The 52712-nt window shown below is 64.2% G+C and carries 66 protein-coding genes (2 of these 66 cut by a window edge); 38 read left to right on the top strand and 28 right to left on the bottom strand.

Annotated elements, in window-relative coordinates:
* A protein-coding gene (locus G9C82_RS07685) for a PAS domain S-box protein (RefSeq protein ID WP_127013768.1) crosses the window boundary here: on the top strand, nt 1-1730 show its 3' portion. Its footprint begins 469 nt before the window's first position; 1730 of the gene's 2199 nt are visible here — the last part of the coding sequence; its start codon lies beyond the left edge, outside the window; it ends in the stop codon at nt 1728-1730.
* Between the two features lie 168 nt (nt 1731-1898).
* On the opposite strand, the gene G9C82_RS07680 is transcribed toward G9C82_RS07685, so the two are convergent.
* From G9C82_RS07680 to G9C82_RS07670, 3 genes are all read right to left on the bottom strand, one after another.
* On the bottom strand, nt 1899-2903 hold the full coding sequence (locus tag G9C82_RS07680) for an ABC transporter permease (protein ID WP_011224588.1): 1005 nt from the start codon (nt 2901-2903) through the stop codon (nt 1899-1901).
* The gene (locus tag G9C82_RS07675) at nt 2900-3838 is read right to left on the bottom strand and encodes an ABC transporter ATP-binding protein (RefSeq protein WP_007189665.1); all 939 of its coding nucleotides are present in this window, start codon (nt 3836-3838) and stop codon (nt 2900-2902) included. The genes G9C82_RS07680 and G9C82_RS07675 overlap by 4 nt, the downstream gene beginning before the upstream one ends.
* A 95-nt stretch (nt 3839-3933) precedes the next feature.
* Entirely contained in the window at nt 3934-4209 is a 276-nt protein-coding gene (locus G9C82_RS07670; protein ID WP_007189664.1) for a hypothetical protein, read from the bottom strand.
* A gap of 233 nt (nt 4210-4442) precedes the next feature.
* On the opposite strand from G9C82_RS07670, the gene G9C82_RS07665 reads away from it, so the two are divergent.
* Genes G9C82_RS07665 through G9C82_RS07645 form a run of 5 tightly spaced genes read left to right on the top strand, consistent with a single transcriptional unit; the run spans nt 4443 to nt 11291 of the window.
* On the top strand, nt 4443-7229 hold the full coding sequence (locus tag G9C82_RS07665) for a transglutaminaseTgpA domain-containing protein (RefSeq protein WP_127013767.1): 2787 nt from the start codon (nt 4443-4445) through the stop codon (nt 7227-7229).
* Entirely contained in the window at nt 7229-7828 is a 600-nt protein-coding gene (locus G9C82_RS07660; protein WP_127013766.1) for a hypothetical protein, read from the top strand. The genes G9C82_RS07665 and G9C82_RS07660 overlap by 1 nt, the downstream gene beginning before the upstream one ends.
* Nucleotides 7829-7830: 2 nt before the next feature.
* On the top strand, nt 7831-9219 hold the full coding sequence (locus G9C82_RS07655; RefSeq protein WP_127013765.1) for a DUF58 domain-containing protein: 1389 nt from the start codon (nt 7831-7833) through the stop codon (nt 9217-9219).
* 2 nt (nt 9220-9221) lie between these two features.
* Complete coding sequence (locus G9C82_RS07650; protein ID WP_127013764.1) at nt 9222-10835, top strand: hypothetical protein; 1614 nt, start codon at nt 9222-9224, stop codon at nt 10833-10835.
* A gap of 45 nt (nt 10836-10880) precedes the next feature.
* Nucleotides 10881-11291: an SHOCT domain-containing protein gene (locus tag G9C82_RS07645; protein ID WP_127013763.1), complete on the top strand. Its 411-nt coding sequence runs from the start codon at nt 10881-10883 to the stop codon at nt 11289-11291.
* A 4-nt stretch (nt 11292-11295) separates the two neighbouring features.
* Here the strand turns inward: G9C82_RS07645 and G9C82_RS07640 are convergent, their stop codons facing one another.
* Nucleotides 11296-12249, bottom strand: a complete 954-nt coding sequence (locus tag G9C82_RS07640; protein WP_127013762.1) for a MoxR family ATPase — start codon at nt 12247-12249, stop codon at nt 11296-11298.
* 143 nt (nt 12250-12392) lie between these two features.
* Between G9C82_RS07640 and G9C82_RS07635 the strand changes: the two genes are divergently transcribed.
* From G9C82_RS07635 to G9C82_RS07625, 3 genes are all read left to right on the top strand, one after another.
* A complete protein-coding gene (locus tag G9C82_RS07635) occupies nt 12393-13679 on the top strand; it encodes an O-acetylhomoserine aminocarboxypropyltransferase/cysteine synthase family protein (RefSeq protein WP_127013761.1) in 1287 nt (428 codons plus the stop codon).
* Complete coding sequence (metX, locus tag G9C82_RS07630; protein WP_004964781.1) at nt 13676-14884, top strand: homoserine O-acetyltransferase; 1209 nt, start codon at nt 13676-13678, stop codon at nt 14882-14884. The genes G9C82_RS07635 and metX overlap by 4 nt, the downstream gene beginning before the upstream one ends.
* A 117-nt stretch (nt 14885-15001) precedes the next feature.
* Nucleotides 15002-15304: a rubredoxin-like domain-containing protein gene (locus G9C82_RS07625; protein ID WP_004964778.1), complete on the top strand. Its 303-nt coding sequence runs from the start codon at nt 15002-15004 to the stop codon at nt 15302-15304.
* 24 nt (nt 15305-15328) lie between these two features.
* On the opposite strand, the gene G9C82_RS07620 is transcribed toward G9C82_RS07625, so the two are convergent.
* A complete protein-coding gene (locus tag G9C82_RS07620; protein WP_127013760.1) occupies nt 15329-15886 on the bottom strand; it encodes a hypothetical protein in 558 nt (185 codons plus the stop codon).
* An 89-nt stretch (nt 15887-15975) separates the two neighbouring features.
* Between G9C82_RS07620 and G9C82_RS07615 the strand changes: the two genes are divergently transcribed.
* The 3 genes from G9C82_RS07615 (at nt 15976) to G9C82_RS07605 (ending at nt 19011) form a co-directional block, all read left to right on the top strand.
* Complete coding sequence (locus G9C82_RS07615) at nt 15976-16860, top strand: ketopantoate reductase family protein (protein WP_127013759.1); 885 nt, start codon at nt 15976-15978, stop codon at nt 16858-16860.
* Between the two features lie 218 nt (nt 16861-17078).
* Nucleotides 17079-18254, top strand: coding sequence for a galactonate dehydratase (gene dgoD / locus G9C82_RS07610; RefSeq protein WP_127013758.1), 1176 nt, complete (start codon nt 17079-17081; stop codon nt 18252-18254).
* A 97-nt stretch (nt 18255-18351) separates the two neighbouring features.
* Nucleotides 18352-19011, top strand: coding sequence for a DUF502 domain-containing protein (locus G9C82_RS07605; RefSeq protein ID WP_007189652.1), 660 nt, complete (start codon nt 18352-18354; stop codon nt 19009-19011).
* A gap of 20 nt (nt 19012-19031) precedes the next feature.
* On the opposite strand, the gene G9C82_RS07600 is transcribed toward G9C82_RS07605, so the two are convergent.
* On the bottom strand, nt 19032-19964 hold the full coding sequence (locus tag G9C82_RS07600) for a branched-chain amino acid transaminase (protein ID WP_004964767.1): 933 nt from the start codon (nt 19962-19964) through the stop codon (nt 19032-19034).
* A 214-nt stretch (nt 19965-20178) separates the two neighbouring features.
* Here G9C82_RS07600 and G9C82_RS07595 point away from each other — a divergent pair, with 214 nt between their 5' ends.
* Complete coding sequence (locus tag G9C82_RS07595) at nt 20179-20409, top strand: hypothetical protein (RefSeq protein ID WP_127013757.1); 231 nt, start codon at nt 20179-20181, stop codon at nt 20407-20409.
* A gap of 136 nt (nt 20410-20545) precedes the next feature.
* Here the strand turns inward: G9C82_RS07595 and ribB are convergent, their stop codons facing one another.
* The 4 genes from ribB to G9C82_RS07575 form a co-directional block, all read right to left on the bottom strand.
* The gene (gene ribB, locus G9C82_RS07590; protein ID WP_127013756.1) at nt 20546-21220 is read right to left on the bottom strand and encodes a 3,4-dihydroxy-2-butanone-4-phosphate synthase; all 675 of its coding nucleotides are present in this window, start codon (nt 21218-21220) and stop codon (nt 20546-20548) included.
* A complete protein-coding gene (locus G9C82_RS07585; RefSeq protein WP_127013755.1) occupies nt 21207-21905 on the bottom strand; it encodes a DUF120 domain-containing protein in 699 nt (232 codons plus the stop codon). Before G9C82_RS07585 ends, ribB begins: the two co-directional genes overlap by 14 nt.
* Before the next feature lie 190 nt (nt 21906-22095).
* A complete protein-coding gene (gene twy1 / locus G9C82_RS07580) occupies nt 22096-23076 on the bottom strand; it encodes a 4-demethylwyosine synthase TYW1 (protein ID WP_004964756.1) in 981 nt (326 codons plus the stop codon).
* Nucleotides 23077-23155: 79 nt separating this feature from the next.
* Nucleotides 23156-23293: a hypothetical protein gene (locus G9C82_RS07575; protein WP_004964745.1), complete on the bottom strand. Its 138-nt coding sequence runs from the start codon at nt 23291-23293 to the stop codon at nt 23156-23158.
* A gap of 143 nt (nt 23294-23436) precedes the next feature.
* On the opposite strand from G9C82_RS07575, the gene G9C82_RS07570 reads away from it, so the two are divergent.
* The gene (locus tag G9C82_RS07570; RefSeq protein WP_007189649.1) at nt 23437-23604 is read left to right on the top strand and encodes a zinc ribbon domain-containing protein; all 168 of its coding nucleotides are present in this window, start codon (nt 23437-23439) and stop codon (nt 23602-23604) included.
* A 27-nt stretch (nt 23605-23631) separates the two neighbouring features.
* Here G9C82_RS07570 and G9C82_RS07565 read toward each other — a convergent pair whose 3' ends face one another.
* The gene (locus tag G9C82_RS07565; RefSeq protein WP_004964739.1) at nt 23632-24204 is read right to left on the bottom strand and encodes a peroxidase-related enzyme; all 573 of its coding nucleotides are present in this window, start codon (nt 24202-24204) and stop codon (nt 23632-23634) included.
* A 147-nt stretch (nt 24205-24351) separates the two neighbouring features.
* On the opposite strand from G9C82_RS07565, the gene G9C82_RS07560 reads away from it, so the two are divergent.
* A complete protein-coding gene (locus tag G9C82_RS07560; protein ID WP_127013754.1) occupies nt 24352-24825 on the top strand; it encodes a DUF6789 family protein in 474 nt (157 codons plus the stop codon).
* Nucleotides 24826-24841: 16 nt separating this feature from the next.
* Here G9C82_RS07560 and G9C82_RS07555 read toward each other — a convergent pair whose 3' ends face one another.
* On the bottom strand, nt 24842-25366 hold the full coding sequence (locus G9C82_RS07555) for a helix-turn-helix domain-containing protein (RefSeq protein WP_007189646.1): 525 nt from the start codon (nt 25364-25366) through the stop codon (nt 24842-24844).
* Between the two features lie 145 nt (nt 25367-25511).
* Between G9C82_RS07555 and G9C82_RS07550 the strand changes: the two genes are divergently transcribed.
* The 6 genes from G9C82_RS07550 to G9C82_RS07525 all read left to right on the top strand — a co-directional run bounded on the left by G9C82_RS07550 (nt 25512) and on the right by G9C82_RS07525 (nt 29668).
* Complete coding sequence (locus G9C82_RS07550; RefSeq protein WP_004964731.1) at nt 25512-25886, top strand: NifU family protein; 375 nt, start codon at nt 25512-25514, stop codon at nt 25884-25886.
* A gap of 144 nt (nt 25887-26030) precedes the next feature.
* Entirely contained in the window at nt 26031-26576 is a 546-nt protein-coding gene (locus tag G9C82_RS07545; RefSeq protein ID WP_004964727.1) for a CDP-2,3-bis-(O-geranylgeranyl)-sn-glycerol synthase, read from the top strand.
* 62 nt (nt 26577-26638) lie between these two features.
* The gene (locus G9C82_RS07540; protein WP_127013753.1) at nt 26639-26911 is read left to right on the top strand and encodes a hypothetical protein; all 273 of its coding nucleotides are present in this window, start codon (nt 26639-26641) and stop codon (nt 26909-26911) included.
* A gap of 56 nt (nt 26912-26967) precedes the next feature.
* Nucleotides 26968-28122: a hydroxymethylbilane synthase gene (hemC, locus tag G9C82_RS07535; RefSeq protein WP_127013752.1), complete on the top strand. Its 1155-nt coding sequence runs from the start codon at nt 26968-26970 to the stop codon at nt 28120-28122.
* Nucleotides 28119-28880 (top strand): uroporphyrinogen-III C-methyltransferase, encoded by a 762-nt coding sequence (cobA, locus tag G9C82_RS07530; protein WP_004964719.1) that lies wholly within the window; start codon nt 28119-28121, stop codon nt 28878-28880. The genes hemC and cobA overlap by 4 nt, the downstream gene beginning before the upstream one ends.
* A complete protein-coding gene (locus G9C82_RS07525; RefSeq protein WP_007189641.1) occupies nt 28880-29668 on the top strand; it encodes a uroporphyrinogen-III synthase in 789 nt (262 codons plus the stop codon). Before cobA ends, G9C82_RS07525 begins: the two co-directional genes overlap by 1 nt.
* Nucleotides 29669-29699: 31 nt before the next feature.
* On the opposite strand, the gene G9C82_RS07520 is transcribed toward G9C82_RS07525, so the two are convergent.
* A complete protein-coding gene (locus G9C82_RS07520; RefSeq protein ID WP_007189640.1) occupies nt 29700-30425 on the bottom strand; it encodes a PspA/IM30 family protein in 726 nt (241 codons plus the stop codon).
* Between the two features lie 216 nt (nt 30426-30641).
* Between G9C82_RS07520 and G9C82_RS07515 the strand changes: the two genes are divergently transcribed.
* The 5 genes from G9C82_RS07515 (at nt 30642) to G9C82_RS07495 (ending at nt 33736) form a co-directional block, all read left to right on the top strand.
* On the top strand, nt 30642-30896 hold the full coding sequence (locus tag G9C82_RS07515) for a hypothetical protein (RefSeq protein WP_007189639.1): 255 nt from the start codon (nt 30642-30644) through the stop codon (nt 30894-30896).
* Between the two features lies 1 nt (nt 30897).
* Nucleotides 30898-31455, top strand: a complete 558-nt coding sequence (locus tag G9C82_RS07510; RefSeq protein ID WP_164734745.1) for a hypothetical protein — start codon at nt 30898-30900, stop codon at nt 31453-31455.
* A gap of 75 nt (nt 31456-31530) precedes the next feature.
* Nucleotides 31531-33051, top strand: a complete 1521-nt coding sequence (locus G9C82_RS07505; protein ID WP_127013751.1) for a DHH family phosphoesterase — start codon at nt 31531-31533, stop codon at nt 33049-33051.
* A gap of 91 nt (nt 33052-33142) precedes the next feature.
* Complete coding sequence (locus tag G9C82_RS07500) at nt 33143-33376, top strand: hypothetical protein (protein WP_004964704.1); 234 nt, start codon at nt 33143-33145, stop codon at nt 33374-33376.
* Between the two features lie 42 nt (nt 33377-33418).
* On the top strand, nt 33419-33736 hold the full coding sequence (locus G9C82_RS07495; protein WP_127013750.1) for a DUF5783 family protein: 318 nt from the start codon (nt 33419-33421) through the stop codon (nt 33734-33736).
* Nucleotides 33737-33814: 78 nt separating this feature from the next.
* On the opposite strand, the gene G9C82_RS07490 is transcribed toward G9C82_RS07495, so the two are convergent.
* Nucleotides 33815-34888 carry a DUF4350 domain-containing protein gene (locus G9C82_RS07490; RefSeq protein ID WP_127013749.1) on the bottom strand — a complete coding sequence of 358 codons (1074 nt, stop codon included), beginning with the start codon at nt 34886-34888 and terminating at the stop codon, nt 33815-33817.
* A 1-nt stretch (nt 34889) separates the two neighbouring features.
* Nucleotides 34890-35816 carry a S49 family peptidase gene (locus tag G9C82_RS07485; RefSeq protein ID WP_004964694.1) on the bottom strand — a complete coding sequence of 309 codons (927 nt, stop codon included), beginning with the start codon at nt 35814-35816 and terminating at the stop codon, nt 34890-34892.
* 123 nt (nt 35817-35939) lie between these two features.
* On the opposite strand from G9C82_RS07485, the gene G9C82_RS07480 reads away from it, so the two are divergent.
* Nucleotides 35940-37949, top strand: coding sequence for a heme-binding protein (locus tag G9C82_RS07480; protein ID WP_127013748.1), 2010 nt, complete (start codon nt 35940-35942; stop codon nt 37947-37949).
* A gap of 30 nt (nt 37950-37979) precedes the next feature.
* Here the strand turns inward: G9C82_RS07480 and G9C82_RS07475 are convergent, their stop codons facing one another.
* Both G9C82_RS07475 and sufU read right to left on the bottom strand, forming a co-directional pair.
* Nucleotides 37980-38738 (bottom strand): trans-aconitate 2-methyltransferase, encoded by a 759-nt coding sequence (locus G9C82_RS07475; protein WP_127013747.1) that lies wholly within the window; start codon nt 38736-38738, stop codon nt 37980-37982.
* A gap of 56 nt (nt 38739-38794) precedes the next feature.
* The gene (gene sufU, locus G9C82_RS07470; RefSeq protein WP_004964685.1) at nt 38795-39223 is read right to left on the bottom strand and encodes a Fe-S cluster assembly sulfur transfer protein SufU; all 429 of its coding nucleotides are present in this window, start codon (nt 39221-39223) and stop codon (nt 38795-38797) included.
* Nucleotides 39224-39385: 162 nt separating this feature from the next.
* Here sufU and G9C82_RS07465 point away from each other — a divergent pair, with 162 nt between their 5' ends.
* Nucleotides 39386-39865 carry a dual specificity protein phosphatase family protein gene (locus G9C82_RS07465; protein WP_127013746.1) on the top strand — a complete coding sequence of 160 codons (480 nt, stop codon included), beginning with the start codon at nt 39386-39388 and terminating at the stop codon, nt 39863-39865.
* A 16-nt stretch (nt 39866-39881) separates the two neighbouring features.
* On the opposite strand, the gene G9C82_RS07460 is transcribed toward G9C82_RS07465, so the two are convergent.
* From G9C82_RS07460 to G9C82_RS07435, 6 genes are all read right to left on the bottom strand, one after another.
* Nucleotides 39882-40421 carry a cupin domain-containing protein gene (locus tag G9C82_RS07460; RefSeq protein ID WP_127013745.1) on the bottom strand — a complete coding sequence of 180 codons (540 nt, stop codon included), beginning with the start codon at nt 40419-40421 and terminating at the stop codon, nt 39882-39884.
* 111 nt (nt 40422-40532) lie between these two features.
* On the bottom strand, nt 40533-41780 hold the full coding sequence (locus G9C82_RS07455) for an aminotransferase class V-fold PLP-dependent enzyme (RefSeq protein ID WP_007189630.1): 1248 nt from the start codon (nt 41778-41780) through the stop codon (nt 40533-40535).
* Between the two features lie 83 nt (nt 41781-41863).
* A complete protein-coding gene (locus G9C82_RS07450) occupies nt 41864-42328 on the bottom strand; it encodes a hypothetical protein (RefSeq protein WP_127013744.1) in 465 nt (154 codons plus the stop codon).
* A gap of 62 nt (nt 42329-42390) precedes the next feature.
* Complete coding sequence (locus G9C82_RS07445) at nt 42391-42681, bottom strand: DUF424 domain-containing protein (RefSeq protein ID WP_004594041.1); 291 nt, start codon at nt 42679-42681, stop codon at nt 42391-42393.
* On the bottom strand, nt 42678-43406 hold the full coding sequence (locus G9C82_RS07440; RefSeq protein ID WP_127013743.1) for a tetratricopeptide repeat protein: 729 nt from the start codon (nt 43404-43406) through the stop codon (nt 42678-42680). The genes G9C82_RS07445 and G9C82_RS07440 overlap by 4 nt, the downstream gene beginning before the upstream one ends.
* A 32-nt stretch (nt 43407-43438) precedes the next feature.
* Complete coding sequence (locus G9C82_RS07435) at nt 43439-43612, bottom strand: hypothetical protein (RefSeq protein ID WP_164734744.1); 174 nt, start codon at nt 43610-43612, stop codon at nt 43439-43441.
* Here G9C82_RS07435 and thpR point away from each other — a divergent pair, their 5' ends adjacent.
* Together thpR and G9C82_RS07425 are read left to right on the top strand one after the other, a co-directional pair.
* Complete coding sequence (gene thpR / locus G9C82_RS07430; RefSeq protein WP_127013742.1) at nt 43613-44176, top strand: RNA 2',3'-cyclic phosphodiesterase; 564 nt, start codon at nt 43613-43615, stop codon at nt 44174-44176.
* Between the two features lie 244 nt (nt 44177-44420).
* Complete coding sequence (locus tag G9C82_RS07425) at nt 44421-45233, top strand: ZIP family metal transporter (RefSeq protein WP_007189628.1); 813 nt, start codon at nt 44421-44423, stop codon at nt 45231-45233.
* On the opposite strand, the gene G9C82_RS07420 is transcribed toward G9C82_RS07425, so the two are convergent.
* Nucleotides 45230-45682 (bottom strand): hypothetical protein, encoded by a 453-nt coding sequence (locus G9C82_RS07420; protein WP_049939191.1) that lies wholly within the window; start codon nt 45680-45682, stop codon nt 45230-45232. The genes G9C82_RS07425 and G9C82_RS07420 overlap by 4 nt on opposite strands.
* A gap of 186 nt (nt 45683-45868) precedes the next feature.
* Here G9C82_RS07420 and G9C82_RS07415 point away from each other — a divergent pair, with 186 nt between their 5' ends.
* From G9C82_RS07415 to G9C82_RS07405, 3 genes are read left to right on the top strand one after another with little or no spacing between them, the layout of a single operon-like run.
* On the top strand, nt 45869-46021 hold the full coding sequence (locus tag G9C82_RS07415) for a 50S ribosomal protein L39e (protein WP_004518346.1): 153 nt from the start codon (nt 45869-45871) through the stop codon (nt 46019-46021).
* Nucleotides 46021-46299 (top strand): 50S ribosomal protein L31e, encoded by a 279-nt coding sequence (locus G9C82_RS07410; RefSeq protein ID WP_004964660.1) that lies wholly within the window; start codon nt 46021-46023, stop codon nt 46297-46299. Before G9C82_RS07415 ends, G9C82_RS07410 begins: the two co-directional genes overlap by 1 nt.
* A gap of 2 nt (nt 46300-46301) precedes the next feature.
* A complete protein-coding gene (locus G9C82_RS07405; RefSeq protein ID WP_004964657.1) occupies nt 46302-46967 on the top strand; it encodes a translation initiation factor IF-6 in 666 nt (221 codons plus the stop codon).
* Between the two features lie 20 nt (nt 46968-46987).
* On the opposite strand, the gene G9C82_RS07400 is transcribed toward G9C82_RS07405, so the two are convergent.
* Nucleotides 46988-47152, bottom strand: a complete 165-nt coding sequence (locus G9C82_RS07400) for a hypothetical protein (RefSeq protein ID WP_164734743.1) — start codon at nt 47150-47152, stop codon at nt 46988-46990.
* 96 nt (nt 47153-47248) lie between these two features.
* On the opposite strand from G9C82_RS07400, the gene G9C82_RS07395 reads away from it, so the two are divergent.
* The 5 genes from G9C82_RS07395 (at nt 47249) to G9C82_RS07375 (ending at nt 50887) form a co-directional block, all read left to right on the top strand.
* Nucleotides 47249-47386 (top strand): hypothetical protein, encoded by a 138-nt coding sequence (locus G9C82_RS07395; RefSeq protein ID WP_004964651.1) that lies wholly within the window; start codon nt 47249-47251, stop codon nt 47384-47386.
* Between the two features lie 149 nt (nt 47387-47535).
* Complete coding sequence (rpl18a, locus tag G9C82_RS07390; RefSeq protein WP_004964648.1) at nt 47536-47709, top strand: 50S ribosomal protein L18Ae; 174 nt, start codon at nt 47536-47538, stop codon at nt 47707-47709.
* A complete protein-coding gene (pfdA, locus tag G9C82_RS07385; RefSeq protein WP_004964646.1) occupies nt 47709-48170 on the top strand; it encodes a prefoldin subunit alpha in 462 nt (153 codons plus the stop codon). Before rpl18a ends, pfdA begins: the two co-directional genes overlap by 1 nt.
* Nucleotides 48171-48177: 7 nt before the next feature.
* A complete protein-coding gene (gene ftsY, locus G9C82_RS07380) occupies nt 48178-49467 on the top strand; it encodes a signal recognition particle-docking protein FtsY (protein WP_127013741.1) in 1290 nt (429 codons plus the stop codon).
* An 880-nt stretch (nt 49468-50347) separates the two neighbouring features.
* On the top strand, nt 50348-50887 hold the full coding sequence (locus tag G9C82_RS07375) for a cell wall anchor protein (RefSeq protein WP_127013740.1): 540 nt from the start codon (nt 50348-50350) through the stop codon (nt 50885-50887).
* A 51-nt stretch (nt 50888-50938) separates the two neighbouring features.
* Here the strand turns inward: G9C82_RS07375 and G9C82_RS07370 are convergent, their stop codons facing one another.
* The 3 genes in view from G9C82_RS07370 to G9C82_RS07360 are tightly spaced (at most 55 nt apart) and all read right to left on the bottom strand, a layout consistent with a single transcriptional unit that may run on beyond the window.
* A complete protein-coding gene (locus tag G9C82_RS07370; RefSeq protein ID WP_127013739.1) occupies nt 50939-51589 on the bottom strand; it encodes a bifunctional 4-hydroxy-2-oxoglutarate aldolase/2-dehydro-3-deoxy-phosphogluconate aldolase in 651 nt (216 codons plus the stop codon).
* 55 nt (nt 51590-51644) lie between these two features.
* Entirely contained in the window at nt 51645-52019 is a 375-nt protein-coding gene (locus G9C82_RS07365; protein ID WP_007189240.1) for a cupin domain-containing protein, read from the bottom strand.
* A gap of 48 nt (nt 52020-52067) precedes the next feature.
* Nucleotides 52068-52712, bottom strand: partial view of an AEC family transporter gene (locus tag G9C82_RS07360; RefSeq protein WP_007189239.1) — the 3' portion only. It continues 264 nt past the right edge of the window; only the last 645 of its 909 coding nucleotides appear in the window; its start codon lies beyond the right edge, outside the window; it ends in the stop codon at nt 52068-52070.

The raw sequence follows: 52712 nt of genomic DNA, 5'->3' as shown, positions 1-52712 counted from the left end.
GCCGTCTCAACACACCAGGCTGGCAGATGGAAACCGTCGAGGGCGAGATCGAATCTCTCACCGGCTACACGGCTGCAGACTTTGAAACTGGGGAGACAGCCTGGGCCGACGACGTGCTCCATCCGGAGGACCGCGACCGGATCTGGGAGACGGTCCAAGACGCGCTCGCGGCCCAGAGTGAGTTCGAGGTGACCTATCGGATTATCACTGCCGACGGCACCAAGAAGTGGATGTGGGAACACGGACACCGAGTTCCGGGGCCAGCGGACGAACCGGACATACTTGAGGGGTTCATTACGGATATCACCGACCTCCGGGAGCGAGAGCGCAAACTGGAGCGATACAAGCGGATGGTAAACACGATGCCGGAATCGGCCTGCATCTATGACACAGAGGGGCGGTTCGACCTCGTCAACCAGTATCTAGCCTCGTTCTACGGAACGACAAGAGACGAACTGGAGGGGGAATCGAGTAGCCTCCTGCCGAAGATCCGGAGCGAGTACGAGGGAGACCCGTATCAGGACCTAATCGACGGTGAACGCGACGAACTCCATGGGGAGGTGAGCGGCGAGTTCCCCGGGCATGGATACGAGGTGCTGGAGTACCGGCTCACGCCGCTTGTGATCGACGGGACGGTTGAGGGCGTGGTCGGTGTCACCCGCGAAGTGACTGAACAGCGGAAACACGAGATGGAAATCGCCAGACAGCGGTCGATTCTCAAAGCACAGCAAGAGGCAGTGATCGACGGGATACTCGTCGTCGATGAAGACGATACCATCGTCTCTTACAACGAGCGGTTCGTCGACATGTGGGATATCCCACGGGACATTGTCGAACGTGGCGACGAGGAAATCGCCTTGGAGTGGGCAATGGAACAGGTCGCCGAACCAGAGGCGTTTCGCGTGGATGTCGAGGCACTGTATGAAGACCCCGAGACGACCGCCAGAGACGAACTCGAACTCGCCGACGGTCGCGTCTTTGACCGCTATACGGCACCCGTCGTCGCTGAAGACGGGACGCGGTTTGGCCGACTGTGGGCCTTTCGAGACATCACGGACCAGACCGAGCAAAAACGGGAGTTGGCCCGACAAAACGAGCGCCTCGAAGAGTTCATTCGTGTTGTCTCTCACGACCTTCAAAATCTGCTACAGGTGGCTCGCAGCCGACTGATGCTCGCTCACGAGGAGTGTGACAGTGCGCATCTGGACTCCCTCGATAATGCGCTCCAGCGGATGAACGACATCGCCGACGACGTCCTCAGGCTGGCCCGAGAGGGAGTCGATATCGGAGTGACAGAGCCCGTCGATCTCCGGGAGATGTCCGACGCCGCCTGGACAATCGTCGCGGACGGCGACGAAGCCGCAGAGCTACGGTATGCGGCCGACGAGAACCGTGAGTGGATCGTCGAGGCCGACAGCGACCGACTGTCTGGCCTGTTCGAGAACCTCTTCGGGAATGCAATCGAACACGGCGGCCCAGGTGTAACCGTTTCGGTCGGGCTCCTCGACGACAGAACAGGGTTCTACGTGTCCGACGATGGCCCGGGTATTCCCATCGACAAGGGCGAGAAGGTGTTCGAGGCAGGTTACTCGACCGCCGAGGACGGGACCGGCTTCGGGCTCCGGATCGCCAGACAGATCGCCGAGGTCCACGGCTGGGAGATCCACGTCACCGACAGTGAAGACGGGGGCGCTCGGTTCGAAATCACTGGTGTCGAGTTTTCCGAGTGACGAATCCGTTGTGACGCTATGGTACTCCCTGTCGGAGCCGTTGTGAACCAACACGCGTCCGGTCGCCGACGGCAGGCGACCGGTTTGGTACCCGTCGGACTGTTGCTATCGCCGTTCGTTATGGTTGCAAAAACGTCGCCGGAACGAGACCGCCGACAGCGACGACCGTTACAGGTCCTTGTTCTCGAAGACGTAGTAGCCGGCGACCAGCGGGACGACCAGCCACAGCAGGAGGTAGCCGATAACCGCGACAGTGCTGTACTGGGGCGGCAAGGCGGCGTTGGCACACTCGGCACCGGTCTGTGTTATTTCGAGTGTCCCACCTAGCATTTCCTCACACGTCACCTGCGGGTTCGACGTCAGGAGGAGCCGGGAGCGGATCGGCGTCCCCTGCAAGACCTCCTGGACGAGCGTGCGGTACGCCGCGATGGGGCTCAGGAGTGAAACGAACAGTTCGACGTGGAGCTGAGTCACCTGGCCAATGTTCGCGTGGTCCGATAGCAGGTTTCCGAGGCCTGCCCCGAGGTTCGACCAGAACACCTGCAGATAGACGTAAATCCCGAGCGACGCTGCCATCGCCCGGCGCGCGGTCTTCAGCGCCGCCGAGAGGCCGATCGCGAACGCCGTGAACACGACGCCGTACGCCATCGTGGCGAGCGCGAACAGCAGGAACGACTCCCACGCGATCTCGATCTCCGACGGGAGTATCACTAGCAGGGTCGTCAGGAGTCCGACTGTCACCGGGATGAGCGTGATGGCGCTCCGGCCGACGAACTTGCCGGCGAGCAGTTCACCGCGCGTGTACGGGAGCGACAGCAGTATCTTCAGGGAACCGCGCTCGCTCTCCCGGGCAATCGCCGCGTAGCCGATGACGATTGCCACAGCTGGGAGCAGCGGTGCCGCAATCGGCAGCGCAAAGCGGACGTACGCGTCTGTCGTCAGCGACGCCCCGGCTTCGGCGAACTGCTGGCCGATGTTGAAATACAGGCCCAGCACCGCCGGTAGCGCGAACAGCACGATGAAAATAAACGAGAGTACCCAGATCCACGGCGAGCGGACCGTGTCACGGAACTCCTTTTTGGAGATGGGGTACCAGTCGGCGAACTCGGAGTTCTTGATGCTCGTATCGATGTCTCCGAGGACGCGTTTGACGGGGTTTTGCTCGGCGCTCATACGTCGGCCTCCGGCCGGTCCTGTTCTTGCTGTTCGGTGTAGGCGGCGAACACCTCATCCAGCGAGGCCTCCTCGGTCTCGAAGTTGGCGACCTCGCTCCCGCTTTCCTCGACAGCGTTGAGGACGGCCATCTTCGCGTCGCTGTCACAGCCGATAGTGAGCGTCGTTCCATCCGCGGTCACCGTCGAGACCTCGTCAAGCCCTTCGATAGCCGCGACCGCGGCGTCGGTGCCGTCGCCGTCGGCCAGCGTCACGCGGAGGACGGTGTCCCCGGCGGCGGCCTCGCGCAGCCCGGCAACGCTGTCTTTCGCAATAAGGCGACCGTTCTGGAGGATTCCAACTGTGTCACAGACGGCCTCGACCTGACCGAGGATGTGACTGGAGAAGAAGACGGTCGCGCCGCGCTCGTTCTCCTCGCGGATGAGTTCCCGCATCAGCCGGGCCCCGTTCGGGTCCAGCCCGGTCGTCGGCTCGTCGAGAATAAGGAGGTCGGGCTCGCCGACGAGTGCCATCGCCAGCACGAGACGCTGTTGCATCCCCTTGGAGTAGCCGCCGGCCTTGCGGTCGATGGCGTCGGCGATGCCGACCCGCTCGGCCAGTTCGTCGGGGTCTTCGTCGGCATCTTTCGATTCGATCACAAAGGAGAGGTGCTGGCGACCGGTGAGCCGGTCGTACACGTCGTAGCCTTCGGGGAGGACTCCAGTGCGGGCACGAATTCGCTTCGGTTCTTCGTGGATGTCGTGGCCGAGCACCGTCGCCGACCCGTCGGTCGCGCGGACGAAATCAAGGAGGATGTTAATCGTCGTCGACTTCCCGGCCCCGTTCGGGCCGAGGAAGCCGAAGATTTCGCCCTCCTCGACGGTGAGGTCGACCCCTTGCAGCGCGGTGAGACTCCCGAACTGCTTGGTGACGCCATCCAGTTCTATCGCTGCCATACGGCCGGTTTGTGACGGCCGCCTGTATAGTCTTTCGTGTTCCAGTTATCAATCAAAAAACTCGATAGACTGTCCCTAGCTGTCGAAGCGCTCGCTTACACTTCGGCGTCGGGGTCGTGGCGCTCGGCCATCCGTTGGGCCTCCGTGGCGTAGCGCTCCCGCGTCTCCTCGTCGGTTACGGGTTCGAGCTTGTCGACCTCGACATCCGTCGCTGCCGTAATCCGTTTCCGTCTGAGCAGGTTCGGTGAGAGCTGCTTGGTCAGGTGGCGGTCGCCCTCCGGGGGCGCGTAGATGAGCGTCACCATGCGCTCGTCGCCGTAACTGGAGCGTTCGACCAGCCAGCACTGGACCGTCTCCTCGTCGTCGGTCATTGCTGTGTCGTTTGCGTGCCGGCGGTTTATATCTTACAACCCCCTCTCGAACCGCCGTCACCGGGTCACGTTCAGCCCTTGTTCGATGTCCGTGTCGTCAGAACGGAACCGAATAACGGTCGCCGACGTATCGTAATTTCAGTGGCCGCGATAACTGCAGTGACTGGCAGCGCCGTCTCCGCCGCTGACAGCAGATTTATGCCGACAGCGACGGGACAGTACGACAATCCGACGTGGGCTCCGACGACTCGCCGTTCGACGATGTATCGGCAGACCGGGACTACCTCCGTGTCCTCCTCACTGCCGTGTGTGTCATTGCCGTGGTGTTGGCGACGGCGACGCTCCCGATTCTGGCACCCGGTGGGACACAGAGCCCGATGGAGTCTCTTATTCCGCTCCCGCAGGAGAACCCCTTCGGGGAGGCTGGGGGGACCTCGACTGGCGGCAGCGGCAGGCAACTCGGCGCGCTGAACCCGGGCAGCCAGACCAGCGTTGGCGGCTCGCTCGATAGTGGCGACAGCGGCGACAGCCCGTATCAGTCACAGGACACGGAGCCGCATTTCACCGTCACGAGTTCGGAACCGGCGTACTGGCGGACTGGCGCATATGAAACCTACACCGGCACGGGCTGGGACGGGCAAGCGGACCCGCAGGCCTATCAGGGACCGATGGCGGTCGACGGGATGGCCGACTCGACGGTCGATTACGAGGTGCAACTGGCCAAGTCCGCCACGTCGCTGCCGACCGTCTGGCGGCCGAAATCGGTGTCCCGGGACGACGTGATGGTCACCGAGTACGGCGCGGTCACGTCCGAGCGACCGCTCCCTGCCGGAACGACCTACAGCGCGACCAGCGTGACACCCCCCGACGACCCAGAGGTGCTACGAACGAGTGGCCGCGACTACCCTGCGGACATCGAATCACGCTACACGGGCGTGCCGGCGTCAACCTCGGCGCAGGTGGGCCCGTTCACCGACCGGCTGACCGAAGACGGCGACTCGCCCTATCAGACCGCGGCGACCATCGAGCAGTGGCTAGAGGCAAACAAGAACTACTCGCTGAACGTCAGCCAGCCGCCCGAGGACGACGTGGCCTCGGAGTTCATCTTCCAGATGGACAAGGGGTACTGCGAGTACTTCGCCACGTCGATGGTGGTGATGCTGCGGAGTCAGGATATCCCGGCGCGCTACGTCGTCGGCTACTCGACTGGCGAGCGGACCGGCCAGAACCAGTACACTGTTCGCGGGATGAACGCCCATGCGTGGGTCGAGGTGTACTTCGAAGGCGTCGGCTGGGTGAAGTTTGACCCAACGCCGGGACAGGAGCGCCTTACGTCCGAACAGCAGGCGATGCAAAACAGCAGTCAGGACTACAGCGCCGCGGAGTCCGGAAGCCCCGACGAGGAGTTCGCCGTCGGGACGCCGGCGGGCGAGCCACAGACCGAGACCCCGACCGACGGAGGTGGACAGGAGTCTGGCGGTGACGAAACTGAGGGCACTGAGACCGGTGCAGACGGGACCGGTGACAGCGACGGAACTGGCGACTCGGGCGACGGACAGACGGTCTCGCAGTCCGGTGAGTTCATCGTCGAACTCAATCGGACGGCGACGCCGGGCGCGGCGGTGGCCGCAACGGTAACCCGCGACGGCGCACCGGTCGAAGGCGCGACGGTCTCGTTCAACGGTGAGCCGGTCGGAACGACGGGGCCGGCCGGCACCGTTTCCGGGACGGTCCCCTACGAAGCCGAACTGACGATTACTGTCGATGTAGCCAGCGATGCGGACCCACTCATCGCTCCGTCGGTCCCGCGTGACAGCGCTCGTTCCTTCGCTATTACTGGCCCACAGGCCCAGCAGTCGACGAACGCGAGCTATGAACTGAACACGACTGCGTCGGTGAGCATCACCGGCGAACAGGTCACTGGTAGCGAGGTGACCGTTACCGCGACTGTCGACGGCGTGCCAGTGCGGGACGGTGATGTGCTGCTTGACGGTGAGCAGGTGGCGACGACGGACCGGCAGGGCCGCGCAACCGTCGCGCTCCCGACCAAGCCCGGAAACGTCTCTGTTGCCGTCGAGCGCGACGCCGTCAGCGGGAACACGACTGTGGTGCTTGCACGGCTTTCCGTAGCAACGTCGCCGTCGCTCCCGCTGGCCCTCCCCGTCGCTGGCCAGACGGTGAACGCGACGATGGACGGGGACCCGGTCACGAACGCCACCGTTACCGTCGGCGGGGAGCCGACAGCACGGACCGGCGCGGCCGGTCAGGCAACGGTCGGGATGCCGTTTGCGGCCAGCGCCGAAATTTCAGTTTCGAAATACGGCCAGACGGCCACGACGACCGTCAATGGCCTGTTCGTCAACGCCGCGGGCGTCGTGCTGAGTCTGGGTGTTCTCCTCGCCGGGACGGTCGTCGGCGCTCGACGGCGGAACGTCACGCCGGGGACGCTATGGGGCTGGGTTCGGGCCGCACGCGAACTCGCCGTCGGGGCGCTCGTCGGCGTTGCGGTGGTGGCCGATGACCTGCTGGGTCGCTTCCGAACGCGACTTGAACTCACTGCCGCGGCGCTCCGTGATCTGTTCACCGGCCACCGGTCGCCGACAGCGTTGCTCGACGCGTTGCGAGCGTGGATTTCTGAACGCTTTGCAGCGGCCGAAGACGCAGCCAGCGATGCGGTGGCGGCTGTCTCTACGACTGAATCAAACGGGGACAACGGAACGCCCGCCGCCCGCGTCACCATCCGCGAGGCGTGGACGCGCTTCCTGACCCACGTTTCCCTCCGGCGGTACTGGACGCGGACACCCGGCGAAATCGCGACCCACGCCATCGAACGGGACGGCCTCCCGCCGGCCGCGGTACGGACGGTCCGGGACGCGTTCCGGGCGGTCGAGTACGGTCAGCGGGACCCACAGGAGCACGTCGCGGCCGTCGAGGACGCGATACGGCACATCGAGACGGCCGCCGGGCAACAGTCCAGCGCGACCGACGACACTGACGACGCGACGGAGGGGCGGCCCTGATGCGCCTGCGAACGGTCGTTTTCGGAACTGTGGGGCTGCTGGCGACCGGGGTCGCGGCCTCCCTCGTTTTCGCGCCGACGGCCGCCGGCGAGTCGCTTGTCGCCGTGCTCGGGAGTGTTGCCCCGACAACCATCCTCCTCGCTGGCAGTCTGACCGTTGGACTCTGTGCGGTCCTTGCCGGCTGGCTCGGTGGGCTTCTGGGCGGTGGCTCACCGACCGCCTTCGACGTGGCCGTCGACAGCCCGCCGGAAGACGTGACAGCGACGGAGAGTCGGCTGTTCGCTGCCGACATCGACGCGGCCATTGACGACGCCGTCGCTGGCGACGACGCGGCGATGGACACGGTTACCGAGCGACTCACCGCGGCAGCGACGACGGCCTATGCCATTGGAGCTGGTGTCTCGCAGGCGTCCGCACAGCAGGCAGTTCGTGCGGGGACGTGGACCGACGACGCCGTCGCGGCGGCGATGCTGTCCCCGACGGAGCCACAGTCGCTGCTGGCCCGGCTCCGCCTGTGGCTCGACCCGGAGAGCGAGCGCCGCCGCCGCATCCGCCGGACGGTCGACGCTATCGAGCGGGTGTCGGGGGGTGAGCGCTGACGATGCACCGCCGCGTGCGGCGCTGGAGCGGCGGCCTCGCGGCCGCGCTGTTTCTCGTTAGCGTCTCGCTTTTGACCGCCGAGCCGCTGTTGCTTGCGGCGACCGCAATCCCGCTCATCTACGTCGCCTACGGCGCGCTCTCGCGGATGCCGGCGGGAACCGATTTGCAAGCAACACGGTCCGTTTCTGACGCCCAGCCCACGCCGGGCGAGCCGGTCGCGGTCGAACTCACCCTCACGAACACCGGCAGCAGTTCGCTGACCGACGTGCGGGTCATCGACGGCGTGCCCGAGGAACTGCCAGTCGTCGAGGGGTCACCGCGGCTCTGTACCTCGCTGCGGCCCGACGAGAGCGCGACGCTGTCCTATGCCGTGATGGCAAAGCGCGGAACCTACACGTTCGACGCCGCCGCGGTGCGGGTGCGGACGCTGTCGGCCAGCGACGAGGTAACTGTCGACCTGCCCGTGGCCGGCGACGGGACGCTGACCTGCTCGAACACCGTCTCCGAAGTTCCGATGGCCGACGCCACGCTCCCGCGGGCGGGAACGCTCCCGACCGACACCGGTGGGAGCGGGCTTGAGTTCCACTCGACGCGGAGCTACCAGCCCGGCGACCCGGTCAACCGCATCGACTGGCGGCGGTACGCAAAGACCGACGAGCTGACCACCATCGACTATCGGGAGGAACAGGCCGTCAGGACGGTGCTGGTTGTCGACGCTCGCCCGCCGGCCCGCGTGACGCCAGAGCCGGGATTCCCGACAGGAGCGGAGCTGTCTGCCTACGCGGCCGAGCGCCTGTTCGACGCGCTCTCCCGAACTAGCGTCGTCGCGAGTGTCTGTGCTGTCGGCTTGGCCTCCGAGGATGTCCCCGGCGGACTCGGCCCCGACGGGCTGGCGTGGGTCGACGCCTCTGGCGGTCACGCGGCCGCCCACGCGAGACAGATATTCGATAGCGTGGGCCGCGCCGCGGCTCGGCAGTCAGACGCCGATTCGGCCGGTGACGCTGATGTGTCCGAGGACGACCAACCAGAGCAGCCCGGAGGCGAAGCTACGAGGGCGACGACGGCCGACGGTGGGACCATCGAGGACCCGGCCCTGCTCGCGGTGCTCGCTCGGCTCCCGCCGACCGCGCAGGTAGTCGTGTTCTCCCCGGCCGCCGACGACTGGCCTGTCTCGCTGGTGTCATCGCTCTCGGTCCGTGAGTACCCGACGACGCTCGTCAGCCCGTCGCTGGCCCGCGGGGACTCGCTCGGCGCGGCTGTCGCGAGTACCGAGCGCACCGCCCGGCTCCAGCGGGCCGAACTGTCCGGCGCGACCGTCATCGACTGGGACCTCGACAGCCCAATCGACGTGGCGCTCCGCGCCTCGCTCGCCGACCTGTTCAGCGTGTAACAATGGACGACACAATCTCGCTTCCGACCCGGATGCCCTGGACCAGCCTCGCCACCGTCGTCGGCGTGACGGCGCTGCTGGTCGCGGGACTGCTGGGAACCGTTTCCGCCGACCGGGCCGCGCTCGTCGGTGTGGCCACCGGTGTTTTGCTGGCACTGTCGCTGTGGCTGAGCGGCTGGGACCGCTGGCAGGCGGTTGGAACTGTTCTGGCCAGCGTCCTTGCGCTACCAGTGGCCGTCGGGCTTTCCCTCGCCACTGGCGGCACGGTCGTCTCGCTCGGTGCCGAACTGTTCCCCGTCACTTCCCAAGCTGGCGTCCGACCGGCGGTCGTCACGTTGCTGTCGCAAGTCATCGTTGTCCTTGGCTGCCTGACCGCCGTCTTCGGCGCGACCGCGGCCACCCGCGGCGTCATCGACACCGAGCGGGTGGGGACCTACGGTGGCGTCGTCGTGCGGACGACCGCTGTTCCGTTCGCTGTTGCCCTCGTACTGTTCACGCGGGGGGCTGTCGATTTCTTGCAGTCCAACGCCGGAACGCCGGGCGTCCAGCAACTGACCGGCGAGGCCCTCACTCAGGTGCTGGAACCGATTTTCGACCCGGTCCCCGGCCGAACGCATATCGCCATTTTCAGTCTGTTGCTCGCCCTTGCCGCCGCGGCGCTGGCCCGCGGACTCGACGCCTTGCCGCTTTCCGAACTCGTCCCGGAAACGAGCGACGCGCCCGATGTCGACAGGGCTGTCGCCGTCGTTGAGCGAACGTTTCGATGGACGGGCCGGCTCGCCCTGCTGGTCGCGCCGGTCGCCGGGCTGTTCGAACTGGGCCTCGGTCAGGAATCACTGGCCGGACTGCTCCCGGCTGGGCTGTACGACTTCATTATCGCCGTCACGGCAGCGCCGGGCCTTCGTGGCCTCCTCTGGTGGCTGTTCCTCAGTGGGACAGTCGTCTCGGTGGCTGTCTGGTTCCTCCGGCGGACGGTCCAGAGTTCGGCCGACCGCGTGGGGACCGTCCTCGCGCCGTACGTTGGCGGCGGCGTCATCACGCTCGCCGTGGTGGCGGTCGCGGGGCCGGCAGTCGATGCCATCGAAACGGCGCTCCGGGCGACGCCGGCCGCGGCGGCCGTCGAACAGTTCTTCGTTCCAATACTGGACGTATACGGCCCCGAGACCGTCACACTGGCGCTGGCCGTCGTGGCGCTGTTTTCGCTCATCAGTGTCGCTGGACAGCTGTCGGTGGCGCTGGCGACGAGTTATCTGCGCGAGCGGACGGCCGGCGTCACGCTCGCCGCGGCCGGCCTGTTCGGTGCGAGCGCCTTCGCTGCGACGCTTTCGACGCCGACGTGGCTGGTGCTTGCGGGCCTGGTCGGTGCCGTCGTCGTCTGGGACGCCGGGTCCTTCGGGACGACGCTGGGACACGAGGTCGGGAGCGGGGCCGCGACGCGCCGCACCGAACTCGTCCACACCGGCGGGACCGTCGCGGTGGGCGGCGTCGGCGCGGCGGCGACGGCGGGGCTGTCCGGCGTCGCCCGTGGCTCTATTGCTGTTGAGCCATCGGTCGCCGTGGCCGGCCTCGCGGTCTGTCTCGTCGCCGTGCTGGCGCTGGTGGCCGCGATACGGTAGGACCGCACCGAACAATACATTGTGGTGTGGTGACAAGTCTGCAGTATGACCGACCGGTCCCCGCTGCGACGGGCCAGAGACAACGCGACGGAACTCGCCTCTCTGGCAGTCACCGGGTTCTGGCTCGTTGCCCTCGTGACGGGTCAGGAGTGGTGGCTCGCGGCGCTGCTCGTCGGATACATGGTGGTCGTCCCGCTGACGGAGTTGCTGTACGGCGATACGGACGAGGAGGCAGCAGATGCTGATGAAGTCGAGTCAGCGCTGTCAAGCGATGCTGACGACGAAACACCGCTGGAACGACTGCGCCGCCGGTACGCCGACGGGAAACTGACCGACGAACAGTTCGAGCGGAAACTGGAACGACTGCTCGAAACGGAGACGCTGGAAGATATTGAAGACAGCGCGGCGGTCCGAGAACAGGAGCGGGAGCGACAGCGCGAGACAGAGCGAACCTGAGCAGTTAGGGACTGACGGCCGGCACTTCGACGCGGTCCAGCACGTCGTCGACGACGGTTGCCGGGTCGACGCCGCGGACGCCCGCGTCGGCGGTCAGGACGAGTCGGTGGGCGAACGCCTCCTCGACAACAGTTTTCACGTCGTCTGGGACGGCGTAGTCGCGGCCGTCGAGGACCGCGGCGGCGCGGGTCGCCTCGAACAGCCGCTGAATCCCACGCGGGGAAACCCCGACATCCACGCGGTCGTCCTCGCGGGTGGCGCGACCGAGTTCGACGACGTAGTCCCGGAGCGTGCCGTCGACGGTGACCGATTCGACAGTCCGCTGGAGCGCCAGCAGCCGCTCGCCGTCGATGACGCTGGTGACGCTTGGTGCCTGTGCGGTCCGGTCGGCCCGCCGGTCGATGAGTTCGCGTTCGCCGCCGAAGTCGGGATACCCCATCGATGTTTTGACGATGAAGCGGTCCCGCTGGGCCTCGGGCAGTCCGAAGGTACCCTCCTGTTCGACGGGGTTCTGCGTGGCGATGACAAAGAACGGCTCGGGCAGGTCGTGGGTCACGCCGTCGACGGTTACCTGCTTCTCGCCCATCGCTTCGAGCAGCGCGGCTTGCGTCTTGGGCGGTGCACGGTTGATTTCGTCGGCCAGCACGACGTTGGCGAAGACGGGGCCAGGCTGGAAGTCGAACTCGCCGGTGGCCTCGTTGAATACGTTCGAGCCGGTGATGTCGGACGGGAGCAGGTCCGGCGTGAACTGCACCCGTTTGAAGGAGAGGTCAAGCGCCGTCGCGAACGACTGGGCAGTGAGCGTCTTCCCCGTGCCCGGCACGTCTTCGAGCAGGACGTGCCCCCGGGCGAGAATTCCGGTCATGACGGTTTCGAGGAAGTGGTCGTCAGCGATGACGGCACTGCCGACGGCGTCGAGAATCTGTCGGCTGGTTCGTCCGGCAGTGTCGTGGTCCATACCGGCGTGTAGACAGCCACCGACAAATACCCTCTCCCTCGGTTTCGCTGGCGGGCGGCCCGATTCCATGACACCCACTCACAATAAGAGAGAATTGCCGTAACTCTGAGTTATAGATAGCTAGAGATATATGCATACTGCACATGACCGACGACTACGGATTCGGGACGCGCTGTGTCCACGCCGGCCAGGAGGAACCGGACCCGGCCACAGGGGCACGCGCGCCGCCCATCTATCAGACCTCGTCGTACGTCTTTGAGGACGCCGACACCGCGGCCGACCGGTACGCCCTGAATGACGACGGCAACGTCTACTCGCGGTTCGACAATCCCACCGTCCGGATGCTCGAAAACCGCATCGCCTCTCTCGAAAACGCCGTCGACGCCGTCGCAACGGGGTCAGGGATGGCTGCACTCGACGCCGGGACGTTCGTCCTCGCGGCCAACGGCGACAACATCGTAACGGCCTCCTCTATCTACGGCGGCACCCACTCGTATTACTCCAACACCGCCAGCCGCCGAGGCATCGAGACGCGATTCGTCGACACGCTCGACCCGGACGCCTACGCTGAGGCCATCGACGAGGACACAGCCTACGTCCACTTCGAGACTATCGGCAACCCGTCGCTGGTCGTCCCGCCGATGGAGGAGATCTCCGAGGTGGCCCACGACCACGGCGTGCCCGTCTTCGTCGACAACACGTTCGGGACGCCGGCCCTGTGCAACCCGCTTGACCACGGCGTCGACCTCCTCTGGGAGTCGACGACGAAGTGGATCCACGGCTCCGGGACGACCGTCGGCGGTGTCCTCGTCGACGGCGGCTCGTTCCCCTGGGACGAGTACCCCGAGAAGTTCCCGGAACTGGGTGGCGAGAACGAGGCCTTCGGGAAGAACTTCTCCGAAGCCTTTGGCGACCGAGCCTTCTCTGTCGCCGCCCGCCAGCGCGCGCTCCGGTCGCTCGGCGACGGCCAGAAGCCGTTCGACGCCTGGGCGACCCTCCAAGGCGCGGAAACCCTCTCTCTGCGGATGGAACGCCACTGCGAGAATGCGATGGCTGTCGCCCGGCACCTCGAAGACCACCCCGAAGTCGCCTGGGTCACCTATCCCGGGCTGGAGAGCCACGAGACCCACGACCTGGCACAGCAGTACCTCTCCGGTGGGTTCGGCGGCATCGTCACGTTCGGGCTGGAAGCCGGCTACGATGCCGGTCGACGGTTCTGCGAGGAGACGGACCTCGCCCAGTTCCTTGCGAACATCGGCGATGCCAAGACGCTGGTCATCCACCCGGCTTCGACTACCCACGCCCAGCTCAGCGAGGCGGAACAGCGTGCCAGCGGCGTCACGCCGGACCTCCTCCGGTTCAGCGTCGGTATTGAGGACCCAGAAGACATCATCGCAGATATCGACGAGGCCATCGAACGAGTCACATGAACGTCGAACACAACACTGTCTCGCTTGGCGAGTTCGAGTTTGACTGCGGGGAGACGATTCCGGATCTGGAAATCACCTACGAGGCCTACGGGGAGTTCGACGGCGACAACGCGGTGCTGGTCTGTCACGCGCTGACCGGCAGCGCCCACGTCGCCGGCCGCGACCGAGTCGACAGCGCCGATCAGGCCCGCGCCTGGTGGGACGATATCGTTGGGCCGGGCAAAGCCATCGACACCACGGAGTACTACGTCGTCTGTGCAAACGTACCGGGCTCGTGCTACGGGTCGACGGGACCGAAAAGCGAGAACCCCGAGACGGGTGAGCCCTACGGCACCGACTTCCCGCCGGTCACCGTCACAGACTGGACCGAGGCCCAGCGCGCGCTGCTTGACGAACTCGGGATTCCCCACCTCCACGCCGTCGTCGGCGGCAGCGTCGGTGGCATGAACGTCATCGAATGGGCCAAGCGCCATCCGGACCACGTCGACCGCATCGTTCCCATCGCCGCGGCCGCGCGACTGGACACGCAGTGCCTCTCGCTCGACGCCATCGCCCGCCGGGCCATCACGACCGACCCGAACTGGAAGCAGGGCCACTACTACGGCGAGGACGACGAGCCGCCAAGCGACGGCCTCGCGCTGGCCCGCCAACTGGGCCACGTGATGTACCTCTCGAAGGCGTCGATGGAGCACCGCTTCGGCCGCCGCGCTGCCGGCCGGGACGCCGTCCGAACGTTCCCGACCGACGCCGCGGGCGCGTTCTTCCCGTACCGCGACGTGGAGTCGTACCTCGATTACAACGCCGAGAAGTTCACCGAGCGCTTCGACGCCAACAGCTACCTCTATCTGACACGGGCGATGGACAACTACGACCTCGCCGCCGGGTTCGAGTCCGATGCGGACGCGCTGGCGGCCTTCGACGGCGACGCGCTGGTGATGTCCTTTACCGCCGACTGGCACTTCACCACCCAGCAGGCGGAGGCGCTAGCCGACTCGCTCCGGGCGGCCGACGCGAACGTCGCCCACCACGTCATCGACTCCGACCACGGCCACGACGCGTTCCTCGTCGAACCGGACAACGTCGGGCCGCCGCTCGCGGACTTCCTCGACGCGGGCGTCGACGGTAACGCCGTCACCGACTCCGTTGTCGAGGATAGTCAGGAGAGCAATTTCGCACCCGTCCACAACAGCCTGTTCTCGCAGTAGCGACGCGAGTGCCGTTCGCCGACAGGCGGGTTCGCTCTCCCTCGGTTCGGTTCATCAATCATGCAATTCCTGATTTGCGGTAGCATTTAACACATTTCGGACCGACTAGCTCTATGTATGGCTGACATGACCACGAACATCGAAAGCGAGGAGTATTCGTTCGGCCAGACGGTGTACGACGAGGACGGGGACGCACTCGGGACCATCCGCGGGTTCGACGAACACGGCTTCTACGTCACGGTCGAGGACGGCATTGAGTCCATGTCGAGCGAGCATCTCAGCGCCGGGGCCGCGGGCGAGGCCGAACTGATGTGGCGCTGCTGGGAATGCGGTGAGATGGGCAAGATCGAGGATATTCCCGACGAATGTCCGTCCTGCAACGCACCCAAGGAGGACATCTACTACTGGCAGGAGGACTGAGGCGACGCCCGCGTGACAGGCCGTTTACGCCCGTTCGAACCGCTCGGCGTCGACCGCCCCGACGGCTTCCTGCACTGTCTCGGCGGCCGACGGCGGGAGCGAAAACCGCAGTGTCGTCCAGTCCCGTTCGAGAATCGCGCGTCCGTCGTCGTCGTAGATGGCCACGTACACCAGTGTCCCCCCGTAGACTTGTGCCAGCGCATCGAACGTTTCTGCCGTGACCGGGACTGTTCCAGTCGTGTGGGTGTCGGTAGCCGAAACAGTGGTGTGGCCCGCAATCGTCTCGACAGCGAACCGTTCCGCACCGGGGTTGTCCCGTCGCCCCAACCCGAGATGGACGAATGCTTCTGCCGGTGTTCGTGGTGACGCGTCCAGCACGGCCGCGAGCAGGTCCAGCCCGACCGGTTCGTCCGGGTCGGATAGCTCGAACCGCTGTGTGGTCTCGTCCTGTGGCCAGGTCGGACCCGGTCCGACGCCGCCACCGATGCCCTCCCACGCCGCGACGATTGTCTCGGTCAGCCGGTCGATACCGATCTCGTCGATGGCCCGAACTACCGCCTCGGCGTCGTCGGAGTCGCTCATGGCCGCTCGTTCGTCGCTCGCGGTCAAGTGCGTGCTGATTCCGGCACGTCGGTGATGGGTTTTTGTCCGGGCCGTCCCTGCCCGTCGGTATGGATATCGTCGTCGTCGGGGCCGGGAGCCTCGGCAGCCTCGTCGGTGGCCTGCTCGCTCGTGAACACGACGTGACGCTCGTGGGCCGCGAGCCACACGCGAGCAGCGTCAGTGAGGACGGTCTCTCGGTGGTGGGGACCGAGGAGTTTCGGGTTCATCCGAGCGCGCAGACGACGATTTCACAGCGTGCCGACCTCGCACTGGTGACGGTCAAGGCCTACGACACCGCTGCCGTTGCGACGGACCTCGCGGACTGCACCCTCGACGCTTGCCTCTCGCTACAGAACGGGATGGGCAACGAGGAGCGGTTAGCCGCCGAACTCGACTGTCCGGTGCTGGCGGGGACATGCTCCTATGGGGCACGCCTTCGAGAACCGGGCACTGTGGCGTTCACCGGCCGCGGCGAGGTCGTACTGGGAGAGCGCAACGGCGGCCGGTCCGCGGTCGCTGACAGCGTCGGGGCTGCCTTCCGCGCGGCCGGTATCGAGACGACCGTCGCAGCGGACATGCCGACCCGCCTCTGGGAGAAACTCGCGGTCAACGCCGGCATCAACGCCGTGACGGCGCTCGCCCGCGTGGAGAACGGCGCGCTAGCCGACTCGCCGGCTGACGCTATCGCCGCGGACGCGGCCCGCGAGACGGCCGCTGTCGCCCGGGAGCAGGGCATCGACCTCCCCGACGAGCGTGCGGTGTCGCTCGTCGAGCGTGTGGTCGACGACACCGCCGCCAACCATTCGTCGATGTATCAGGATATCTCGGCCGGTCAGCAAACCGAAATAGATGCCATCAACGGCTATGTCGCCGAGACTGCGACCGAGCGGGTCCCGGTCAACGAGACGCTTGCCGGGCTCGTCCGTACGTGGGAGCGCCACCGCAAACAGTAACTAGCCGAAACTGACTGCTACCGATGCAATAGAAGACGACCTGCGTTATCGTCGACGCCGAAAGCAGCGGCTCGTGGCTGTTCTGGAATCACACAACGACTATATACACGTCTCCTATGTGTGTCTCACATGACTCCACACACCGGCGGAGTACGGCTCAAAACGCCGCGTAATGCGCTTAATAGAACTGATTTGTATGGCGCGCGGGGGCTACTGGTATGACAGCCGACGACGCGGCCGGGAACCGCATCGTCGACTACGAACTGTTCGAGGTGCCGCCCCGGTGGCTCTTCCTTCGACTGGAGATGGCCGACGGTACTGTTGGCTGGGGCGAACCCGTCGTCGAGGGCCGGGCCCACACCGTGCGTGCGGCTGTCGAGGAACTGCTCGACAGCTATCTCGTCGGCGAAAACCCTGAGAACATTCAGGACCACTGGCAGGCAATGTACCGCGGCGGCTTCTACCGCGGCGGCCCGGTCCTGATGTCTGCCATCGCCGGCATCGACCAGGCGCTGTGGGACATCAAGGGCAAGCAACTCGGCGCGCCGGTCCACCAGCTACTGGGCGGGCAGGCCCGAGACCGGATTCGGGTGTACCAGTGGATCGGCGGCGACGAGCCCTCGGACGTAGCCAGCGCTGCTCAGGAGCAGGTCGATGCTGGATTCACAGCGCTGAAGATGAACGCGACACCCGAGATTGAGCGCGTTGACACCCCGGCCACGGTTGAGGCCGCCGCGACGCGACTCCGGGAAGTCAGGGAGGCCGTCGGTCCCGAGGTCGACATCGGCGTCGACTTCCACGGTCGCGTCACGAAGCCGATGGGCAAGCGGCTCGCGTCCGCGCTGGAGCCCTATGAGCCGATGTTCATCGAGGAACCGGTGTTGCCCGAACACAACGACGCGCTGCCGGCGCTTGCGGCCCACACCGAGATTCCGATTGCGACCGGCGAACGGATGTACTCGCGCTGGGACTACAAGGAGGTGTTCGAGGACGGGGCTGTCGACGTGATTCAGCCGGACCTCTCTCACGCCGGCGGCATCACCGAGGTGTACAAGATCGCGTCGATGGCCGAGGCCTACGACGTGGCGATGGCCCCCCACTGCCCGCTGGGCCCGGTCGCCTTGGCGTCGTGTGTTCAGGTCGACGCCTGCTCGCCCAACGCGCTCATTCAGGAACAGAGCATCGACATCCACTACAACGAGACGACCGACGTGCTGGACTACCTCGCCGACCCGTCCGTGTTCGACTACGAGGACGGGTTCGTCACCGTGCCCACGGACCCCGGCCTCGGAATCGAGATTGACGAGGCGTTCCTCCGGGAGCAGTCCCAGCAAGAGGTCGACTGGCACAACCCCGTCTGGCGACACGACGACGGCAGCGTCGCCGAGTGGTAGTCTGGTGGGATTCTCCCCTTTCCCTCGGCAGCGACTGTGTCAGTGATGGGACACAGCAAAGGAAAGGGCTCATATCCCGCGCCCGATACGTATCTGTATGGCCTCTTCAACGTCGTGGAAGCGCGATTTCGCGAGCGGCCTCATCATCCTGTTGCCCCTTCTGGTGACGATTTACGTTATCCTCTATCTCTACTCAATCCTTGCGTCGGCGGCGGTTATCCCGGCGATTGACGGCGAACTGCTAGCGGCGCTCGGACTCCCCTCGGGTACCTCGTCTGTTGAACTTGCCCGGGTGTTTACGACGCTGATTATCTTCATCCTCATCGTGTTCTCCATCGGCTATCTGATGCGGACAGCCTTCGGCGATATCGTCGAACGCGCAATCGACGACGCGATGAACCACGTGCCGGGCCTCCGGGTGGTGTACAACGCCTCGAAGATGGCGGTCGAAACGGCTGTCGGGGGAACCGAAGACCTTCAGGCGCCGGTGAAACTCGAAGTGTGGGACGGGATGCGGATGACGGCGTTCAAAACGGGACAGACCACCGACGACGGCCGTGAGGTACTCTTCCTGCCGACAGCGCCGAACATCACGACCGGCTACGTCGTCGAGGTCGAACCGCACCGCTACGAGGAAATCGATGAACGCGTCGAAGAAGCGCTGACACGCATCCTCAGCGCCGGATTCGGCGACACGGACCGTAGTAACGCGACGCCGATTCCGGTCGCCGACGAGGACGACCTCGCGGACGACTAATAGCGCCGCTCAGTGCGCTCTCAGACGTAGTGGAACCACTCTTCGCGGTCGCCGCTCTCGATCACGTCGAAGAAGGCCGACTGAAGCTCGTCAGTGACTGGCCCCTTCGTCCCCTCGCCGATCTCGTTGTCGTCGACGCTCCGAATGGGCGTGACCTCAGCCGCGGTACCGGTAAAGAACAGTTCGTCGGCGGTGTACAGCTCACCGCGAGAGATGGTCGCCTCCTCGTGAACGGTGTAGCCCATCTCTTCGGCGAGCGTGATCGCGGTGTTGCGGGTGATGCCTTCGAGGATACTCTCGGCTAGCCCGGGCGTGTAGATTTCGCCGTCCCGGACCATGAAGATGTTCTCGCCCGGCCCCTCGGCGACGTTGCCCTCCTTGTTCAGGACGATGGCTTCGGTGTAGCCGTTGCGGCGAGCCTCCTCGCCGGCGAGCATACTGTTGACGTACAGCCCCGTGGTCTTGATGTTGGTCGGAATCTGGCTGGAGGCGTGCTTACGCCAGGACGACACCATCACATCGACGCCCTCTTCCAGTGCTTCCTCGCCCAGATACGCGCCCCACGGCCACGCTGCGATAGTGGTCTTCGTCGGGCAGTCTTTCGGGCTCACGCCAAGCGAGTCGAAGCCGTAGTAGACGATGGGGCGGATGTAACACGACTCGAACCCTTCCGTCTCGATGAGTTCCGTCGTCGCCTCGGTGAGTTCGTCTTTGCTGAACTCGATGTCGAGGTCGTAGGGTTTCGCGGACTTGTACAGGCGGTCCAGATGTTCCTCCCAGCGGAAGATGGCCGGTCCTTGTTCAGTGTCGTAACAGCGAACGCCCTCGAAAACGCCGGTCCCGTAGTGCAGCGCGTGTGTGAGAACGTGCGTCTGTGCGTCTTCGAAGTCGACGAACTCGCCGTCCATCCAGATCCGGTCGGTCCCCTCGAACATCTCCGGGCGGTCGCTCATCGCACGACCCCTCCGGTGAGCTGACAGTCGCGGTGCCCGCGGGTGGTGCCTCCTGCTGTCTCGTCGTGTGTCATATCTACCCCATTGATTCCCGTGGTTAAGAGTGTTGACGATACCCCCGCGGGTCAGGGTCGCGTTGTCTCGTACGGCCAGTACGGAGCACTGCCCCGGCGAGCACAAACGCTTTAGTGGAATCTGGCCGTCCGCACCGCACATGTCCTCCCTGAAGCGGTCGCTCCACCGCAGCGTCGCTGTCCTGTTGCTTCCACTGGGCCTGCTCCTGATTCAGACCGAGGTCATCACGCGAAATCTCTCCGGTGTCGTCGAATCACCGGTGCCCGGGCTCTCTCGGGCCGTGGGTATCGCTTTGTTCACTGGAGCGACGCTGTACCTCGTCGCCAGCGGTCTCAGACAACTTGCAGCGGCGGCGGATACTCCCTTCTGACTCGCAAACCGGTCCAGTCCCGTGATTGCTGGAAATAAACACTGGCTGTCTTCTTCCCACACTGTCGGACGTTGCTCTCTCAATAATTCTGCGGCACGGAGTGGCGACTACTCTGTCTCAGCTACAGCCACCAGTATCAGTCGAACCGCTCTAGCAGGCTGGCACCTTCGACGTACACGAGGCCCTCGCGCTCGGCGTAGGCCCGTGCCGCTGCCGGGGGGAGCGCTGCTCCCGTCTCATCGTCCAGCATCTCACAGACGACAGCGGCTTCGGGCTGGTCGGCTCCGGCCGCGAGCGCGAGCGCGAGTTCGGTGTGGCCTTCGCGGTCAGCGAGGCCGCCCGGGGCCGCCCGGAGAAGGTGAACGTGGCCCGGTGACCGGAAGGCATCGCTGAACGCGTCCGGGTCTGGGTCCGCCGCGACAGTGGCCAGTTCCTGAATCGTCAGCGAGCGGTCGTCGTCGGTGATGCCGGTAAAGGTATCGCGGTGATTCACCGTCAGCGAGAACGAGGAGCGCTCGTCGTAGGCGAGGTCGTGGTCGGCCGCCGTCGGGTGGCTGAGGACCTCCTGCATGAAGGGGAGCTCTAGCGCCTCGGCAACGCGGTCCGAGAGCGCGACGCAGACGAGGCCCCCGGCGTCGTTGCGCATCCGGGCGACGGCGTCGGGGCTGACGGCCCCGGCCGGGTAGACGAGGTCGGTCTCACCTTCGCGGTCGGCGGCGTCGTGGATCAGCACCGGCTCGCCGCGGGCGAAGGCGGCGACGGCGTCGGCCACGCTGTCGGCGTCGACGGCGGTCTCCTCACTCCGAGACATGCACGATCACCTCGTCGCCGTCGGCCAGTTCCAGCACCTCGCGGAGCTTCTCGGGCGCGATTACTTCGAGTTGCTCCTCGCCGTGGTGGGTCCGCTCGGGGGCGATGACGTGGGCCGGCTCGTACTCGCCGTCGCTCCCTTCTATCGAGGCGGGGTAGCAGTACGCGGGACCGTACGTCCGCTCGTCGTCCTCCCAGCCCTCGATGGTGACGGGCTCGATGGCGCTCATCCGCGCTCGCTTGCGGACGCTTTCGGCCGTGAGTTCGAGATTGAGAGTGCCTGCAAAAGGCTCGTACCCAAGCCGTTCGATGAACTGTTCCATGTAGCCCGGGAGCGTGATGTAGTGGCGACCCTCGCCCATCCCCGAGGTAACGACCCCGGTCAGGTCGACGCTGGCGTCGGATTCGAAGATCCGTCGGTAGTCAGCGTATTCGGACTGGAGGCGGCGCTCACCGTCGCCAGTCAGCTCCACCTCCTGCCCGTCACTGACGATATCCCGGGCCAGCAGTCCGGCGTCTTCGAGCCGCTGGAGCCGCCGCGAGGCGGTCTGGTTCGAGGCGTCCAGCCGTCCGGCGAGATCGGCACAGGACACTTTCGTCGACTCATCGAGCGCACCGTCGAGGGCGAGCAGTTTCAGCGTCGCCAGCTCGTCCCGACCGACGCCCTGTCCCGTTGATTCAGCCATGCGCTGCAGTAGGGATTCCCGCCGGATAAGCATACCGAAGGTGGAATGCATTCCACTTTTGGAACGGAGAGAAACTGAGACAGGGTTGGTCCTGAAAGCGCGTTTTACCGTTTGTGCTGGATACAATTTAATCCGCTGCCTAACACGTTCAGCCACATCACACTGCTGTGATGGGTTCCGTTCCGTCGTCTCAATACTCCACGAGCGCGTCCCGCTCCCAGAACTCGCTCGACTTCTCCAGTTTCGGGACCCACGTGTTCTCATCCTCGGCGAGCATCGTCACGCGGGAGTCTTCGACCTCCTTCAGCACGTCGTGGTCGGGGAGGTACTCGCCCATCTCTCGTGTGAACTCCCGGACCTCGCTGTGGTCGGGCATCGAGTCGCGGTCGAGGCGGCCCCGCGAGTGGCCGACGTGCATATACGCCTTCATCTCGACGAAGTCCGCGTCAGCCCGGTCACACATCGCCGCGTACCACTCGGGATGGTGCATGTTGTGGCCCTTGACCAGCGTCGTCCGGATGACGGTGCGGGTGTCGTCTTTCTCGGCCAGCACGTCCAGCGTGTCGATGAGCGAGTCCCAGGCGTCGTCTTCCATCGCCTGCACCGTCGAGTCGAACGTCTGTCGGTCTGCGGCGTCGACGGAGACGTACAACTGGGTCGGGTCACACCGCTCCAGCATCTCTGTGTTGGTCCCGTTAGAGACGAGGAACGTGGTGATGTCCCGATCATGGAACTCCTCGATGAGTTCCGGCAGGTGGGGGTAAAGGGTCGGTTCGCCGTCCAGCGAGATGGCGACGTGGCGCGGCTCCATCGCCTGGTCGAACACTTCACGCGGGACTTCGTCGTTGCCGCCGAAGCCGGAGAGGAGTTTCCGCTGGAGTTCCACGGACGCGTCGGCGACTGCCGCGGGGTCGTCCCACTCCACGTCGCCGAGTTCGTAGGCGTGGCCGGCGTGGTCCCGCCAGCAGAACACGCACCGCTCGTTGCATTTCACGACCGGCGTCATCTGGATGCATCGGTGGGACTCGATACCGTAGAAAATGTACTTGTAACACTTCCCTTCGCCGCGAAGGGCGTTTTTCGTCCAGCCGCAGGTCTGGGCGGCCGTGTGGTTCTCGCTGTGGTAGGCCGGGTCCGAGACCTGCTTCGGACCGCCGTCGGCGTCACTCATTGCTGTCGGCTTCAAGAGCCAGCGGCAAAAACTCCCGGATGTTGTGAGTCAGCAGCGATGCTTCGGGACTGTGTCGAACTTACGTCAGCTTGACGATAGGGTTGCTCATATGGTGACCGACAACATTGCCGTTCTCCATAATCCGGTCGTAGCCATCGTCGTCAACTTCGATTCGGGTTTCGCTGTCCTTCTGCATCAGATAGAGTGTTTTGTTCATACACCTGTGGATGACCCTGATAGGCAAGACCAGAACTACTAGGTGTATAGATACGCGCTGTGATGTATGCTATATGTATCAAACCACGCCGGAAATGTACTTCAGCCGGAAGATTTTGGGGGTTCGACGTTGAGTGTATTAGTATGGGTGTGCTTGACACGGTATCGGAGCTGTTTAGCTCCGGAGAACAACACTACAGGTTCCGCTGTGATGACTGCGGGACCGAGTTCGCACAGCGCGCGGCGACGGTCGAAGACCTGAGCTGTCCGGAGTGTGGCGCTGACACGGTGCGGCCGGCCGAGGCGACGTGAGAGCGGGCAGTCAGCACGCTGGCCGCATCAGCGGCCCAGATTGTAGAACTCGTCGTTCGGGCGGATGTCGGCGAGCTGTGCGAGGCGGTTCGAGAGGTTGAAGAAGGCCGCAACGCTGCCGATGTCCCAGATGGCGCGGCGGCTGTAGCCGTGTTCCTCCAGCCGTTCGAGGTCTTCGTCCTCGATACGGGCTGGCGATTCTGTCAGTTTGACGGCAAAATCAAGCATCGCCTTGTGCGTCTCGTTAATCTCGGCCGTCCGATGGTTCGCGGCGACCTGCTCGGCGAGCTTGGGCGCGTCAGCGTAGATACGCAGGAGCGCGCCGTGGGCGACGATGCAGTAGAGGCAGTCGTTGACGCCGCTGACGGCGACGATAATCATCTCGACCTCTTCGCGTTCCAGCGCCGTCTCTTCGACCAGCGCGTCGTGGTACGCGAAGAACGCCCGGAAATGCGAGGGTCGATACGCCATCGCCGGGAAGATATTCGGCGTGAAGCCGGCGCGGTCGGTTTCCTCTGCGATACGCGCTTGCAGGTCCTCGGGGAGGTCGTCGATGTCCGGGGTATCGAACCGAGCCATCACTGTGTCGGAGTCTGCCATACCACCCGTCCGTCCGGCCCCGGCTTGAAACTTGGTTGCCTGCCTGCCCATGCCGGCGAGAGCCGGTGTATAGTTCTTCCGGGGACGTGGCCCGATTCCGAACAGCCACGCCGGCTCTTTTGCTAGACGGCATGACTGTTCGTATGCATGTCAACGACAACAGAAACGACACAGACGTACGATGTCAGTACCGGCAACTGGAAAGCCGGTGTTCTCGGCGGTATCGCCGGCAGCGCCGTCATGGGCGCATTGATTCTCGTGATGAACACAGCGACGCTCGCCGTCGCAATCCCGTCCCTGTACGGGCTCGCACCGCCGCCGAGCCCGGCAGCTGGGCTCGTCGTCCACCTCTCGCACGGGGCTGTGATGGGCGTGCTGTTCGCCGGGCTAGCGAGGGTCCTCAGTCTGGAATCGTCCGGCAAACTGCTTGGACTCGGCGTCGGCTGGGGCGTCGCCACATGGGTGCTCTTCGCCGCGCTTTTGATGCCAGTCTGGCTTGGCGCGGTCGGCTCGCCGGCCTCGCCGCCGTTCCCGAACTTCGCGCCGCCGTCGCTGCTGTGGCACGTCGTCTACGGCGGTGTCCTCGCGGTCGTCTACGCTGTGACTGCCGACCGCATCTGAGGCGATTGGCTCATCGCTACTGCTCCTGAAACACGGTCCACTGTCGCTCGTCGGTCTCGGCGTCGGCTATGGCCTCGACTTTCTCGCGCTGCAGGTCGTCCAGCTGTGCGGTCGCCAGCCGAACCCACGACAGGAACTCCTCGCGGAGCCGCTCACGCACTACTTCCGGCGGCTGCGGCGTGTAGACGTACACGTGCCCACCCGCCGGCCTGATTCGGCGGCGCTTCTCGACGACGCCGAACGCCGCGAGATGGTTGAGATGGCGTGCGACGACGCTCCGGTCGTAGCCGATCTGTTCGGCCAGTGCCGCCACAGTCAACTCACCGCCTTCCATCACGCAGAGACAGATGTCCAGCTCGGTCCCGGACATATCGAAAACCGTCTTGAGCAGGGTTTCCAGTGACGGCTCGCTGACCGCCGTGTCTCCTGTCTCGGTCGCCGCCATCGGCTCGCCGCAGCACGTCGGCCGATTGTCGCCGATGCCGACGCCGCCACAGGTCACACATTCGAACAGCCGCGTTTCGTCAGCGGGGGGTGTCATACGACGGGCTACTCGCCCCGCTCGTAGAAGGTTCAGGTATGTTCAGGGTAACTACGGATAGGTGCCCGCGGGCCGCGGTTTCGCCCCCGTGATATAGATGTTAGTCCAAAGGTCTAAGCCCTCCCGGGACGGAATACAATTCACTATGAGCACTGAGACAGAGGACGCCAACGACCTGCGCGAGCGAATCACGAACTTCCTGCGCCGCAACTTCCCCCAGATCCAGATGCACGGCGGAAGCGCGGCCATCGAGGAAATCGACCGCGAGGAAGGCAGCGTCACAATCCGCCTCGGCGGCGCCTGTTCCGGCTGTGGTATCTCGCCGATGACCATTCAGGCCATCAAGACGCGTATGACCAAGGAGATCCCGGAGATCAACGAGGTCACCGCCCGAACTGGGATGGAACAGCAGGAAGGGATGTCCGGCGGCAGCGGCGGCATGAGTCCGTCCTTCCCCGGCGAGTCCCGCGGCGGCGACGTTGGCGGCGACGATGACGAAGGCCCCGAAGCGCCGTTCTGAGGCCAGTTCTCGATCTTTTTTTAGACTCGTGACCAGCAACGGGTGTCGGCGTGCCCGCGTAAGTCCCAGAGTCTGTGGCCACTCTCGCCAACCCCATCGCAGCGAGTCACACAGGTTAAGACGACGGGGGCAGACGGCGGGGATATGGAGACGGTCGACACGGTTGTCTGGGCGCTGTGGGCGATGTTGCCGGCGTACATCCCGAACAACGCCGCGGTACTCGCTGGTGGCGGCAGACCGATAGACGGTGGCCGAACGTGGGGTGGCCGGCGAGTGCTGGGCGACGGTAAGACCTGGCGCGGGACGCTGATCGGCACCGCCGCCGGAACAGCGCTTGCGCTCGGACTCACGCAGGTCACGCCCAGCGTGAGTGCCGCACTGGGGACCGACCTCCCGACGTTTTCGCTCCGCGCGGGACTCGGACTCGCGTTCGGCGCGATGCTTGGAGATATCGGTGCGTCCTTCCTCAAACGCCGGACTGGCCGCGAGCGCGGGGCGGCGTTTCCCGGGCTGGACCAGTTGGATTTCGTCGTCGGAGCGTTGCTCTGTGCGTTCGTGGCCGCGCCGTCGTGGTTCACCGAGACGTTCACGCTCCCGGTGCTGGTCGTGGTCGTCGTCGCGACGCCGGTGCTACACATCGTGACCAACGGTATCGCCTACCTGCTCGGCCTGAAAAACGAGCCGTGGTAACGCGGCTGGGACTCGCAGACTGCACCACAGAACTACGTGTATCCTCTACAAAGCCGTACTCGATGGCCCTGGCCAGTTCCCTCCCGGTCGTTAGCCATGCCCCGCCGGTCATTCGACGCGCGACGGCTGCCGGCGTGCTCTGTACGGCGGTCTTTCTGCCAGCCATGTACGTGCTCCTGCACGCGTACGTCGTCCTCACAATCAGCGTCGGTCCCGTCAACATGTTCAACAGACTGACCGACTTTGCCCTCGTCGCCGACGGCGTGACGGCATTTGTTGGGGGATTCGTTTCACAGTGCGTGCTCGGAACTGTGTTCGCTGAGATGACTGCGTAGCGACATCGAATCGGCGAAGAAGTGCGTTTTTACGCGCTGACCGAGGAGTGTCGGGTATGACAACACGCGGGGAGACACTGCAACTGGCGACGCGGGGCTCTGACCTCGCGTTGCGGCAGGCGGCGACGGTTCGGGATTCGCTGAGCAGTCGCCGACTGGCAGTCGAACTCGTCGAGGTGGAGACGACAGGCGACCAGATACGGGACGAACTCATTCATCGACTGGGGAAAACTGGCGCGTTCGTGCGTAGCCTCGACGAAAAGGTTCTCGACGGCGAACTCGACGCGGCGGTTCACTCGATGAAGGACATGCCGACTGAACGGCCCGAGCGCCTCGTTGTCGCGGCGGTCCCCGAGCGGGCCGCCGCCGAGGACGTGCTGGTGACGCCCGACGGCCGCTCGCTCGATGAACTGCCCGAGGGCGCGACCGTCGGGACGTCGAGCCTGCGACGCAAGGCGCAGTTGCTCGCCAAGCGCGACGACCTCACCGTGGAACCGCTCCGGGGCAACGTCGACACGCGTCTCGCGAAGCTGTTGGCCCCGTCGCTCCAGCAGGAACATCAGGAGCGCCACGAGGCCGAACAGGAGCGAAAGGGCAACGCTGGCGACCCCGACACTGACGAAGAAGAAGAACACCCCTACGACCGCACGGTCGAGGAGTGGTTCGACGACCTCACCGAATTCGAACGGCGGGCGATGGAGCGGGACCCGGACGTCGAGTACGACGCCATCGTGCTGGCGAAGGCAGGCCTTCACCGGGCCGGTCTCACGCGCTACGTCGGGATGTCCGACCTTGACCCCGACCAGTTTGTGCCGGCTCCGGGACAGGGCGCACTAGCGGTGACCGCTGTCGACGGCGACCTCGCGCTGGACATCAAAGACCGGCTGGACGACCCCCAGACGCGTATCGAGACGACTGTCGAGCGGACAATTCTCGAAGAACTCGGCGGTGGCTGTGTCGCGCCGATCGGCGTCCACGCCCAGTTAGAGGGCGGCGTCATCCACACGCGAGTTCGCGTCCTCTCACAGGATGGCACCGAGGAAGTCTCGGTCGGCCGCGACGTCCCGGCCGAGTACCACATTGAGTCGGCACAGGACCTCGCAGCGGAACTCGCCGAACAGGGCGCTGACGACCTCATCGCCGAGGCCAAGCGGGACTCGACGGAGGCAGACGACGACGCTTCGACGGCGCGGGAGGAAGACGAGGAATGACGGACGCTGCACCCGGCAAGGTGTATCTGGTCGGCTCCGGTCCCGGCGACCCAGACCTGCTGACGGTCAAGGCAAAGCGCCTGCTGGAGGAGGCCGACGTGGTGTTGCACGACAAGCTCCCCGGCCCCGAAATCATCGGGATGATTCCCGAGGAGAAACGCGAAGACGTGGGCAAACGCGCCGGCGGCGAGTGGACGCCCCAGGAGTACACTAACGCCCGACTGGTCGAACTCGCCGAGGAGGGTAACACTGTTGTCCGACTGAAAGGCGGCGACTCGATGGTGTTTGGCCGCGGCGGCGAAGAACTGGCCCATCTCGCGGAGAACGGAATTCCCGTCGAGATCGTTCCGGGAATTACGAGCGCTATCGCCGGCCCCGAAGCCGCCGGGATTCCGGTCACGCACCGCGATTACACGTCTTCGGTCTCCTTTGTCACCGGCCACGAGGACCCGACGAAGGACGAATCGGCCGTCGACTGGGACGCGCTGGCCGCGACGGGCGGCACGCTCGTCGTCCTGATGGGCGTTGGCAAGCTCCCGCAGTACACCGACGCCCTGCGTGAGGCGGGGATGGACCCCGATACGCCGGTCGCGCTCGTCGAACGCGCGACCTGGCCGGACCAGCAGGTCGCCACCGGGACGCTTGACACCATCGTCTCCGTTCGTGACGAGGCCGGCATCGAACCGCCCGCAATCACTGTCATTGGCGAGGTTGCCGGCGAGCGCGAGCGGGTGGTGGAGTTCCTGGAGGGGTACTGATGCGCGAGGAACCACGTCTGCGCGTAGCCGCTTTCCGGCCTGACGATGACCGCTTAGACGACGCAGTCGAACTCATCGAATCCCTCGGCGCTGACCCGGTTCCGGACCCGATGCTGGCGGTCGAACCAGCGGCGGCCGGCGACATCGACGGTGACGGCGACGACGGCCCGGTCACGCCGCGCACTGACGCCGACTACGTCGTCCTGACCAGCAAGACCGGCGTCGAACTCGCCGCCGAAGCCGGCTGGGACCCCGGCGAGGCGACGGTGTGTGCCATCGGCCAGTCGACTGCCGAGGCGCTTCACGAGGCCGGCTACGGCGTCGACATCATCCCCGCAGAGTACTCTTCGACGGGACTGGTCGAAACGCTGGCCGGGGCGGTGGCCGGCGCAAGAGTCGAAGTCGCCCGGTCGGACCACGGCTCTGCGGTGCTGACTGACGGACTGGAGGCCGCTGGTGCATACGTCCACGAAACCGTGCTGTACCGGCTGGTCCGTCCGGAAGGCTCGGGCGAGTCCGCGGAGCTGGCCGCAAGCGGGGACCTCGACGCGGCGCTGTTCACGTCCTCGCTCACGGTCGAACACTTCCTCGATGCGGCTGCGGACCGAGGCGTCCGCGAGGCCGCCATCAACGGGCTGAATGAGGCGACTGTCGGCGCAATCGGCGAGCCGACGCGGGAGACGGCCGAGGACGCCAGCATCTCAGTCGATGTCGTTCCCGACCAGGCCGACTTCGAGGCGCTGGCCTGCGAGGCTATCGAGGCGGCCGCTCCGACCCACCACGAGTAACGTTTCGGTTCGGTTTTGCCGTCTCCCCGAGCTACTCTGTGGCTTCTTCGACGGCTTTGCGGTTGTCCATCTCAGCCCGCAGCGTCGCCAGTTCGTTCTCGACGGCCCGCTCGCCGGAGAGGCGGTCGAGTTCCTGGTCGATTGAATCGCCCTCGTCGAGTACGGATTCAAGCTGGCCGCTGGCTTCGAGTTCCTCCAGTGCGGCCGCGCGTGCCTCCATCTGTTCCGTGCGTTCCGTGGCGCGTTCGATGGAGCGGTGTACGTCGGCCATCGTATCGCCAGCACCGGTAAACGCCTCCGAGACCCGCGCCGACGCTTCGGCGGCCTGATAGCGGGCTTTCATCGTCTCTTTTTTCGTCCGGAACTGCTCTATCTGGCTGCTCAGTTCGGCCCGCTTGCCGACCAGTCGGTCCTGTGTCTCCTGTAAATCGTCTATCTGCCCCGTCAGCTCCGTTATCTGGCTGACGTTCACCTGCTTTTTCTCCAGTGCCCGGCGCGCGAGGTCGTCACGACCCTCCTGCAGGGCGGCCCGGGCCTGTGTGTCGTGTTTCTCGACGTTCGACCGCAACCGGGTTCGGTGTATCTCCAGCCGTTTCTTCTGAGTCGTCACGTCGGCGATACCGCGAGTCACGTCCTGCAGTTCGTCCCGCATCTGTTCGTAGGAGTAATCTAGCTCCGCCGCCGGGTCCGATGTCCGATTGAGCAGCGCGTTGAGTTTGGCGCGGATCGCGAACGCGAACCGCCGGAGGAGGCTCATCGGGACCGCTCCGTTAGGCAGATAACTCGATTCGGCTCCGACTGTAGCTTGGTCGTAACAGCATTCATGTCACAGAGTAGGACTGATGCGGTTATAATAACAGGGTTTCACTCGGTTTAGGACGAGTTTAATCGGCTAAAACGACTGAAATCAGTGACTATTCGACCTTACTGTCTGGCTACTTGATGAGGTGCCAAGAGCAACGAACACGTGACGATGACACGAACTCTACTGCGCACGGTCGGGACGCTGGCGCTCGCACTGACACTCCTCACTGGTGCGGCCGCGGCCGTACCGGCAGCCGACGGGGACGACACGACGAACGCCGTCGGCCCGCCCGGCGGCCTTCCGGATCAGGTCCCTGACTTCGTGACGGCGATCGTCGAAGCGGTTCAGGAGTTCCTCGCCAGCGGGAGCGACGCCAGCCCCGGACCGGCCATGAGTGACGTGGCAGCCGAGGTCGGTGGCTAACATGAACGGGAAGCTACTTGCTATGGGTGGCGTCATCGCGCTCTTGCTAGCGGGTGTCGGCGGGGCGTTCGTCGCCGGTATCGGCCCGTTTCAGGCGGAAAGCAGCGGCGAGGACATCTCGGAGTTCCCGACGGAAACAGCTGAAGCCACCGAGAGCGACACTACAACCACCGATACTGGCGATACTGGGGATTCTGACGGCGGCGCGGCAAGCACCCCGCCGTTCGCGTTCACCGTCGATTCCATCGAAGAGTGCGGGCAGACCTGTCGTGACGTGACCTCCACGCTGACGAATCAGCAGAACAGTACGGCGGATGACATCACCGTCTACACACGGATTTACGCCGGGAATTCCACTGGTGGCGACGTGGTCTGGGAGGGCTCCGAGGACGTCGGGACACTCGAAGCAGACGGATCCTACACCACGACCCGGCGCGTCGACCTGGCGTTCGGTGACGCCTACGCTATCGAACAGGCGGACGGCTGGATAACCATCCGGACAACTGTTGAGACAGCCGACCAGACTGTCACACTCAGCGACCAGCGGAAGGTCGCCTGACCGGGCAGGCCGCTCTACTACGAATGCCCGTGCGTCTGAACGTTTTTATGCCAGAGCGCACCTATCCCCGGTACGATGACTACGACCGGCCCCGTTCCAGCGCTCGCCGACCGCGCGGCCGCCTGCGCCGACCGACTCCGAGCGGCCGACCGCGTGTTGCTGGCCTCCCACATTGACGCTGACGGGCTGACCAGCGCCGCCATCGCCACCGCGGCGCTGTCACGGGCCGGCATCCCTGTCGAGACCGTCTTCAAGAAGCAACTCGACGCCGCCGAAATCGAGAGCATCGCAGCCCGCGAGTACGACACTGTCTTGTTCACCGACTTCGGCTCGGGCCAGCTAGACGTGATCTCTGAGCACGTCGCCGCGGGCGATTTCGAGGCAATCATCGCCGACCATCACCAGCCGTCAGACCCGGATGATTGCCACCCCGACGCGGTCGTCGCCACCGACGGCTACGCCGACTTCGAGACGCATCTCAATCCGCTGCTGGAAGGCATCAATGGCGCGTCGGAGCTTTCGGGTGCAGGCGCGGCGTACGTCCTCGCCCGCGCACTCTCGACTGGAGAAACGGACAACCGCGACCTCGCCGCGCTGGCGGTCGTCGGCGCGGTCGGGGACATGCAGGCCGTCGGCGGCGAACTCGTCGGGGCCAACGCCGGCCTCGTCGAGGAGGGAATCGCGGCCGACGTGCTGGAGGAGGGTACCGACCTTTCGCTGTACGGCAAACAGACCCGACCGCTGCCGAAACTGCTCGAATACGCCACTGAAGTCCCGATACCGGGCATCTCGAACGACCAGGCCGGTGCGACGCGGTTCCTTGAAGGCCTCGGGCTGGAGTTGAAAGCCGACGGCGGCCGGTCGAGCGATGAGAGACCGGCTTCGAGAGGCGCGCGGAGCGCGTCTGCCGGCAACTGGCGCACTTGGGCGGACCTCTCCGATGACGAGCGCCAGACCGTCGCCAGTGGGCTGGTCCAGCGTGCTGTCGAGCGGGGCGTCCCGGCGGACAAGATAGAGACACTCATCGGCACGACTTACACGCTGACTGCGGAACCGCGCGGGACGGAACTCCGGGACGCAAGCGAGTTCTCGACGCTTTTGAACGCCACCGCCCGCTACGAGCGAGCGGACGTGGGGCTGGCAGTGTGTCTCGGCGAGCGTGACGCGCCGCTTGAGCGGGCGCGGACGCTACTGTCGAACCACCGCCGGAACCTCTCGGAGGGCCTCACGCTGGTCAAGGAGCGCGGCGTCACGCCGGCTGGGACCGTCCAGTGGTTCGACGCCGGAGACGCCATCCGCGAGACCATCGTCGGCATCGTCGCCGGGATGGCGCTGGGGACCGATGGTGTCGATTCGGACAAGCCCATCATCGCGTTCGCTAGCACCGACGAAGACGAGACGAAGGTGTCATCTCGAGCGACCGGCCCGCTGGTCGGCCGGGGCGTCGACCTGTCGGTCGTGATGCGTGACGCCGCTCAGTCCGTCGGCGGCGACGGCGGCGGGCACGACATCGCGGCGGGTGCGACTATCCCCGCTGGGGAGGAGTCGGCGTTCATCGAGGCGGCCGACGAGATTATCAGCGACCAACTGTCGTAGCGGAGACATCCCGCGCGACGGCGCAACGTCCGACTCCCACCGCCAGTATCAGCAATAAAAGCTATACGTCCGCTTCTCCGAACACCCCACGATGGACTCTCGGGGCCTGTTCGATATCGCACTTGTCGTCGTTGCTGGCCTGCTAGCCTACACTGAGACGTTCGGCTTTGCGAACCCGCGGACGACGCTACAGGAGATTCTCACAGCTATCGCCGGGCTGGATATCCGTGTCTTTCTCGTTCTGGGTGGCATCTTCGGCATCTGTTTCGTCGCGTACCTCACGATGTATCTCCCGCAGAAGGACGCACGCACGATACAACGCTGAACATCGGGCCATCTTTATCCCCAGCCCTGTACCGTTCTGGCAATGACAACGTTCGATCCCGAGAAGTTCGAGGACAAGTACGCGAACTACTTCCCAGAACTGCAGAAGGCCTACAAGAACGCCTTCGAGCGGATGAACGACACGTACGACTCCGAACTGGTCCACGCTATCGACCAGCAAATCCTCAACGAGTCGGAGCCGTTTTACCAGGACGGCGAGTTCAGCGTCGAACTACCCGAGGACCCGACAGAGCGGCTCTCGGCGGTCATCGTCGACGACGAGAAACTCGACGCCGTGCTCTCGGAATACGTCGACGAGATCGAGCGCGAACTGCGCCGCGTGTTCGACATCGACGACTGACTGCACTCGCCGCGGTTCGGCAATTGCTTTGTTATTCCTGTTCTGCCGGTGTCCCCGACGAAAGCGGGCGGTGATGCCCTACTCGTCGGGCATCATCGTCTCATTCGGTTCGGGAGCCGGAGTCGAATCCGGTTCCGACGGCACCGTGCCGCCACCCATTCCCGTTCCGGGGAGCGATCCGCCAGGTCCGGATTCGCCGGACTCGGCGGTCTGTGGTGCGTCTGCGGGTGATTTCTCGCCTGTGACGAGGAAATCAAGCAGGTTTCCGACCAGTTGCTCGTTATCGGCCCGGTAGAGGAACTCCTGTGTGAACACGTTCGTGTCACCGACAGTGACGACGTTCCCCGAGCGGGAAACGACGCCGTACGTGTCCTGTCGCCGGGTCTTCGAGAGCGTTGTCTGTTCCGTCGTCGTGAGTGCGGTGTCACCGCCCTGGACCGGGATCGCGGCGTAGAAGACCGCTCGGTCGACGCCTTCGGTGAGTTCCGTATCGCCCGTCGGCGTCGCGTAGACGTTCTGGTAGTTCGTGTCGTACTCGTGCATGTTGTACAGGTAGCCGTTCCCGTACGAGAGGCCGTACTGGCTCGCCAGTGGGGCCATCGGCTTGGTTACGCTATCCGACCGAATCGGGCCGAACAGTCCCAAGCCGGCGGGACTCGCCTGTGACGGCTCGTTCAGCAAGAGTACGCGACCGCCCGCGTCGCTGAACGCGGAGAGGCCGTTCAGCTCGCTCTCGGTGTAACGCTGTTCTGCGCCGAGAACGACGAGGGCGTCAGCCGAGCGGAGCGACTCGTTGAGCGGGCTCCCGCTCTGTCGCTCACCGACGTGATAGCGGACTGTCGCCCCGTTCTCGGTCAGGGTCGAGACAAGCGGCGTGAGCGCTTCGCGGTCGATATCGCCGGCGTGAGCAACGTCGATAACGACGACTTTCTCGGACGCGTCGGCCGACATCGAGAGGTCACCGCTCTCGTCCGCCGGAGTCGCAACGGATTCGCCGCTGTTGAACGACGGGGCATTCACCTGACTTACATCGGGGGCCGATTGCGCACCGCCACCAATCGCGACGGTGCCGACAATCACCGAGAGGACGAGTATCCCGATGAAAAATCCTGCTCGAATGACCGGACTCGAACGTGAGCTATTGGCTGCCATTTCAGGCACCTCCCTGTGCGGTGCTGTTGTAGACGACCTGTTGATTCTCCGGCGTGCCGTATATCATGAGGAAGTGGACTGTGTCGACGCCCTGGAACGTGTACGGTGCGCCTTTGGCGGCGACGGTAGCGTTCCCGCCGGCCTCACTCCCGCCAGTGAGGAAGAGCAGCCCTCGCGGGTCCGCGGGGTTGTGGTACACGACTTGATACTCCGAGAGATCAGCGGCACCAGCCGCGCCGGCTATCGCGGCTTCGAGTCCACCGACCTCATCCGCATAGCCGGTCTGGACCGCGCGACCGCCCTGATAGGCCGACGCTTCAGCGACCGTCTCGCGGGAGACATTGAGCCTGTCACCGCGTTCGGTCATGACTGCTCCGACGAAGGCTCGCTTCATCGATTCGAGGCTCGCGTAGTACTGGTCGCGCGTCATCCCTCGATGGGCCTTGTCGGGGCCAGTGGTGGCGGCGGGGCTCAGACCGTCGCTCGGCGCGGTTCCGATGACACCCACGTGGCCAACGAGACTGGCCGGCGTCACGTAGATGCGGTCGCTCGGGACCGCGGTGTAGTACGCGCCGGAGGCGGCGTACTGGTCGACGCTTGTGTACACCGGTTTCTCCGCCGAAAGCCGCTTGACGGCTAGATACATTGACTCACTGGAGGCGGCGCTTCCCCCGGGACTCGATATCCGGAGGACGACCGCTTCGACTGACTCGTTGCTGCGGAGTTCGCGGAGCTTCTGTACCGTGTCCTGTGAGCTAGAACTGGAAATCGTTTCGTCGATATTCACTACAGCGACGTACTGTTCGTCACCCTCGGCGACCGACGCCGCATACGGCACGACGGCGGCACCAATGAGAATGGCAATAACCGCAAGTACCGTATACGACTGGAGGGCAGTTGCGACCCGTCTATCGATTGGGTTGTTCATGCGACAACATTGATTCGCTGTCACGTTGGAATAATAAAAGGATAGCCTGAATTGCTGGCTCAGAAGTCGCCGTCCCGGAACGACATGGGAAGTTTCCTTACTGTCGACCTGCAATCGACACCTATGGACCAACGCAAGCCGCCAGCCACGGAGGAAGGCTGGTACGCGCTGCACGATTGCCGGAGTATCGACTGGGATGCTTGGCGCGAGGCTCCCCAGCGAGTCCGCGACCGTGCGCTCTCTGAGGGGATCGGCTTCCTCGACGCGTACGAAGCCGTCGAAGACGCCGACGAGGGCCAGACGGCGGTGTACACCGTCATGGGCCACAAGGCCGACATCATGATTCTCCACCTGCGGCCGACGATGGGCGACCTCGATGCGGCCGAGCGCCATTTCGAGCAGACAGAGTTCGCCGCCTTCACGGAACAGGAGTTCTCCTACGTCTCTGTGACGGAGGCGTCGGGCTACACCGAGAAATCCCGCGAGTACTTCGAGGGCGAAGTGGACGACGACTCCGGGCTGGCCCAGTACATTCAGGCCCGGCTCCACCCCGACGTGCCGGACGAGGAGTTTGTCTGCTTCTACCCGATGAGCAAGCGCCGCCAGCCCGACCAGAACTGGTACGACACGTCCTTCGAGGAGCGGGCGGCCCACATCAAACGGCACGGCGACATCGGCCGTGGCTACGGGAGTGAGGTGAGCCAGATGATTGCCGGCTCCATCGGCTTTGACGACTGGGAGTGGGGCATCACGCTCTGGAGCGACGACATGCGCCACATCAAGGAGCTGCTGACCGAGATGCGCTTTGACCCCTCGACCTCGCAGTTCGCCGAGTTCGGCCCGTTCTACGTCGGCCGGCGCTTCGACCCGTCCGAGTTGCCGGCCGTTCTGGCTGGCCAGCGGGTGCCCACCGACGACGAGTCGGTTCCGGAGACACCGGCGGACGTCGCGGAACATGAGCACGCACCGGCCGATGCCGGTGCGAGTCACAGCCACGCCGAAGAGCCAACGGCGAGCGGTGCACAGACAGGAGCACACGCCGGCGGAGACACCGACAGCCACGGCGGCACCCACCCCGGGAGCGCCAGCGAGGGCGACCATCCACATTCCGAGGAGTCGTCCGACGAGGACGACTCGGGGTCGTCGAGTAGCTCAGGCGGCCGGCCGGACGTTTCAGCTGACTTCGAGGAGATAGACGACGCCGCACAGCGACTCGGTCGGCTGGGGCTGCACGAGGGTGACGCGTACGACGCCGGCGACTACGCGCTGGTGTTCCACTCCTCGGCCGACGCGGAGGACATCGTCGACGACGTGTCCGACCTCGAGAGCAACTTCGACCACTACGACCGCCACGTCCAGACGGCCGTGCGCGCCGACAGTGGCCAGACGTACGTCGTCAGCATCTGGACGGCGAAAGACGCCGCCGAGACGGCAGCCGGATTCCTGAAGGATATCGACGGTGTCGACGAACAGCTCGGCGGCTCCCTCGGCGAGGGTACTGAGGGCAGCGAGACTGCGCACGACAGCGACGCTCAGGCCGCTGAATCGTCCCAGTCCATCCGCGAGACGCTCGAATCGGCGGGCGTCTACGCCGGGCAACCGCACGGTGAGGACGTGTACGCACTGGTCGTGTACTCCGAGGCTGACGCGGAAACGCTTGACGAAGAAGTCACAGACCTCCGGAGCGCGTTCGAGCGCTACGACACGCACGTCCAGACCACGGTGTACGGCGACACCGACGGCGATGTCGCGGCCGTCGCGTCGCTGTGGGACACCGAGGACGCCGCCCAGACCGCCAGCGACTATCTCACTGACCTCCCCGGCGTCGTCGGCCGTCACGGCGAGGGCGACGGGTTCGGGACGATGGGGATGTTCTATACGGTCAAGCCAGAATACCACGAGGACTTCGTCGAGAAGTTCGACACTGTCGGTGGTCTGCTCAAAGAGATGGACGGCCACCGCGAGACCTCGCTGCTGTTCAACCACGACGACGAGAACGACATGTTCATCGCGAGCCAGTGGGACTCACAGGAGGATGCGATGGCCTTCTTCCGCTCCGATGACTTCTCGGAGACGGTCGACTGGGGCCGAGACGTGCTAGCCGACCGACCGCGGCACGTGTTCCTGGCCTGACGAACGGCCACCAGCCAGCCTACTTCTCCGCTATCGACCAGCGACGAGCCGTAGCCGTCGGTAGTCTGCGACCCAGGTGTCACCGTCGAAAAGCGTCGGGCGGAGCCGGTCCTCGACAGCCGACAGCACTGCCGCTTGCTCGCTGTCGTCGACACCGGCGAAGAATTCGTCGCCGAACATCTCAATCCAGTTCCGGAGCCCCTCTTCACCGCCGTCGAGCGGCGTCGGTCGGTCGAATAGCCGTGAGAACTGCAGTTCGAGCCCATGCGCTTCGACTCGCGGCGCGTACTCGCCGATACTCGGGAAGTACCACGGACGACTGGCGTCGTAGCCCCGCACATCCAGTTCGGCGATGAGTGCGTCGGTTATGGCCGCCACGTTGCCCTGCCCGCCGAACTCCGCGACGAACCGCCCGCTCTCGGTCAGCGCGTCGGCAACCGTCGACAGGACCGCGTCGTGGTCTTCACCGGGAATCCAGTGTAGCGCTGCGTTCGAAAATACCGCGTCGAACGGCCTGTCGGCGGTGTAGGACCGTACGTCCGCCTGCTCGAACGTGAAGGTCGGATAAGCGTCTTTGGCCTGTGCGACCATCTCCGCCGACGCGTCGATGCCGACCACCTCGGCACCGCTGTCTGCGATTTCTGCCGTCAGGTGGCCGGTGCCACAGCCAACATCCAGTACCTGCTCGCCGGGGTGAGGGTCCAGCAGGTCGACGACCGACTGACCGTGTTCGTGGACGAACCCGTGGCGGTCGTCGTAGTCGTCGGGGTCCCAGTCGTTGCCTGGCATGGCCTGTGCTATCCCGAGATGGAGTCAAAAGAATACCGACGGTGGTTCCGCCCGCGTTAGTCGTCGTCTTCGGTCACCGTTCGGTCGATATCTTTCTCACCGAAGAAAATGTCTGCCCCGTCTTGGGCCACCTTCTCGGCAAGAACAGCACACTTGACGCGCATCGGCGAGATGTCGACGCCGAGCATCTCTGTGATATCGTCGCGGTCCATCGCTTTCAGGTCTTCGACCGCCATCCCAGCTAGCTCCTGTGAGAGCATCGACGCGGAGGCCTGTGAGATGGCACAGCCGTCGCCTTGGAAGGCGACCTGCTCGATGGTTTCCTCGTCTTCGTCGAGGACGACATCCATCCGTATTTCATCGCCGCACATCGGGTTCTCACCGATGTGGGTAAACGTTGGGTCCTCGATCTCCCCGTAGTTCCGGGGGTTCTTGTAGTGATCGAGGATCTGCTGCCGGTACATATCCGAGCCACCGATACCCATAATTGAACTATGATACGGCTGTCAGTCGGAAAAACGTTCCGAGGTATCGATTCGCATGTCCGATGTCCTGTGATAGGAGCCGCGTTGACGGCCTGTGAGAACCGACAGACTCCCTTCTGCCAGTAGGTAGTATTTACTAATCTAGCTCCGTTCTGTGAGCCCGTGGGAGAGAACACTGCTCCGTCTCCGACTGACCATGCCGTTCGCCCCGTGGGGTTCGTCAGCGATGAGCCGGTGATTCGCCAGATCGGCGACCGGACGCTGTATCTCGGCAACAAACACGCGGCACGCGGGGTGCACGACCAGTCCTTCGAACACGTGCTTTCGGCGACGAGTGAGTCTTATCCGCTCACGACCGCCCACCACCCGCTTATCGATGGCTCGGGCAACGAATGGGCGGCGTTCGAAGCGGCCGTCGATACTGCCCGGCGCTTCGCCCGAGCGGACGGCCCGGCGCTGATTCACTGCAAAGCCGGCGTCTCCCGGAGTGCGACGCTGATCGCGACAGCTATCGCTGCCGAAGAGACCCGGCCGCTTTCTGACGCACTTGCGGCCGTCCGGGCAGCCCGACCGATTGCGACTCCGAATCCGGCGCTGTATAAGCTAGCCGTCATTTATCTCGCTGCAGATGAGTCCCACTGATCGATGCCCAGTGGATCTACTCCGTGACGGCGTTCTCGTCCTTCTTGACGACCTCATCACGGATCCGGTCGACCCACAGTGCAATCGGCCGGTCGTCTGTCTGGTACGGTGCAGCCCCGTCGAGCAATTCGAGGCGTCCGACAGAGTCCGGCGGCATTGTGACCAGTCCCTCGTGACCGGTTTCACCCACTGCCTCGATCTTGTGTCGGGCCCCACCGGGTAGATAGACGACCTCGCGTGGTTCAGCCCGGAGCACCTGCTCGCTTCCGTCTTCGCGTTTCAGCGTGTATCTGGCGGCACCATCGAGACACAGACACACCTCGTCGAAACTGGGCGCGTGCGTGTGCCAGTCGATGACCGCGTCAGGGTCCATCTCGAAGTACAGCAGCTTGAATTCGTTCGTGGTACACACCGGATACGTCCGGATGTCGCCACTGCCCTGCTCGAAGTGGCTGGCGTCGTCAAGCGACATCTTGTACATTTTCTGCTCGGGGAGGTGCGTGTAATCGAGTGATTCCGGCGTCAGTGATGACTCCGTCTCATCGGTATCAGTCATCGTCCTGTCAAAAATTATAGGCGGAGTGTCATATAGCTGCCGTGCACACCGGCACTATATTACAACTGAAAATACCACCAGTTACATCCCATATAGGGACTGAGCGCCCGATTACGCGAACAACTGCCGGGCGTCGTCGATAGCCGACACGAGCTTGTCCACTTCCTCACGCGTGTTGTAGATGTAGAACGAGGCTCGCGCAGAGGCGGGGACGCCCATCTTGTCGTGGAGCGGCTGCGTGCAGTGGTCGCCAGCGCGGATGGCGACGGCGGAGTCGTTGAGGATCGAGGAGAGGTCGTGGGCGTGGACCGAATCGAGGTTGAACGAGACGAGGCCACCGCGCTCTGTTCCCACAGACGGACCGTACGTTTCCACGTCACCCTCTTCACGGAGCTGTTCCAGTGTGTACTGGGCGAGTTGTTCCTCGTGGCGCTGGATCCGTTCCATGCCGATGTCGTCGAGGTAGTCACAGGCCTCTGCCAGCGCGATGCCCTGCGCGATGACTGGGGTGCCGGCCTCGAACTTCCACGGAAGGTCGTTCCACGAGGCATCCTCGAAGGTGACTTTCTTGATCATCTCGCCGCCGTAGAGGTACGGCTCCATCTCCTCAAGAATGTGTTTCTTGCCGTAGAGGACGCCGATGCCGGTCGGACCGGCCATCTTGTGCCCGGAAAAGGCCAGGAAGTCGGCATCGATGGCTTCCACGTCGACTGGGCGGTTCGGGACCGACTGTGCGCCGTCGACGAAGATGTACGAATCGTGGTCGTGGGCGATGTCCGCTAGTTCCGAGACGGGATTGACCGTGCCGAGCGTGTTCGAGACGTGGACGACACTGACCATCGCGGTGTCGTCGGTGATGATCTCGCGGGCGTGGTCCATGTCCAGCGTCCCGTCCTCGTCGACACGGATATAGCGGCAGGTCGCACCGGTCTTCTTGGCGATTTGCTGCCAGGTGACCAGCGAGGCGTGGTGTTCCATCTCCGTGAGAACGACCTCGTCTTCGGGACCGAGCTCGTTCAGGCCCCAGGCATATGCGACGAGGTTCTCACTCTCCGTCGTGTTCTTCGTAAAGACGATTTCCTCGCGCTCGCCAGAGGCACCGATGAACTCGGCGACGCGGTCGTGGGCGTCCTCGTAGGCGACGCTAGCCTCCTGACTGAGTTGGTGGAGGCCGCGGTGGACGTTGGCGTTGGTCGTCCGGTAGTAGTCGGCGATGGTCTCAACGACCGGTTCGGGCGTCTGCGTGGTGGCCGCGTTGTCGAGATACACCACTTGCTCGCCGCCGAACTCGCGCTGGAGGATGGGGAAGTCCTCGCGGAGACGCTCCACGTCAAGTACTTCAGATTCAGCGTGTCCCATTAGTTCTGTTCAGGGGCTCAACAGGCAACATTCCTTCGGTTCACCTAGAACTCTTCTCGGCCGGTAGCGGCCGTTTCTTTGCCCTATCCGGAGTCAGAGTCGGACTCAGACACGGATTTGGCGGCCATCGCGTGCTGTTCCCGATAGGTCTCAAGCAGGTAGTTGTCCCAGACGAGATCGCCGAGGATGTGCGCGTACAGCACGACGGCAGTAAACAGCGCTAGCGGCTCGGAGACGAGCCAGATACCGAACACGACCACGCCGCCGATGAGGTGATGGCTGAGGAGTCGCTGGAGCGGCCAGAGGTCCTGTGGGCCGAAGATTTCATTTTGGTCGAACATCACGATCTTCGGGTTCCGGAGACAGCGACGGAGTGCGGCCCAGTCGCCGGTTTCTACTCGGGCAACGGCGAAATGATCGAAGTCGATGGCGACGCCGACAACCACTGCGTAGCCGACAGCGGCCCACCAGGAGAGCGGGATCGGCAAAACGACAACGCCGGCAGCCCCGACGGCCGCAGAGACGATAGCGTGGTCTCGGGAATACATACGTCCCCCTCGATGGGCGTTCGCAAAGACTGTCGGGGTCGGGCTTCCAGTAGTGTCCGCAGTTACATCCAGAGCAGTTGCGCGTGGCGCGTCTCGCCCAGATCGAGGACGTTCTCCTCGTCGACGAAGCCGTGCTCGACGGCAACGTTGACAGCGTCGTCACCGACAATGTTGGCGACCGAACAGCGGGCGAGACTATCGACGATTTCGTCTTCGGTAGCCGTTTCGCCGCCGTAGAACTCCTCGTTGACGGTGAGCGATACGGGGCCGTTCTCGAACGTTTCGCCCATGATGTCGGGGTCACAGACGGAGACGAGCAACCCCTCGTCGGTGTCGCGTTCGTTGAGTATCATTCAAGCAACTGCTGTTCGGCCTCCTCGCGCATCTCGTCGACCTCCTCGGCCAGTTCCTCGGCGCGGTCGAACTCGCCGACCTCTTCGAGGGCGCGGGCCTTTTCTTCGAGCACGTCGGCGTTGCGGAAGCCGAGGCGGACCGCGTTGTCGAACGCGTCGATAGCTTCGTCGGCCAGCCCGCGTTCGAGCAGGAAGAAGCCGCGGTTGTACCAGCCCTCACCGAAGCGGGGGTCGATTTCGACGGCGCGCTCGGCGTGTTCGAGCGCCTGTTCGGAGCGGCCGGATTTCCACAGCGCGTATGCGAGGTTCGTCTCGGCCGTAGCGGCGTGGTCGGACTCCTCGTCGAAGTTAAGGGCTTCCTTGTACGCGCCGATGGCGGCGTCCCACTCTTCAAGTTCCGCGTGGGCCGCGCCCTTGTTCGTCCAGGCTTCCTGCTTGAGTCGGTCGTCGTCCGTGTACTGGGCGACCCGTTCGAAGGTTTCGGCGGCCTGTTCGTGGCGGTTGATGTGCATATACTCCAGACCGACATCGAGCAGTTGCCCGGGGTCGACGGCGTCAGAGGAGATGTTCCGCTGGTCCAGTAGGTCAGTGATAACACGGGAGTCGACGGGGTCGACCTTGTCCGGGTCCACCTCGAACTCTGGCGGTTCGAGATCGAACCCCTCGTAAGGGTCGTCGAATCCCTGCCCTTCGGAGAAGGCGTGATCGTCGTCGTTGTCTGTCATACCTCCTGATTGACGGCCAATCCGGTTAAGGGCTACGTCCACGACTCGTCAGGATTCAGGCGGCAAGCGTCCGGATTCCCGGCCATTCGGGACTCGCTGATGTCGGATGCGTTCATCGTCTTCATGGGGACATCCTTGCGGTCGTTTTCGGGGCCCTGACCGCGGTATCCGTTGCTTTCTTGCGGACCGGTCCGCAATCCTCGCATATGTCAAATCGCCTGTTCGTCAGCGTTGACCTCGACGGGCTGGGCGACGCTGTGGCGGCCGTTCAGGACCGGTTCGACGGCGTGTCGGGCCTTCGACTGACCGACCCCGGGCAGGCCCACGTCACGCTGAAGTTCCTCGGTGACACCGCGCCGGACCGGGTTGCTGATGTTGTCGCCGCCCTCGAAGCCGCGGTCGAAGACAGCGGTGTCGAGCCGTTCGAAGCCGAGATCGGCGGTCTCGGCGTCTTTCCGTCGCTGTCCTACATCAGCGTCGTCTGGGTCGGCGTTCGCGACGGTCAGGGCGGCCCAGAACTGACTGCGCTGCACGAAGCTATCGAAGACAGGACCGTCGCGATGGGGTTCGACTCGGAGGATCACGAGTTCACGCCGCATGCAACCATCGCCAGAATGGACCACGCTGGGGGCAAAGAGACAGTACAGAACATCGTCGAGAACGACGACCCTGACGTGGGATGCCTGCAGGTCACGGAAATCCGACTGAAAGAGAGTGAGCGTGGGCCTGGCGGCCCGACGTACCGGACCGTCGAGTCGGTGTCGCTGTGAGCGTGTGCCTCACAGCTCCCGGTTCGAGTGCGATGTGGACGGTGCCCACGGATAGATAATGTCACAGCTCTGGTAATAACTGGGCCGCGGCGTCGACCGTGTCGTATCATTGTCGGTATCCACGTTGAATCGGTCAATTAGGCACCTGAGTCGCTATCCACGGCGTACTGGCTGCCCGTTTAGGTCAGCCAAAACAAATCAGGTTAGTGACAATTTTTATCGGTCCGAGCGGCGTAGGGCCGATATGGTCGCCGTCGAGAACGTTGTCTTCGTGTTCGTCGCGGGGTTGCTTACGGCGCTCGCCACCGGCCTCGGTGCGATCCCGTTTTTCCTGGTGGATGAGTTCTCCGACCGCTGGAACGTCCTGCTGTGGGGGCTGGCGTCGGGGATCATGGTCGCCGCCTCGCTGTTCGGCCTCGTGCGAGAAGGGCTCGCCTACGGATCGCCGGTGCTGCTGGTCCCCGGTGTTCTGGCCGGGGTTGGGCTTGTCGCTGTAGCACACGAACTGCTAGACGATTTCGACCAGTCCCCCAAGCAGTTCGAACAGGCGGATTTCACCAAGCTGCTGCTGATTCTGGGCATTTTGACTGTCCATAGCTTTCCGGAGGGCGTGGCTGTCGGCGTCTCCTTCGCGGAACTCGGGCTGGAGGCGGCTACGCCCGAATCTGCCGTTGGCATCGTCGGCGTCTCCGTCCCGCTGTTGGCGGTGTTTATGACGGTCGCCATTTCTATCCACAATATTCCGGAAGGGACTGCCATCGCCATCCCGCTTCGCTCGCTCGGTGTCAGTGAGTGGAAGATGGTCTGGTGGGCGGTGTTCTCCTCACTCCCACAGCCGGTCGGGGCCGTTATCGCGTATTACTTCGTCACGCTGGCGAAGGCGTTCCTCCCGTTCGGCTTCGGCTTCGCCGCCGGGGCGATGGTGTACCTCGTACTCACAGAGTTCGTCCCCGAGGCGCTGGAGTACGGGGACGGCTTGCCGGGTGGGGGCAAACGCGAGCTACTCACTGGCATCGCTGTCGGTGTGTTGGCGATGGTGCCGCTGGCGTTCGTCTAGAAGGGGAGCTTGTTCCGGATGACCGTGAGATCGACGAAGGCCTTCAGCGGGTCGTCGTAGTCATCGACGCGGGTTTCCATCCGGTAGTTCGAATGGTCGACAGCAAAGAAGTACGGTCCGGGTTCGTCCAGTGACTCCCGCGCGCCGCCGTCGTCTGTCGATGCCTCATAGATATCTGACCCCTCGGGTTGGACCGCTGTCTGGCTAAACTCGGGGTTCCCCGGCGGTGTCTGGTTGGGCTCCCGACCCTTGATATATGTGTCGTACTGCTCGAACTGCTCGCGGTCGGTGAAAAAGTACACGTTGAACGGGATATCCGCCTTGACAATATACTGTAGCTCACCGCCCGGGTCGGACACGTCCGGGATTTCCTCCTTTATCCACGCCTCATGTGGATTGATTCTGACATCCTGTTGCACGCTGACGACGACCTCCCCGCCACCACCCAAGCAACCAGAGCCGACGGCTGTTGCACCGACACCCATTGTCTGGAGGAATTTCCGGCGCTTCATCCTTTGATAATCAGGGCTACGGGTTACTTAGTTCTACGTCCGCAGTTATAGCCGCTGATAACGGGTCATGACCGGCTCGAAAAGGAAGGAATTTAAACCACGGCACGGAACAAGCACCATACCATGGGTAAGAAATCGAAGGCTACGAAGAAGCGACTGGCCAAACTCGACAACCAGAACAGTCGAGTCCCGGCCTGGGTCATGCTCAAGACGGACCGCGAGGTCCAGCGCAACCACAAACGACGCCACTGGCGGCGCAACGACACTGACGAATAATGAGCGCCAGTGACTTCGAGGAGCGTGTCGTCACCATCCCGCTCCGAGACGCGCGAGCTGAACCGAACCACAAGCGCGCAGACAAGGCGATGATCCTCATCCGCGAGCACCTCGCCAAACACTTCTCTGTCGACGAGGACGCCGTCCGCCTCGACCCCTCGATCAACGAGGCGGCCTGGGCCCGCGGTCGCGCCAACACGCCGAGCAAGATCCGTGTTCGCGCCGCCCGCTTCGAGGAAGAGGGCGAAGCCATCGTCGAAGCAGAGACCGCAGAGTAACGTTGCTCCGCGCGGCTTTCTCCGGGTCGTCGTACGTGGGTGTGTTCGCCCGTGCGACCGACGACTGCGTGCTGGTTCGCCCAGACTTAGACGAATCGCTACTCGACGACCTGAGCGACGAACTCGACGTTCCGGCTGTGCCGACCACTGTCGGCCGGTCCGGGACCGTCGGCGCGCTCGCGACCGGCAACGAGAACGGGCTCGTCGTCTCCGAACGCGTCCGCGAGACCGAAATCGAGCGGATTCAGGACGTCGTCGACGTGCCTGTGACACGACTGCCCGGCCGGATCAACGCCGCCGGCAACGTCGTCTGCTGTAACGACTACGGCGCGTACGTCCACCCCGACCTCTCCAGGGACGCCGTGCAGGCAGTCAAAGACGGGCTTGACGTCCCGGTCGAACGCGGCGTCATCGCCGGTGTCACGACCGTCGGGACCGCCGCTGTCGCCACCAACAAGGGCGTTCTCTGCCACCCGAAGGCCACGGACGGCGAACTTGACGCGCTTGAGGACATCCTCGACGTGCCGGCCGACATCGGGACCATCAACTACGGTGGCCCGCTCGTCGGTTCCGGGCTGCTCGCCAACGACCACGGCTACGTCTGCGGTTCGGACACCTCCGGACCGGAACTGGGCCGTATCGACCAGGCGCTCGGCTACATCGACTGACGCGACTTCTATTTTACCGCTCAGGACGGATGCTGGTGGCTGAGTTTTTCTGCCACCATGCCCGGAACAGGGACGCCGCAGTCACCACACGTCCATGACCGGTCGGTCCCGCCCCGCTCCAGCGTCAGGTCCTGCTTGAACCGCAGCGTCGCACCGCACTCACACTGGTAGGTCGTTTCGCTCATATCTCGACATACGTGGTGTCCCGGCAAATTCGCCGGGGTCAGTGACCATGACAGGTCGTGTCAAAGAGTAATATAGTATGCTCACGAACACTACATATGGTCCAGCGAACACCACCCGCGGAAGACCAGAACAGCCTCATCTGCCGGAAGTGTGACTACTCGACAGGTGTACTCCGCCCGTCCTGTCCGGAGTGTGGCGGCGATATGGTGTATGCGCCAGAACCCAGCGAATAGGTTCTGAAACATCTGGTTCTGGATAGTCCGGCCCCTGTCGGTCTGGGCCGGACAGCGGTGAGTATGCCTCGGATATGTCGCGGACAGTTGCGTTACTCGAAAAAGGCGGAAGGGGAAGATACTTCCCTACCCTGCCCGCATCTGCGTGTATGAGCACGTACACTGTTCGCGGTAGTTTCCCGGCCCGAGACGGCCCACAACAGTTCGAGAAGGAGGTTGAGGCGCCAAACGAAAACGTCGCTGAAGAGCGCGTTTACAGCGACTTCGGCTCCCAGCACAACCTCAAGCGCACGCAGATCACGATCGAGGAGGTGGCAGCATGATGGGCGGTGGCGGCGGTGGCGGCGGTGGCGGTCAGATGCAGCAGGTCGCACAGGAGATCGAGCAGATGGAGCAGGAAGTCGAGGCTATCGACGAGGAAATCGAGCGCCTCCGCGAGAAGCAGACTGACATCGACGAGGCCATCGAGGCCATCGAGACGCTCGACTCAGGGTCCACGGTGCAGGTCCCGCTCGGCGGCGACGCCTACATCCGCGCAACGATCGAGGACATCGACGAGGTCGTCGTCTCCCTCGGTGGCGGCTACTCCGCAGAGCGCGAGCAGGACGGCGCTGTCAGCACGCTGGAAACCAAGAAGGAGACGCTGGACGACCACATCAGCGACCTGCAGGAAGAGAAGGCCGAAGTCGAGACCGAGATGGAGGAACTCGAACAGCAGGCCCAGCAGATGCAACAGCAGCAGATGCAGCAGATGATGCAACAGCAAGAGCAGGAAGACGAGTAAGGCCGCCATGTTCGACGGACTGAAGGACAAACTCAGCGGGTTCACGAGTGACGTCGAGGAAGACGTCGACGACGACGCACTCGAAGCGGAGGACGAACCGGACGCCGACGAGGCGGATGGGGAAGTGCCCCCCGACCAGGCGACTGAATCCGATCCCGTGGCGGACGCGCAGGCGTCCGAAGGCGACACGGCGGAACCAACAGCCGAAACCGACCAGCCACAGGCTGATTCTGAACCGCCAGCCGCAGATTCCGAGGCGACAGCTGAGTCAGCCACAGCGTCGGCCACGGCAGTCGAAGACGCGGATGCGGTCCCCGACGAAGAGTCACACCCGGATGACGCCGTGGAGACCGAAGAGGACGCGGCGACCGAAGCCGAGTCGGAGTCTGACGAAGACGACGATGACGGCGGCCGCGGCCTCGCCGCGAAGGCGAAGCTTATGGCGACCGGGAAGACGGTCATCGAGGAGGAAGACCTGCAGAGCCACCTCGACGACCTCGAACTGGCGCTGCTGTCGAGCGACGTGGAGATGAGCGTCGCCAACGAGATTCTCGACGGCGTCAAGGAGAACCTCACGGGCCAGACCCGCCGACGGCTCTCCAGCACGGGGAACCTCGTCCGGGACGCGCTCCGGGAGTCGCTGTACGATGTCATCAACGTCGGCCAGTTCGACTTCGACGAACGTGTCCAGCAGGCAGACAAGCCTGTCACCATCGTGTTCACCGGCGTCAACGGCGTCGGGAAGACGACCTCGATTGCGAAACTCGCCCAGTACTTCGAGGACCGTGGACTCTCGACGGTGCTCGCCAACGGCGACACCTACCGCGCTGGCGCAAACGAGCAACTGGAGAAACATGCCGAGAACCTCGATAAGAAGATCATCACTCACGAGCAGGGGTCGGACCCGACGGCGGTCGTCTACGACGCCGTCGAGTACGCCAAGGCCAACGACATCGACGTGGTGCTGGGTGATACGGCCGGCCGACTCCACACTTCCGACGACCTGATGGCCCAACTGGAGAAGATCGACCGCAACATCGACCCGGACATGACGCTGTTCGTGGACGAGGCGGTCGCAGGTCAGGACGCCGTCAACCGGGCGCGCGAGTTCAACGATGCGGCCGAAATCGATGGGGCGATTCTGACGAAAGCCGACGCTGATCCGCAGGGTGGCGCGGCTATCTCTGTCGCGCACGTCACCGGGAAGCCGATCCTCTTCCTGGGAACCGGGCAGGACTACGACGACCTCGACCCGTTCGATCCCGAGGAAATCGTCGACAGTCTCATCGGCGAGTAGGCCTCAGACTTCGCGGTTATTGTTGCTGCAATATCTGGGCTATGAGCAGCTATTGTCGACCCTGATTGTGGAGAACTCGGAGCGGCCGCGCGCTCTCGCCGGGAATGCACTGCGTACGATGCAGCAAATATCACCACATCAACGGAGGTGTGGTCGTTTTCGCCGACAGGAGCGCGTTGAAGTCGACCGCTGCTCATCATTGACTCACGCAGTATTGGAGCGTGACACTATGCATACAATCGAACGACGCGACGGGTCTGGCGATGTCGTGAATGGGGAAGACAGCGATGCCTGACGGACGCAACTGTCGGCAAGTCGCGCCGGCTGATGTCGCACCTGAACTCATTGAGCCGTTCCCGGGTGACTGTCGTCCCCCTGTTGACGAGCCACGGCTCGTAACTGACGGGGGTGAGCCGATGCCCGGTGTGCCAGGCGACGGTGACGACACCTGCGGCTGCGGGAGGTCCCGCAGGTATGGGGACTGCTGCAGGTACTGACCCGTTATGTTCACGGGTTATCGTGTCGCTAAACGGCGACCAACCGGGTTTTGACCGCGGAACGGGTGTCTCACTCACAGTGTAGGGCAGGGTAGCACGACCTGAGGACGCAGATACTATGCACTCGATAATCGCTCGGAAACAGTGTGCATAATTATACCCCGAGTATCGAACCACACCGTAGCACGTCGAAGATCGGGTGATCGAAGCGTATAACGGCCCGTGAACCGGTCGAAATACCGGAGTCGGGCTAATCAGGGTCTGAAACAGATTGTTTTGCCAACCGGCACACCTTCGGGTGTGGCTAATTCGTTCTGTCGCTGCTCCGTCAGACGCTTAGCAGGTCATTCATAAACTGCCCGGGTTCTCTCCGGGCAAACGCTATGGGACGACCCACATCTCGACGGAATGTTATCAAAATCGCAGGCGGCGCACTTGTGGCGCTTGCTGGCTGTAGTGACACTGGCGGTAGTACGGAGTCCGACGGCGGCGGTGCCGAAGCGCCGGGTACATCTACGGCAGCAGGGCCTGACGCGATGACGGAAGCCGGTACAGCGTCCGAGACAGACACTGCGGACCAGACCGAGGAAGAAACCGGACTGGATACCGAGACGGAACTCGGCGAGAACGAAACCGCTGCTCTCGGAAACGAGACCGAGATGTCGGATACTGAAACAGATCTGCCCGGCAATGAGACCGGAGTACCGGGGAACGAAACTGAAATGCCTGGCAACGGGACCGAGGCTCCAGGCAACCAAACAGGCGTGCCCGGTAACGAAACGGAAATACCAGAGAACGAAACTGGGACGGCCGGAAACGAGACTGCGGTTCCGGGCAACGAAACTGACCTGCCCGGCAATGAGACTGGAACGGCTGGGAACGAGACAGGCAACGAGACGACCGAGAACGACACCGGAACGTAAGCCGCTGCCGCCGTGCCGGGCCTCGTTCTGCTCGGCCGGGTGAGATTGTTGCTACTCTCGGGCGGCCTCTACGGCGTCGACGAACGCCGCGGCCTGTTCGCGGACGCCGTCCATGTCGTCGTTTTCGATGGCCTCGTAATTGACCAGCGCCGAGCCTGCGCCAACGGCGACCGCGCCGGCATCGAAGAACTCGTCGACGTTATCGGTCGAGACACCACCGGTCGGCATAATCGGCACGTCACCGAGTGGGCCCTGCAGCGCGCCGATGTGGGCCGGGCCGACCGTTTTCGCTGGGAACATCTTCAGGATATCCGCGCCCGCTTCCATCGCGTCGGCGGCCTCCGTCGGCGTCATGACGCCCGGGATAGCGAGGACGCCCTCGCGGTTGCACACGTCGATGACGTCCTCGTTGAGGTTTGGCGCGAGGACGAACTCCGCGCCGGCTTCGATGACGTTGCGGGCGGCGGCGGCGTCCATGACCGTGCCGGCTCCGATGATGGCGTCGGTGTCGTCGAGTGCCTTGTCGACGGCGGCGATCATGTCCGAGCAGCGCTTCGCATCCGCCGTCAGCTCCAGTGCTGTGACGCCGCCCTCGTGGACGGCTGTCGCCACGTCGACCATCTTTTCCTCGGGAATCCCGCGCAGGACTGCCGTGGCACCACTGTCGACCAGTTCCTGTTGTACCGCCTGTTTGCTCGTCATGGGCGCAACTGTGACGGGGTGGCTGAAAAGCGTGTCTGAACCGCCGGACCGCTCGTTACGCGTCAGGGTCGTACGGGCGCGCGATGTCGGTCGGCGGTGCGCCGACGCCAAGCACAGTAACTGATTCGTCGGCATCGGCGGGGTTGTGCGCGCGGTGCGGGCTGTCCGGTTCGGCGACGAACACCTCGTCGGCCGAGACGACATACTCCCCGTCGGGCGTTTCGACGTGAAGCGTGCCCTTGAGCACGTAGAACAGTTCCTCGCGCGTCTCGTGGTAGTGGTAGGTCCGCGAGAGGTCTTCGCCGGGTGCCATCTCGTAGGTAGCTGCGTGGAGTGCGTGGAGTTCGGCGGCGTCGGAGATGCCGCGCCGGTCACAGGGGTAGTCCGCAGTTTCCGACAGCGACTCGGGGTCGATCTGGTGATAGCCCATATCGTCGGTGGGGGCGTCGGCGGGCAAAAGCGTGACCACGCTGGGGCATCAGGTGAACAGCCAGACGAGGAGCGAAAGCGTTCCGATGGAGACCACTGTTGATGTGAAGACATTCAGCGAAGCGAACGCCGCGTCGCCGCCGAGTTCCGTCGTATAGACGTACGTCGACACTGCCGTTGGGGTGCCGAGCATCACGACCGCTGCGCCCAGCGCCGTCGTGTCCATCGACAGCGAGGAGTACACCAGCCACGCCAGCGCCGGCATCCACAGCACCTTCAGCCCGACGACGCTGACGGTCTTCTGCAGGTCCGACACTGGGAGGTCCGTGTCGAGCGTCGCACCGATACACAGCAGGGCGACTGGCAGCGCCAGTTCGGCCGGCGGGCCGAGCGCACTGATGAGTGACTCCGGAACGGATAGCGACAGGACCGAGGCTGTGATGCCCGCCGCCAGCGCGATGAGTACCGGGTTCGTCACGAGTTTCCTGCACTCGCTCAGCAGCGAGGCGTCGCTCCCGTTGATGCGGACCAGCAGGAATACCGTCACCGGGACGTGGGTCACCGCACCGATCCCGAGGATGACGCTGGCGACAGCCGTCGCTTCGCTGCCCATCGTTGCCGCCACGAGTGGCAGACCGAGAAACCCCATGTTGCTGTGATACGACTGGACGACGGAGACGCTGCGGCGGTCGGC

The organism is Haloarcula sp. R1-2, assembly GCF_011627385.1.
Lineage (GTDB): Archaea > Halobacteriota > Halobacteria > Halobacteriales > Haloarculaceae > Haloarcula > Haloarcula marismortui.
Note: the sequence above shows the minus strand (reverse complement) of the source record. Positions and strands in the feature narration are given on the sequence as shown.

Excerpts from the sequence above, each read along its gene's own strand:
- G9C82_RS07680 (WP_011224588.1), bottom strand. The coding sequence starts at position 2,903 with ATGAGCGCCGAGCAAAACCCCGTCAAACGCGTCCTCGGAGACATCGAT.
- G9C82_RS07675 (WP_007189665.1), bottom strand. The coding sequence starts at position 3,838 with ATGGCAGCGATAGAACTGGATGGCGTCACCAAGCAGTTCGGGAGTCTC.
- G9C82_RS07670 (WP_007189664.1), bottom strand. The coding sequence starts at position 4,209 with ATGACCGACGACGAGGAGACGGTCCAGTGCTGGCTGGTCGAACGCTCC.
- G9C82_RS07660 (WP_127013766.1), top strand. The coding sequence starts at position 7,229 with ATGCGCCTGCGAACGGTCGTTTTCGGAACTGTGGGGCTGCTGGCGACC.
- G9C82_RS07655 (WP_127013765.1), top strand. The coding sequence starts at position 7,831 with ATGCACCGCCGCGTGCGGCGCTGGAGCGGCGGCCTCGCGGCCGCGCTG.
- G9C82_RS07650 (WP_127013764.1), top strand. The coding sequence starts at position 9,222 with ATGGACGACACAATCTCGCTTCCGACCCGGATGCCCTGGACCAGCCTC.
- G9C82_RS07645 (WP_127013763.1), top strand. The coding sequence starts at position 10,881 with ATGACCGACCGGTCCCCGCTGCGACGGGCCAGAGACAACGCGACGGAA.
- G9C82_RS07640 (WP_127013762.1), bottom strand. The coding sequence starts at position 12,249 with ATGGACCACGACACTGCCGGACGAACCAGCCGACAGATTCTCGACGCC.
- G9C82_RS07635 (WP_127013761.1), top strand. The coding sequence starts at position 12,393 with ATGACCGACGACTACGGATTCGGGACGCGCTGTGTCCACGCCGGCCAG.
- metX (WP_004964781.1), top strand. The coding sequence starts at position 13,676 with ATGAACGTCGAACACAACACTGTCTCGCTTGGCGAGTTCGAGTTTGAC.
- G9C82_RS07625 (WP_004964778.1), top strand. The coding sequence starts at position 15,002 with ATGGCTGACATGACCACGAACATCGAAAGCGAGGAGTATTCGTTCGGC.
- G9C82_RS07620 (WP_127013760.1), bottom strand. The coding sequence starts at position 15,886 with ATGAGCGACTCCGACGACGCCGAGGCGGTAGTTCGGGCCATCGACGAG.
- G9C82_RS07615 (WP_127013759.1), top strand. The coding sequence starts at position 15,976 with ATGGATATCGTCGTCGTCGGGGCCGGGAGCCTCGGCAGCCTCGTCGGT.
- dgoD (WP_127013758.1), top strand. The coding sequence starts at position 17,079 with ATGACAGCCGACGACGCGGCCGGGAACCGCATCGTCGACTACGAACTG.
- G9C82_RS07605 (WP_007189652.1), top strand. The coding sequence starts at position 18,352 with ATGGCCTCTTCAACGTCGTGGAAGCGCGATTTCGCGAGCGGCCTCATC.
- G9C82_RS07600 (WP_004964767.1), bottom strand. The coding sequence starts at position 19,964 with ATGAGCGACCGCCCGGAGATGTTCGAGGGGACCGACCGGATCTGGATG.
- G9C82_RS07595 (WP_127013757.1), top strand. The coding sequence starts at position 20,179 with ATGTCCTCCCTGAAGCGGTCGCTCCACCGCAGCGTCGCTGTCCTGTTG.
- ribB (WP_127013756.1), bottom strand. The coding sequence starts at position 21,220 with ATGTCTCGGAGTGAGGAGACCGCCGTCGACGCCGACAGCGTGGCCGAC.
- G9C82_RS07585 (WP_127013755.1), bottom strand. The coding sequence starts at position 21,905 with ATGGCTGAATCAACGGGACAGGGCGTCGGTCGGGACGAGCTGGCGACG.
- twy1 (WP_004964756.1), bottom strand. The coding sequence starts at position 23,076 with ATGAGTGACGCCGACGGCGGTCCGAAGCAGGTCTCGGACCCGGCCTAC.
- G9C82_RS07575 (WP_004964745.1), bottom strand. The coding sequence starts at position 23,293 with ATGAACAAAACACTCTATCTGATGCAGAAGGACAGCGAAACCCGAATC.
- G9C82_RS07570 (WP_007189649.1), top strand. The coding sequence starts at position 23,437 with ATGGGTGTGCTTGACACGGTATCGGAGCTGTTTAGCTCCGGAGAACAA.
- G9C82_RS07565 (WP_004964739.1), bottom strand. The coding sequence starts at position 24,204 with ATGGCAGACTCCGACACAGTGATGGCTCGGTTCGATACCCCGGACATC.
- G9C82_RS07560 (WP_127013754.1), top strand. The coding sequence starts at position 24,352 with ATGTCAACGACAACAGAAACGACACAGACGTACGATGTCAGTACCGGC.
- G9C82_RS07555 (WP_007189646.1), bottom strand. The coding sequence starts at position 25,366 with ATGACACCCCCCGCTGACGAAACGCGGCTGTTCGAATGTGTGACCTGT.
- G9C82_RS07550 (WP_004964731.1), top strand. The coding sequence starts at position 25,512 with ATGAGCACTGAGACAGAGGACGCCAACGACCTGCGCGAGCGAATCACG.
- G9C82_RS07545 (WP_004964727.1), top strand. The coding sequence starts at position 26,031 with ATGGAGACGGTCGACACGGTTGTCTGGGCGCTGTGGGCGATGTTGCCG.
- G9C82_RS07540 (WP_127013753.1), top strand. The coding sequence starts at position 26,639 with ATGGCCCTGGCCAGTTCCCTCCCGGTCGTTAGCCATGCCCCGCCGGTC.
- hemC (WP_127013752.1), top strand. The coding sequence starts at position 26,968 with ATGACAACACGCGGGGAGACACTGCAACTGGCGACGCGGGGCTCTGAC.
- cobA (WP_004964719.1), top strand. The coding sequence starts at position 28,119 with ATGACGGACGCTGCACCCGGCAAGGTGTATCTGGTCGGCTCCGGTCCC.
- G9C82_RS07525 (WP_007189641.1), top strand. The coding sequence starts at position 28,880 with ATGCGCGAGGAACCACGTCTGCGCGTAGCCGCTTTCCGGCCTGACGAT.
- G9C82_RS07520 (WP_007189640.1), bottom strand. The coding sequence starts at position 30,425 with ATGAGCCTCCTCCGGCGGTTCGCGTTCGCGATCCGCGCCAAACTCAAC.
- G9C82_RS07515 (WP_007189639.1), top strand. The coding sequence starts at position 30,642 with ATGACACGAACTCTACTGCGCACGGTCGGGACGCTGGCGCTCGCACTG.
- G9C82_RS07510 (WP_164734745.1), top strand. The coding sequence starts at position 30,898 with ATGAACGGGAAGCTACTTGCTATGGGTGGCGTCATCGCGCTCTTGCTA.
- G9C82_RS07505 (WP_127013751.1), top strand. The coding sequence starts at position 31,531 with ATGACTACGACCGGCCCCGTTCCAGCGCTCGCCGACCGCGCGGCCGCC.
- G9C82_RS07500 (WP_004964704.1), top strand. The coding sequence starts at position 33,143 with ATGGACTCTCGGGGCCTGTTCGATATCGCACTTGTCGTCGTTGCTGGC.
- G9C82_RS07495 (WP_127013750.1), top strand. The coding sequence starts at position 33,419 with ATGACAACGTTCGATCCCGAGAAGTTCGAGGACAAGTACGCGAACTAC.
- G9C82_RS07490 (WP_127013749.1), bottom strand. The coding sequence starts at position 34,888 with ATGGCAGCCAATAGCTCACGTTCGAGTCCGGTCATTCGAGCAGGATTT.
- G9C82_RS07485 (WP_004964694.1), bottom strand. The coding sequence starts at position 35,816 with ATGAACAACCCAATCGATAGACGGGTCGCAACTGCCCTCCAGTCGTAT.
- G9C82_RS07480 (WP_127013748.1), top strand. The coding sequence starts at position 35,940 with ATGGACCAACGCAAGCCGCCAGCCACGGAGGAAGGCTGGTACGCGCTG.
- G9C82_RS07475 (WP_127013747.1), bottom strand. The coding sequence starts at position 38,738 with ATGCCAGGCAACGACTGGGACCCCGACGACTACGACGACCGCCACGGG.
- sufU (WP_004964685.1), bottom strand. The coding sequence starts at position 39,223 with ATGGGTATCGGTGGCTCGGATATGTACCGGCAGCAGATCCTCGATCAC.
- G9C82_RS07460 (WP_127013745.1), bottom strand. The coding sequence starts at position 40,421 with ATGACTGATACCGATGAGACGGAGTCATCACTGACGCCGGAATCACTC.
- G9C82_RS07455 (WP_007189630.1), bottom strand. The coding sequence starts at position 41,780 with ATGGGACACGCTGAATCTGAAGTACTTGACGTGGAGCGTCTCCGCGAG.
- G9C82_RS07450 (WP_127013744.1), bottom strand. The coding sequence starts at position 42,328 with ATGTATTCCCGAGACCACGCTATCGTCTCTGCGGCCGTCGGGGCTGCC.
- G9C82_RS07445 (WP_004594041.1), bottom strand. The coding sequence starts at position 42,681 with ATGATACTCAACGAACGCGACACCGACGAGGGGTTGCTCGTCTCCGTC.
- G9C82_RS07440 (WP_127013743.1), bottom strand. The coding sequence starts at position 43,406 with ATGACAGACAACGACGACGATCACGCCTTCTCCGAAGGGCAGGGATTC.
- G9C82_RS07435 (WP_164734744.1), bottom strand. The coding sequence starts at position 43,612 with ATGCGAGGATTGCGGACCGGTCCGCAAGAAAGCAACGGATACCGCGGT.
- thpR (WP_127013742.1), top strand. The coding sequence starts at position 43,613 with ATGTCAAATCGCCTGTTCGTCAGCGTTGACCTCGACGGGCTGGGCGAC.
- G9C82_RS07425 (WP_007189628.1), top strand. The coding sequence starts at position 44,421 with ATGGTCGCCGTCGAGAACGTTGTCTTCGTGTTCGTCGCGGGGTTGCTT.
- G9C82_RS07415 (WP_004518346.1), top strand. The coding sequence starts at position 45,869 with ATGGGTAAGAAATCGAAGGCTACGAAGAAGCGACTGGCCAAACTCGAC.
- G9C82_RS07410 (WP_004964660.1), top strand. The coding sequence starts at position 46,021 with ATGAGCGCCAGTGACTTCGAGGAGCGTGTCGTCACCATCCCGCTCCGA.
- G9C82_RS07400 (WP_164734743.1), bottom strand. The coding sequence starts at position 47,152 with ATGAGCGAAACGACCTACCAGTGTGAGTGCGGTGCGACGCTGCGGTTC.
- G9C82_RS07395 (WP_004964651.1), top strand. The coding sequence starts at position 47,249 with ATGGTCCAGCGAACACCACCCGCGGAAGACCAGAACAGCCTCATCTGC.
- rpl18a (WP_004964648.1), top strand. The coding sequence starts at position 47,536 with ATGAGCACGTACACTGTTCGCGGTAGTTTCCCGGCCCGAGACGGCCCA.
- pfdA (WP_004964646.1), top strand. The coding sequence starts at position 47,709 with ATGGGCGGTGGCGGCGGTGGCGGCGGTGGCGGTCAGATGCAGCAGGTC.
- ftsY (WP_127013741.1), top strand. The coding sequence starts at position 48,178 with ATGTTCGACGGACTGAAGGACAAACTCAGCGGGTTCACGAGTGACGTC.
- G9C82_RS07375 (WP_127013740.1), top strand. The coding sequence starts at position 50,348 with ATGGGACGACCCACATCTCGACGGAATGTTATCAAAATCGCAGGCGGC.
- G9C82_RS07370 (WP_127013739.1), bottom strand. The coding sequence starts at position 51,589 with ATGACGAGCAAACAGGCGGTACAACAGGAACTGGTCGACAGTGGTGCC.
- G9C82_RS07365 (WP_007189240.1), bottom strand. The coding sequence starts at position 52,019 with ATGGGCTATCACCAGATCGACCCCGAGTCGCTGTCGGAAACTGCGGAC.